Below are 56,578 nucleotides of genomic sequence, written 5' to 3'. Positions count from 1 at the left end.
CCACCGGCTTCATCACCACCGGATAGCCCATTTCTTCGATAAGCTTGAGGGCCTCCTCGGCCTCGGTGGCCAGGGCGGTTTTGGGCTGGGGCACCCCGTGGGCCTCGAGGGCACAGCTCGTAGCCCACTTGTCGCCGCAGACCTCGATGACCTCCGGCGCATTCACCACCGGAACCCCCAGACTTTTCAGGTAGCGCGAGACTGCCAGGCCCTTGCTCTGGGAGACCAGGCGCTCCACCGCGCAAGTGACGCCCTCGAGTTCCGGTGGGCGCTCTCCCAAGCGCATGGGCAGTTGCTTGGCGTAGATTTTCTTGAAGGGAATACCCAGCCCCTCGGCGGCCCGGAAGAGCATCTCCTCGTCGGGGCGGATACGGTCGTAGAGAATGGCTAGCATAAACAAGAGGGTCAGGGGTCAGGGGTCAGGGGACAGGACTTGGTAGGCCCTGCACCCCCAACCCCCAGGCCCTGTCTTACTCGCCCCAATCCTCCGCCTCTTCGGGCGCGGCTTGCAGCCTGAGGGGCTCCAACCCCACCACCTCGAGCTCGGCTCCACAGGTATCGCAGACCACCAGCTCGCCCAGCTCGGGGTTGTTCAGTTCAATCGGGCTTCCACACTCTACACATTCGGCTGTCATGGTTTCTCCTTGGGTTGGTTGATTGCTATGCCTAAAGCGCCTGGCTTTCGGCTATCAGCCTAGTATCGTTCGGCATCTTCTTCGTCCTCGTCCAGTTCTGACCAGTCGGGCACAAAGCGGTGGCCGCACTCCGGGCAGATTGCCTCTTCCTCGCCTTCCCCCACCTCGAAGGTCAGGCCACACTCCGGGCAATCCACAAAAAGCCCCTCCTCGCCCTCTTCAATGACCACCACCTCGAGGGGATCGGTGGAGAGAATCTGTAGGTAGGCCCCACAGGACTCGCACTCAAAGTAGTCGTCGGGGGTGAGCTCCTCCAGGTCTTCGGCAGGGAGGTAGTTGGGCTCGCCGCACACCGGGCAGATCACTTCCAGGTCTTCCATAAATCCTCAACCCCACCAGTCTACCCCTCGGCGCTTTCCCCGGGAAACCGCCCGTACTTGCGGTAGTACTCTAGAATGCTCCCTTCCTTCAGGGCTTCCAGCAAAAAAGCAGGCGGGGGCCTGAGTCGGAAGGTTTCTGCTCCGCGCCGCAAAAGGCCCTGCTCGAAGTCCAGCTCTACTTCATCGCCGTCCTGCAAAGCATCCACCACCTCCGGGGCCTCAAAGGGCATGATGCCCAGGTTGACCAGGTTGCGGTAGAAGATGCGGGCGTAGCTCTTGGCAATGATGGCCTTCAGGCCCAGTTTGCGCAGGGCCTCTGGGGCGTACTCGCGGGAAGAGCCCAGGCCGATGTTTTTGCCACACACCAGGATGTCCCCCGGGCGATAGTTCGGCGCAAAATCGGGGCGAAAGTGGGCAAAGGCGTAGGTGTGAAACTTGTCTTCCCCCACCATGAAGGGCGCGTACTTGCCGGGAAGGATATCGTCGGTGTTGATGGCGTCGCCAAATTTCCAGACCCTGGGCATTATTTCCACTTCCTTTCGTTCCAGTAATCGGGGTGGTCTACCGCGAACACATCGGGCGGTAAAAGCCCCATCTGCCGGGCCAACCCGTACAGTTGCCCCCGGTGGTGCACCTCGTCCTGATAGGCGTGTTGCAAGAGCAGCCAACCGCGCATCCCTTCGTGCCAGGGGTTATCGGTAGCGAAGTCGGTAAGGCGAGATTCCAGCGCTTCCTGGGCCCAGGTTCGCGTTTGTTGCTGAACCCCTTCCAACCAGTGATGAAGTGTTTCAACCTTGTAAACGGTAAGGTGCTTGTGTAGCTCCCAGTCGGCATCGGGGCTCTCTTCCAGGGTTCCTTTGGGCTCCCACTGTTGCAAAAAAAGCCCCCGGGCTGCATAGAACTGGTGCGCTCCGATGTGATGGAACATTTCCCCTACCGTCCTCGAGCCCGGCCACAGGGTGCGCCGCAAGTCCGCTTCCAAGAAGCAGCCGAGCAGCTTCAGCGTGACCATCCGCACCCCGTCCCAGTGGTCGAGGAAACGCTCCAGGGTAGTGTAAACGGTTGTAACGCCGGTCATCTTGCCCCCCGAGCCTAACCCCCCAACAGTTCCTCCGGCGTGGTGATGTACCCCGCAATGGCCGTGGCCGCTGCCACCCGGGGCGAAGCCAGATAAATTTCGGCATCCGCCGCGCCCATCCGCCCTCTGAAGTTGCGGTTGGAAGTGCTCACACACACTTCACCCGGGGCCAGCACGCCCTGGTGGCGGCCCATACAGGGCCCGCAGCCAGGGGTGCCCAAGGTCGCGCCCGCTTGCAACAGGGTGAGCAGGGTGCCGTCGGCGGTGGCCTCCTCGAGCACCTGCGAGGAAGCCGGAATAATGAGCATGCGAACCCCCGGCGCCACCTGGCGGCCCTTCAGAATTTCGGCCACCTGGTGCAGGTCGTCGAGCCGCCCGTTGGTACAGGTGCCCACAAAAACTTGGTCTACCTTCTTGCCCTTGACCTTGGCCACTTCTTCCACGTTGTCCACGTAAAAGGGCACCGAGACGCGGGGGGTGAGGCTCGCAAGGTCAATTTCGACTTCCTTAGCGTAGACCGCCCCCTTGTCGGGGTAGAGCCAGTCGGGCACCGCGTAGAGTTCAAGAATCTCGCCGCTGGGCACCACCAGCCCGCACTTGGCCCCGGCCTCCACGGTCAGGTTGGCCAGCGTGAGGCGCTGGCTGCGGGTTAGGGATTCGGCCCCGTCCAGAAGGTGCATCTCGATGCTCATATAGGTCGCCCCGTCGGCGGTGAGGACGCGGATCATCTCGAGGGCCGCGTCCTTGGCCGTGGTACCGGGGGCCAGCGAGCCCCTGAAGGTTACCTTGACCGTCTCGGGCACCCGCAGCCAGGTGCGCCCGGAGGCTGCCGCCAGTGCGATGTCGGTTGCCCCCATCCCGCTGCCAAAGCAGGCAATCCCGCCGTAGGTGGTGGAGTGCGAGTCCGAGCCCAGGACAATGCCCCCCGGTAGGGCCAGCCGCTCCTCCACCAGAACCTGGTGGCAGATGCCCCGCCCCACATCAAACACCCGGCAGCCGTGGCGGTTGCCCCACTCGCGGATTTCTTTTTGGGCCTTGGCCACCTCCACATTGGCCGCCGGGGCCACGTGGTCTATCACAATCGAGACCTTCTCGGGGAAGCGCGGGGTGGCCCCAAGCTGCTCCAGCCGCTTGAAAAAGCTCCCGGCGATGGAGTCCACTACCATCACCTGGTCTACTTCCACCACCACCAGTTCGCCCGCCCGCACCGCGCGGCCCGCTCGTTTGGAAAGGATTTTTTCAGCTAAAGTCAGGTACACGCCGACCTCCTATCAGGAGCCTCTATACGAATGAAACCATACGGCAGTACACCGTGGTTGTGTTTGCTGAACCACCGTCCCATTTCGTAGCGGTGAGTTGCCCATAGGAACCTTTCGCAAAATTCTCAAGGACATCGGCATCTCGGTGGATGAATATCAAAAGCTCTGACATACCTTAGTCCAGGTTCTCCAGCCGTGCGGTGGGCACTTCCTCGGGCAGGGTATGGCGAGAAAGGCCTTGGGCCTCGGCAATCTCGAGCAAAAGTTCCTCAGGCTTCTTGCTGCGTCCAATCTCGGCGGTGCGAGCCTTGAACTCCTGGGCAATCAGCCTGGCCTGCTCCTTGCTGATTACAAAGTTCTCCACTTCCTTCAAATAGTAGTAGATCAGATGCCAGCCTGAAAGCGGGCCCAAGAGAAGCTGATTTTTGTCCACCCCAAAGTCGTGCAGGCTGTGGGCCTCGTAAACTTTTTTCTCGTTCAGTACTGCTTTCTGATGCACCCCTGCCGTATGGGTGCGGTTGGTGAGCGAGACCGGCTCGGTATAGGGGACCAGTGTACCCAGGATAGAGGCCATCAAAACGTTCAAGGGGTAGCACTGGCTGAGGTTGTACTGCGAGGCGATTTCGGGGTAGCGCTTGGACAGGTTGAACAGCACGCCCGTAACCGAGGGAATCCCGGAACGCTCGGCCAGACCCCAGATAGAAGCGTCCACGTAGCGTACCCCCGCCCGCACGGCGGCATTTACATTCGCCAGGGCCAGGCCCCGGTCATTGTGAAAGTGGCATTCGAGGCTCACCGCAGGATATCGCTCTTGCAACCGGGTGACTACGGCCACCACATCCTCGGGCTCGGCGATGCCGACAGTATCGGGCATACCCAGGGTGTTTACGTAGGGGTACACCGCATCGTAAAGGCAAAAAACGTCCTCGAGCGGGGTACGAAAGGCATCCTCGGCGCTAAAGCGGATATACAGGTCGGGGTGGGCCTGGCGGGTAGCTCGGATCACCTCTCGGGCCAGCGTCACCGATTCTTCCAGGCTTTTCTGCGCGTTGTGCTGTTGGGCCAGGGGCGAAACCCCCAGGTACAGGTTCAGACCGTTGCAACCGGCCTCCAGCGCTTTTTCGATGTCCAGCGGATTGGTGCGGCAGTGACCCAGGAAGTATAGCGGCTTTTCGCTGAGCGTTCGGGCGAAAGCAATCAGCTCGCGCACGTCCTCCGCCTCGGCCTCCCCCACCACCGGCGAGAAGAACTCGAAGTGCGTTACGCCCAGCTCAATCAGACCCGCCAGCAATTGCTTTTTCTCCTCGAGGGTAAAGCGGTACTTCTCGGTGTCGAACAAAAGTGGCGACTGCTGACCATCGCGGAAGGTGGTATCCACAATTTCAATACGGGAGTGGGTAGGCTCTGGCATAACATCCTTCATAAAAAAAATCGCCCGCAAGCGGGTGCGGGCCGGGATACGCAGCTGCGCGGACTAGCTCAGACTAGCCCCCCGGCACTGGGTTTTTTTGCACTTAAGATCATCACTGGCAGAAGTGTACGGGTGGTATACCGCGCTTGTCAAGATTGGTGTGGTTTGCCGCCAGGTAGCAGGCAACCCCTGTCCTCCTCGAGTCGGGGAAGCTACTACTCGAGCCTCCCCCGGGCTGGTAAAGGGTACAGGTACAGCCACCCATTGGATACCCAGTACCTTGTCTGTCGGGTTGAACTCCCAGCCTTCGGGAATGCCTCCCAGGACATACGAATCGAAAAGCGGCGGCTGGTCGCCAACCCAGGGGCAGGTATCGCGATAGATTAGAAGCATGACCCAACCCGAAATTGACCTGTTGCAGCATCAAGATTCCTGGCGCCTATGGCGCATCATGGCAGAAATTGTGGAAGGTTTTGAAGTGTTGGGGGAGTTGGGGGTACCGCTCGTAACGGTGTTTGGTTCGGCCCGCCTCGATTCGGAAAGCCCCTACTACCCCCAAGCGCAGCTCTTGGGACAACGGCTGGCCGAGGCAGGTTTTGGCGTGGTGACGGGCGGCGGGCCAGGGCTGATGGAAGCCGTCAACCGGGGGGCCTACAACGCAGGGGGCATCTCGGTGGGGCTGAATATTCAGCTACCTCATGAACAAAGGGCCAATCCCTTCCAGACCCATAGCTTGAGTTTTCGCTATTTTTTTGCCCGCAAACTGATGCTGGTGCGCTACGCCCAGGCTTTTGTGGTGATGCCGGGTGGCTTCGGCAGCCTGGATGAGCTGGCGGAGGTGCTGGTGCTGGTACAAACCGGAAAGGTGCATCCGTTCCCCATTTTTGCACTGGATAAGACCTACTGGAGGGGATTGCTGGACTGGATGAAAGGCACCATGATTCCCGCCGGGGTTGTGGATGCCAAGGATCTGGACCTCATCAGCCTGGTAGACACGCCTGAGGAAGTGCTTAAAGCGCTGACCGGCGCCAGCGGGAACAACCCTTGATACCGGATTCAAAAAGGCAGTTTACAAAACCAAAAACCCCACAGGTTGTCTTTTTGAATCCTAGAGCACACCCCTCCCGAACGGTCGGTGAAAAAAGCGTCTCCTTTCCAAGGGGCGGTATCGCCCTCCGCTACGCGGATAACTTCCAAGGGGCGGTATCGCCCTCCGCTACGCGGATAACTTCCAAGGGGCGGTATCGCCCTCCGCTACGCGGATAACTTCGGCCCTGTTGATTCGTTACCGTTCGGTAACGAATCAACCGAATCTGGTATTACGCACCCAAGCGTGGGCCGGGCCCGGCCCACGGGTGCTTGGGTTTCGAGTTTCCAGGCAGCCACTATTCTGTCCAGGACAAAGCTTTTTTGAAGTGGGATGGCTCAAGATATGTGAAGAGCGCTCTATATGTTCACAGTGCGGTGTGAATCGCCCGTAGCCGTAAATGCCGACCAGAAGTAGGGGTTGGGATACTCCTGGCGCAACACCAGTTGGGCCTCGCGCAGGGCCGTAGCCACCGACATGCCCGCCCGCAGGTTGGTATAAAAGGTGGTCATGAACCTGGCGGTAGCATCGTCGCGTACCGGCCACAAACTGGCAATCAAGCAAGGCGCACCGGCATAAAGGAACCCCCGCGCCAGGCCCATCAGTTCGTCGCCGCTGGTTTGCTTGGCCAGACCTGTCTCGCAGGCCGAGAGCACCACTAGCTCGGCCCCCAGGCGCAGGTTGTAGAGATCTCGGGCCGCCAGCCAGCCGTCGGCCATGCGCAGCCCGGAAAACATAGGGTTGTCGGGGCGGAAAGCCCCGTGCGTGGCAATGTGCAAGACTTCGGCCTGGGGTGCGGCCGCAAAGAAGTTTTGTAGCGTGGCCGCCTCACCCACAAACTTGTGGGGGGTCTGGGCAATCTGGCTGATCTGTTCCACTTCGAGGGTAGCCTGGGGAATGTTTTCGATAGGCACACCAAAAGCCACCAGCGAGCCAGGGTCGTGCCGAATACGTTTACGGCACAAGGCGTACACCGCCGCACTAGGCGAGAGGGAAAGCTCTGCACGGTCGAGCAGGTATTGTTCGCCATCATATAAAGCTGCAAAGGGCACCGCGTGGAGTATCCCGTGCGGAACGATAATGAGGGGCTGGCCGGAGAGTTGGAGCGGGAGGGGTTCGATGAGTAGCTGGTAAAGGGCATGGAGTTGGTCGTCTACCGAGCGCTTGAGGGCTTCCTCACCATATATCTTCAGCATCATGCCGCCTTGAGCAACCCGGCTGAGAAAGAACTCGAGCTGTTCGACGTGCTGCTGGACCTGCTCGAGGGTGCCCAGCCCCCGTACCGCCTCGACGCGATCCCCGTCCACCACAAAGGCCATCAGACCCTCGCGGGTGTGGAAGTACTCGAGCAGGATGGTGCCGGGCTCGAGGGTTTGCTGCAGCTCGTGCAGGCGAAGCTCTTGCACTTGTTCGATCAAGACGATTTCGGGCTGGAGGCGCTCAAGCTCGCGGATGAGCTGCGTGACCTGCTCCTCCAGAGCCAGCATTTTTTCCCAGTTGCTGCCACGGATTCCCGCTGTCGCTTCGGCTTCTACTGCCAGGAAGTGCTGGTTGAGCTCCTGGCGCGCCTGGGCGAGTTCCTGCTGCAAGCGTTCGACCTCGGGGTCGGCTGAGCTGCGCGGGCTTTCGCCCCCACGGGCCAGCAGGTCTACCAGGGCCCGTGACTTGGCGCGTTCGGCATATTCGAAGGCTTCACGGGGATGCTTTGTATCCAGAAGCAAGTCCACCAGGTCGCCGTAGACCTCCAGCTTATCGCCCAGGTAAGCCGACTTGAACTCGTCCACGCTGAGGCTGGCCCGCACGCCCTCGAGGCGCTCGATGGCGCGTTTGAAGTGCAGTTCGGCGGCCTGGGTGCGGTTCTCCAGCAGGGCCATCTGACCGCGCAGGCGTTCGATGCGGATGGTGAGATCGGGAATGCCCAGCCCCACGGCCAGTGAGGCGGCCTCTTCCAGGTAGCGCTTGGCCTCCGGGCGGTTGCCCAGCTCCAGCAGGGCTTCGGCCATCACGCTCAGACCCAGGGCTTTGGCCGAAGGCACCTCGCTCAGGGCCTCAATGGCCCGACCCGATATCAGCACGGCCTGCTCGAGGGCGGCCATCTGGCCCTGGCGGCCCGATTCCAGAAACAACGAGGCCACCGAAACATCCACCAGTGCCGCCTGGATGGCGTTTTGCAGGGACAACCAGCCCTCCCGCGCCCGTTCCAGGGTCTGGCGGGCTTCCTCGAGTCTGCCCTGCTTGGCCTGGGCGCCCCCCAGGGTGGTCAGGGCCTCGGCCTGCTCCATCTGCATACCCCGCGCCGCAAAAACCTCCACCAGCTCCTGGGAGAGCTTGCGGGCTTCCGATAGCAGGTTTAGATCGAGGTGAATGCGGGCCTCCTCGAGCTGGGCAAAAGCCGCATTGGGGTTACCATTGAGCCTGCCATACATGGCCCGCACCCGGCTCAAAAGGTCCAGGGCCTGGTTCAGCCGGCCTTCCTTTCGGTAAAGCAGGGCCAGATTCACGCTGTTGCCGATAAAGTCTTCGGTCAGGTTGTGGGTGCGAAAAATGTCCAGGGCAGTCTGGTAATGGGCCACCGCCTCGCGGTAGCGATCCTGGGCCTCGTAAATCAGGGCCAGGTTGCCGTGGGCCTTACCCTGGCCTACCACATCCCCCACCCTCGAGAGTTGTTCCAGCGCATTCTTGATGGCGCTCTCGGCCTCGAGCATCCGGCCTGCCCGGTAGTGAATAATGCCAATGTTGATGCTCACCAATGCTGCATCGCGAAACAGCCCCAACCCCATAAAGGCCTCACGGGTTTCTTCCGCCAGGGCCAGGGCTCCGCTCATGTCGCCCATAACCGCCAGGGCCTGGATCTGCCGCATTCCAGCGCGGGTCGCATCTTCCTCGTATCCCAGGCTTTGCAGCCCCTTGCGGGCTTCTTCATAGACGGGGATAGACTCGGCAAAATTGCCGCGTACCGTCAGGCCTACAGCATAGGCCCACAGGGCCAGCGGGCGGGCCCTGGCGTCCTGGACATGGGCTGCGGCCTCTACAGCCCGTTCCCCTGCCAGCAAAGCCCTGGCGGTATCCACGTCTTTTTGACGGTCTACTTCCGCCTTGAGAATCTCGATTAATTCAATCGCTGGCATGGTCTGCTGTAAACGGGCCTGCCTTTTGGCTGGATCAGGCTCGTCCATCAGATACCGGGCCAGGTCAGTGGTATTCATAGCCGCAACGTCCCAATCTTAAGGGGAATTGCTAAATAAACACAATTTTGGCGGTTTACATACAGGCTCAAGCGGCCGAATCTTCGCTCAGGAAGCTCCTGATAGAAAGCAAGGCCTCTACCACCACGGGGTCGAAACGCTGCCGGGCCTCTTTGGCAATATCTTCCAGGGCTTCTTCGACGCTGCGAGCAGCCCGACCTTCCACAGGTTGTACCGCGGCTGTAAATTGCCTGGCCACTTGCAGTACGCGGGCAGCCCTGGGAATTGATTCACCCGACCAGCCCAGCGATTGATCCCTTCCGTCCCAGTGGCTCTGAACAAACATCAGCACCCGTGCGGCTTCGCGCAACAACCCATCGGGCATCTGCACATCCGGGGAGCTTTCTATTTCGCCCAGGGCCATTTGCAGCAAATAGCAGCTGGCTTGCAAGACCTGTTGTTCTTCTGGCCCCATTTTCAGCGCCTGGGCCAGCCGGTTTGCAAGGCGGAACAGAGGCGTGTTGATTTGAATAAATTGCTCCTGTCCCTGGGTAAACAGTGGGGTGCGGCCCTTGCGCAAGGCCTTGTCCTTGTACATCTGGTCGTCGGCAATGCGCCACAGGTTCTGAATATCCGATACATCGGTAGGATAGACCGCATAGCCCAGACTGACCTTCAGAAAAGTACTATCGGAAACGCGAATTTCCTCCAACAGCGCGCGGTAGCGCTCTGCTGTGCGGAGCGGATTGAGGGTGCTGGAACCCTCGATGATCAGAGCAAATTCATCGCCCCCCAGGCGGTAGGCCCGGTCACCGGCCCTGGCCCTCGAGCGCAGCACCCCACCCAGCCGCACCAGCACATGATCGGCATGTATGTGACCGTAGGTATCGTTAATGGCTTTGAAGCCGTCCAGGTCGAGCAGCACCAGTACCACCACACGGCCATTGGCCCGGTGGGTGAGCTTTTCCAGGTCGCGCTCAAAGGCCCGGCGGTTGCCCAGCCCGGTCAGGGGGTCGGTGTAGGCAGCCCAGGCCAACTCTCGCCGCAAAGTCCACTCAACCCGCACCACCCCAATGGCTGCCGCCATATCGCTGAGGAGTTCCTGGGTCTGGGCATCGGGCAACCAGTGTTGCTGGGTGCTGAAGAGCAGCAAGGCACCGGCTTCGCGGCTATGCCGCAGGATGGGCAGGATAAACAGGCTGCGCAGCCCCGCTTCTACCAGTTCGGGGCGGTGGGCAGGATACAGGTCGTAGCGGGGAATGCCCACCTGTTGACCGCCACGCAGGCGTTCGCCCAGCTGGCGGGTAATGGCTGCTTCTACGGGCAGCCCCGAACCCCAGCCTGCCTGAGCAATGGTGCGAATGGCGTGCCCTTCGAAGGTAATCAGGCGGGCCCCTTCCGCCCCAGAAAGGCGGGTGGCTTCCTCGAGGGCATCCTGCAAGCCCAGCTCGAGCGGCTGCTCGTGCGAGACCCGAAACAAAGCGTTAATCGCCGATAGCCACAGCGACTGGCGCTCCGCCGCTTCGCGCAAATACACCTCGCGCAGGATGGGCGCCACGCCTGCCATGTACTGGCTGACCCAGTCAACTTCAGCCTGGCCCAGGGACCGGGCCGGAGCATACAGGTGCAGTACCGCCCACACCTGCCGACTGGCCACCAGCGGCAGGGTCAGGTTGACCGCAGGCTCATGGGCGGGGGCTTGCAGTCGGAAGGGCAGGGCACTGAAAACCCGGTACAAGAAATGCTCCTCGTGGTCTAAATGCGCCTTTCCGCCCAACCAACCTTCTGGCGAACCCAGATAGGCCGTCTTGAGCGAGGACTCCACTACCGCTTCGATTCCCTCGAGGGCAGCCTGGGCCACTCCCCGAAAAGCCTGCAAGCTAAAGCGGTTTTGACCATCCCGTACCCACAAAAAAGCCTGTTCAACCCCTGGCAGCTCGCGCAGCAGTTCCTCTAATCCCCACTCGAATGCCTGGTTAGCGCCAGCCGAAAGCAATCGCTCAATCAGTTGGGTAGAGACTGCTTGCGGTACGGGCCGGCCAGGTTTGGACTCCGAGGGTAATCGAGCCAAGCGCAGGCGACGGGGAGGGCGATCTTGAGACATATCAACACTCTCTGAATACACTTCTGACTAATTCCCGCCAAAATCCCACATTAGTACACATCTACCGAGCGCACCACAAACTGCTGCTCACCCAGGTTCATCTCGAGGTGGTAAACCCCCGTGGTAGGCACCGGCAAACGAAACATGCCCGATGCGCAGAGCTCCACTTCCTGCAACAAGCCCCCATCGCAGGCCATCAAGCGGGCCAGACCATTACTCTGGGTAGGTGTTACGAGCTTGCCAATCAAGAGCGGTTCGGTTCCCTCGACCTTGAGGCTCAGATCAAGGTAGTGGTTGTCCACCTTGTACAGCCTGCTCCACGATCCGCTCAGGCTGTGATTGCGCACAGCGCTCAGGGCGTTGCGCGAATCCATGACCAGGATGGCTTCGCGGCGGGTGGGTGTTTTATCGGTAATCACAGTATTCTCCTTTGTATGACTGCACCTAGTATCTAGACTTCACAATAGGGAAACCCTCGAGCTCTGGGGGTGCAAATAACCGTTACGTGGGAAAAAATTGCTTAATCCAACCCCCCAATTCGTTACTTTTTTTGTGCAGTGAACAGGCCACCGAAAAGCCAGCGGATCTGTGCCCATGCAAATCTTTAGATAGAAGTTTTTTGTGGAAATCTCAAAAGAATGCTGGGTCTGATGGCAAACACCCTTCCAGAAGTTCGTTTTGGCGGTCGGGGCAGGCCAGGCCCGGCTCCACACATAAACAACATTGCACGGGTTTAATCCGTGCAATGTTGGCATCAAGGCAACCTATAGCACTTCCAGAGCGCGCACCAAAAAGGTCTCTTCACCCAAATCAAACTCCAACACATGATCACCCTTCTCCTGAACACTCAAGCGAAAGGTGCCATATTCGCTGACGGGGCTACGGTTGCTCCCACCTGGCCCGTGCAGCACAACGCTCAGCGCTACCGGCTTGTGTGCCTCGGCAATTACCTGCCCCACCAGCACAGCATCCCTGCCCTCGGGCCTAAGCGATAAATCCAGGTACATATCCCCGGCCTTGTAGAGTCTGCTCCAGGCAGAATGGAAAGGCTGGTGACGCACAGCGCTGGTGGGTGTATTCCGGGAGTCCATGATCAGGATGGCTTCTTTATAGGGCATCGGGTTGAGTAAAATCATGGCTCTTCCTCACTTGCGGGTGACGGTGATCAGGTCAGCAAAGGCGGCTTGCCAGCCTGCCGTCTTGCGTATGAAAACTACGGCGCTGGTGTTATTGGCCCCGGTCTTGAAATCTAGCGAACGCTGAACCCAGTCCGTGCTTCCCGTTGCCGATACACCCACCTCTGACCCGCCAAAATTTCTTGCTCCCAGCAATAAGGATTCACCCGAGCCATCCACCTTGAGCCAGGCTGTAAGGGTGTAGGTGGTGTTGGGAGCCAGGCCGGTGATGGTTTGCTCTAAGCTGCCCGTACCATTGATGCGCGCGCCATTGGCCCCTGCAAAGAACTCGCCCCACCAGTCCACCCAGCTTATCGAGACAGCGCCGCTGGTCGTCCAGCTGGCAAAACTCCCCGACTCGAAGCTACCGTTGCGCACGAAGTCCAGCGTGCCGGTATTGGAAGCAGGGGAAAAGCCCGGCAAGCTGCGCAGGAAGCGCTCGATATCCAGGCGGCCCGCGCCGTGGCACCAAAGCCCGCCCAGGCCATCCGATACGCTGCACCAGCTCGAGTTGGCCTGGTACAGGTTGTACCAGAGGCTTTGGTTTTCCAGGCTGTCCTGGAAATAGCTCTTCAGGTCGCTGCGGGCCCAGTCATAGGTGGTCTCGCTATAGGCCAGGGCCAGCGCTCCAGCCACGAGGGGGGCGGCAAAGGAAGTACCCCGAACTTTGGCGGTGCGGTTACTTGGATAATAGCTCGTTACATCGTTGCCCGGCGCCCAGGTGAACACATCTGCGCCAAAGGAAGAGAATTTAGAGAGCTTGTCATCGCTATCCACGCTGCCCACCCCAATAACATTGCTCAACCACCAGCCCCAGCGACCCGGATAGGTAATTTCGTCTTTTTTCCCCTGATTACCAACCGAGGCCACCACCCAGACCCCCCTGGAGCCTGCAAAGTTGATGGCATCCACCAGCGGCTGGTACCATTCGAAGGCGCCAAGCGAGAGATTTATAATCTTTGCGCCAGTATTGACTGCGTGGTTAATAGCCAGAATCACATGATCCAGGTTGCCTTGCCCATTACTGTTCAGTACGCGAATGGGCAAGATGGTGGCCTTGGGCGCTACTTGCAAGACCAATCCTGCCGCGGCGGTGCCGTGGCCATAGGCACTGCCCCCGCTGGGCTCCATGGGGTTGTTGTCGTTTTCAATAAAATCGCGCCACTCGCTACTGGGCGCCAGGCGACCCACAAAGCCCTGGTGGGCGGTATCAATACCGGTATCCACCACCGCTACCTTGACCCCCTCGCCAAACTTTCGGGCAATGGCATGGGCTTGGGGCAGCCGCACCTGCATGAACACTTTGTTGTTTTCGCCTGGGCTGTCTGGAATGTTGCTTCCACCGGCCCAGCTATTCCAACCGCCAGCCCAGCTATTGAACCCACCCGCCCAGCTATTGAAGCCCCCGGCCCAACTGTTGAAGCCGTTGGCTCCAACCTCGGGTGAACTAAGGGCGCCGTTGGCCGTGGACTGCACCGAAACCCCCCTGGACATCAGTGCGGCATGCTCTGCAGTACTCAGCTTCAGGTGGGCGATGCCCTGGTCGGAGTACCACGAAAGGATCGTGCCGCCGTATTTTTGTTGGGTGGCTTCCTGGGTATCGCTGGCCGAAATCTTGACGGTAATGATGTAGCCAGGGTCGGTCGCACCCGCCGGTGGTCCCCCATTCAGCCCACCACAGGCCGAAAATAGCAAGACCGCAGCAAGTAACAACCCGGTGCGTATGCACCAGATCGATTGGCAAAATGTATCCTTCACTCGAGTTCACCCCCAAGGGCCACAGCCCTACTGAGGGTTAGCATGTGCGAAGCGGTCGACGCACAAGACCGAAAATAACCGTTACTTGGCTTTCGAGACTCTAAAAAGGGACAATGGTGAGTGTATTATGTCGTTCTGGTTGGGGTTTTAGTAGATAACGTCATTTTGATGAAAACCCTTGACCATAGCCCAAGTTGCGAAGCCCTGAGGTCATGTGGGTTCCGTTGAAGTCGCTGGCTGAGCCATGGCCGCGAGCAGGCCGACAAAACAACCCGCAAGGAGTTAACTAAACCTACAAGCTGGTGGAATGTACTGGATGGCCCGCCTATCGGCCTTGCCTTTGCAAAGGGTCGGGTTGACCATTCAATTTCGAATACCATGCTTTGAACTCAAGAAGGCGGGTGTAATACCAGATGCGGTTGATTCGATACCGTTCGGTAACGAATCAACCGGGCCGAAGGGAGTGCTCGAGGATTCAAAAAGACAACCTATGGGGTTTTTGGTTTTGTAAACTGTCTTTTTGAATCCGGTATGTTGAATCAACCCTACCGGAACCTACGTAGGCTCTGGGCTACTCTGGCCCTTTTAGCTTTTGGCAGTTGTACAGGAATCAACAAAGACGCAGTTTCTCGCTTTACCGCGCTTATATGAGCCAAAAACCGATAACGCCGACCTGGGGGAAATTAAGAAGCGGCCCCTCGAGGGGCCGCCCTTCCAGGCGTTAGCTTATACCTCCAGCCAAACCTGCCCCTCCTCGAGCTTGGCCTTGTACGCCTTGACCGGGCGTGGCGCAGGCAGGGTGGCCTTGCCGGTGCGCAGGTTAAAGCGGGCCCCGTGGCGGGTGCACTGGATGGTATCGCCCTCTATCGGGCCATCGGAGAGTGGGTTTTTGTCGTGGGTACAGATGTCCGAGATGGCAAAAACTTCCTCGCCGGTGTAGAGCAGGAGCACCGGGGTTTTCTCACCCTGTACCTTCACCACCAGACGGCCATTTTCGAACTGCTCCAGGGTAGCAACAGGAATCCACATAAAGAAGCCAAAGGTTATACCAGATTCGGTTGATTCGTCACCGTTCGGTAACGAATCAACAGGGCCGAAGTTATCCGCGTAGCGGAGGGCGATACCGCCCCTTGGAAAGAGAGACGCTTTCTTCGCCGACCGTTCGGGAGAGGTGTGCTCCAGGATTCAAAAAGACAACCTATGGGGTTTTTGTTTTTGTAAACTGTCCTTTTGAATCCGGTATTAGAGGCCAGAGGCCGAAGGCCAAAAGTACTGGGCTTTTAGCTTTCGGCCTTCAGCTCTGAACTATACCCTTACCTTTTCCTCGATGATGCTCTCGATGTACTGCCGCAGCGGCTCGAGGGGGATACGGGTGAGCACGTCGGTCATGTGGCCCTTCACCAGAATTTGCTGGGCCATGTGGCGGGGTAGACCGCGGCTCATGAGATAGAAGAGTTCTTCCGGGGCTACCGGCGCGGTAGAGGAACCGTGCGAGCACTTCACGTCGTTGGCCCCAATCTCGAGCTGCGGTACGCTATCGCTGCGGGCGTCCTCCGACAAGAGCAGGTTGCGGTTGGTCTGGTAGGCATCGGTTTTCTGGGCCCCTTGCTCTACCTTGATCAGGCCCGCGTACACCGTACGGCTCTGATCCTTGGCTGCTCCTTTGTAGAGCACATCGGAGTAGGCATGGTCGGCTACGTGGTGTTGCAGGGTGTAGTGGTCTACGTGTTCGTGGCCGGTGGTAAAGTACAGCCCAAGCATCTCGGAGGACGAACCCGGTCCCAGCATCTCCGACTGCACCTCGGCCCGGCTGATGGTCGCCCCCATGTTCACCACCAGGTCATTGAGGGCGGCATCGCGCTGTAGGTGCGCCCGCTGGCGGTGGAAGTGGTAGAAACCCTGGCCCAGCAGTTGGATGTGCGCGTGGCGCACCTTGGCTCCGTTGCCCACGATGATTTCGGTGGAGGAGGTATTGACGGAAGGGGCTACCTTGGCGGGCGAGATGTACTCCTCGATGTAGACCGCCTGACTGTTTACGTCGCCTACAATCAGGGTGCGTGAGCCCGAAAGCTTGCCGCCCTCCAGGTACTTAAAGACCCCGATGGGCTTATCAAACTCCACGTTCTTGGGAATGTAAAGGAATACTCCGTGGGTGAATAGAGCCGCGTTCAGGGCGGGAATCTTGGAGTTCTCGGGACGGTTTTTTTGCGTGCCCACCAGGTCGCTCCAGTTGACCGCCTTGAAGAGGTTCTCCTCCACCAGCCTGGGGTGCTGGGCTACGGCCTCGTGCAGGCTGGTGAAGATGACGCCCTGCTGGCGGTATGCCTCGGGCAACTCGACGTGCACCAGGTCGGCCCCTACAAAGACCGCGTATCCCGAGAGCTGGGCCTGGGCCAGACGCTCCTGTACCGCCTGGGGAATGGCCGAGGCCCGGCCAGTGGGGAGCTCGAGCGCCAGCTCCTCGAAGGGCACCTCGGTGATGTCGGTGTACTTCCACTCCTCGGTGCGAGTGGTGGGGTAGGGCAGCCCGGCAAAGGTCTCCCAGGCTTCCAGGCGCCTGGCACGAAGCCACTCGGGCTCGTTCAGCTTGCTAGAGACCTGCAAAACCAGGTCGCGCGAGAGGGTTGAGGTCAGTTCCATTAGCCCACCGACCCTTCCATCTCGAGCTCAATCAAGCGGTTCAGCTCGACGGCGTACTCGAGGGGCAACTCCTTGGCCACCGGCTCGATGAAGCCCCGCACAATCAGGGCCGCGGCTTCGTCCTCGGGCAGCCCCCGGCTTTGCAGGTAGAAGATCTGCTCGTCGTTGAGGCGGCTCACGGTCGCCTCGTGGCCCACGGTAGCGGTGTCGTCCTCAATCTCCATGTAGGGGTAGGTGTCGGTGCGGGACTCCTCGTTGATCAGGAGCGCGTCGCACTCCACGTTCACCTTCACGTGCTTAGCCCCTTCGTACACCTTAATCAGCCCGCGGTAGCTGCTGCGGCCCGAACCCTTGGAAATGCTCTTGGACACGATGCTGCCACCCGTGTTGGAAGCCGCAAAAATCAGCTTGCCCCCGGCGTCCTGGTGCTGGCCGGTGTTGGCAAAGGCAATCGAGAGGATGTCCGAGCGGGCCCCCTCCTCTACCAGATAGCTGCTGGGGTACTTCATGGTCACCTTGGAGCCCAGGTTGCCATCCAGCCACATGTGGTAGGCGTCCTTCTTAACCAGGGCCCTTTGGGTGACCAGGTTGTACATGTTGTGCGACCAGTTCTGGATGGTGGTGTAGCGGCTCTTGGCGCCCTGGTTCACCACAATCTCGATAACGCCAGAGTGGAAAGAGTCGGTGGTGTAGGTAGGGGCGGTGCAGCCCTCGATGTAGTGCATATCGGCGCCCTCGTCCACCACAATGATGGTGCGCTCGAACTGGCCCAGCTCGGCGGTATTGACCCGGAAGTAGGCTTGCAAGGGCAGGTCTACCTTGACCCCCTTGGGCACATACACAAAGCTCCCGCCCGACCAGACCGCTGAGTTGAGGGCAGCGTACTTGTTGTCCTCGGGGGGAATGACGGTAGCAAAGTACTCACGGAAGAGGTCTTCGTGGTGCTTGAGCCCTTCCTCGATGGAGACGAAGATGACCCCCAGGCGCTGCAGTTCTTTCTTTACCTGATGGTAAACCATCTCCGAGTCGTACTGCGCACCCACCCCGGCCAGCACCTTGCGCTCGGCCTCGGGGATGCCCAGTTTTTCGTAGGTGCGGCGAATCTCCTCAGGTACTTCTTCCCAGCTACGGGCGTCGCGCTTTTCGGTGGGCTTGGCATAGAAGTAGATCTCGTCCATGTTGAGCCCGGAGAGATCGGCCCCCCAGGTCGGCACCGGCTTGGACTGGTAGATTTCCAGGGCCTTCAAACGGAACTCGAGCATCCAGGCGGGCTCGTCCTTGTGGTAGCTGATGGCTTCCACCACGCGCCGCGAGAGGCCTTTTTCGGCTTTCCAGACGGGCTTTACTTCGTCCACAAAGCCGTACTTGTATTCATTACCAATGTCTTCAACGACAAGGTTATCTGACATTTGCGCTCCCTTCATGTCGAACCGATGGCCTATAGCTAGTGGCCACTGGCTTTTAGCCTGTTACTGCCAATTCCTTCACCCAGTCGTAGCCCTGCTCCTCGAGCTTCAGCGCCAGTTCGGGGCCGCCCGAGGTCACGATGCGACCATCAATCATCACGTGCACTGCATCGGGGATGATGTAGTTGAGTAGACGCTGGTAGTGGGTAATCAGCAGCGCGCCAAAGTTGGGGCCGCGCATGGCGTTCACGCCCTTGGCTACCACCTTCAAGGCGTCGATGTCCAGGCCGGAATCGGTCTCGTCCATGATGGCATAGGTGGGTTCCAGGACCATCATGTGCATGATCTCGTTGCGCTTCTTTTCACCCCCGGAAAAGCCATCGTTGAGGTAGCGGGTCAGAATGCTCTCGTCCCACTCGAGGGTCTGCAAGGCCTTTTGCAGCTTGCCGTAAAACTCCATCATGTTCACTTCGCCGCCCTTTTTGGCCTGCAAAGCCAGGCGCAGGAAGTTAGCGTTGGAAACCCCCGGCACTTCAACCGGATACTGGAAAGCCAGGAACAACCCGTTGCGGGCCCGCTCGTCGGCTTCCATCTCGAGGATGCTCTCGCCGTCCATCAGGATGTCGCCCTTGGTGATTTCGTAGCTGGGGTCGCCGGCAATGATTTTGCCCAGGGTGCTTTTGCCCGCTCCGTTGGGCCCCATGATGGCGTGTACCTGGCCCTTGGGCAGGATTAGATTAACCCCGTTCAGGATGGTCTCGCCGTCCACAATTTTGGCGTGCAGGTTGCGGATTTCCAGTTGGTTTACCATGCTTCTCCCCTTGTAAGTGGTTGACTGCGTCTTACTGCGAATCGCTCGCAATAAGAGTATAGGTTCTTATTTCAATAATGTATAGTAGTTTAGTCGGGATTCTGATTGCTCAGGTTACAAATTAACCTCTATAGATGGGGTTGCCGGGTTTGTAAGGTAACGCCACGGCATTCCTCGACTTGCTCCATTTGCTTCATCCCCAGGACGGGGCAGAGCGCCCTATCCCCAGCCGTCACGCCGGTCTGAGCAACAAGGTCAACCCCACTTTCCATCTTCGGGCAAAACAGCGCAGGTGGAGGCGATAATTGGTATCAGCCGATTTTACGCTTTAGACCAGCACTTTGAACTATGTTGGTGGCGATTTCCTCTATAGAAGCGCTGGTGGTATCGAAATACTGAATCCCCACCCGCTTGAAAAGCAGCTCGGCCCGCCGCACCTCGTACTCACACTGCTCCATAGAGGCATACTGGCTGTTCGGCTTGCGCTGGGTGCGAATCTGATGCAGTCGGGCAGGGTTGATGGTCAGGCCAAAAATTTTGTCTTTATACGCCTTGACCGGCTCGGGCAGGGTATCGCGCTCAAAGTCGTCCTCGGCCAGCGGGTAGTTAGCGGCCCGCAGCCCATACTGCAAGCCCAAAAACAAGCACGTAGGCGTCTTGCCAGCCCGGCTGACCCCGATCAGGATCACGTCGGCCATCTGGTAATGCCGATCCCCCAGGCCATCATCGGTGGCAAGCGCAAAATCTACTGCATCAATGCGGGTAAAATAGCTATTATCGCTCACGCTGTGCAGCCGACCTACCCGGCCTGTGGGGGGCTGACCGAGTTCGCGTTCCAGTTCCCCCAGGTAGGTACGAAATAGGTCAAAGTGCAGGGCTGGGGCTGTTTTGAGCTGGTCATTTAACACTGGATTGGCCAGGGTCGAAAACACAATAGGGCGTACCTGCTCACGCTCAAAAATCGAATTGATTTCGTATACCAGGCCATAAACCTCTTCTTCGGTATCTGTGAAAGGCCGCGTTACATAACGAAACCGCACGGTTTCAAACTGGGCCAAAAGACTCCGCGCCACCGACTCCGCCGTTAAGCCCGTATGGTCTGAGACAATAAAAACCGTTCGCTCCATAGCACGCTCCCGCAGGCCATCCCAATAACAGTGTAGTTTATGTGTGTAGCACTTTCTACACAGAAATTTGGGACATACCTACACCAAAACCAGCTACTCCCCTTCGCCCACAGCCCAAACTACCATCAACAGCAACGAGGTGCGTTTATGGCTTATATCCGTTGGTTCGAAACGCTGGGCATGAAAGACCTGGAAACCGTAGGCGGCAAAAATGCCTCCATCGGAGAGATGATCGCCAACCTATCTCAGGCCGGGGTGCGGGTTCCGGGGGGGTTTGCTACCACGGCAGAGGCCTTCCGCGAATTCTTGCGCCACAATCATCTGGTCGAGCGCATCAACACTGCCCTGAGCAAACTAAATACCAATGATGTAGATGAACTGGCCCGTGTAGGGGCCGAAATTCGCAGCTGGGTAGAAAACGCCGAGCTACCGGGGGCCCTGGAAGTAGCCATTGTAGATGCCTACATTCGCCTCGAGTCCGCCTCCCAGGGCGGGCTTTCTGTTGCGGTACGCTCCAGCGCTACCGCCGAAGACCTGCCCGAGGCCAGCTTTGCGGGGCAGCAAGAAACCTTCCTGAACGTAAAGGGCATTGAAAGTGTTCTCCTGCACGTCAAAAAGGTCTTTGCCTCGCTCTACAACGACCGGGCCATCGCCTACCGCGTCCACCACGGCTTTGCCCACGAAGAAGTGGCCCTCTCGGCGGGCATACAGCGCATGGTGCGCAGCGACCTGGGGGCCTCCGGCGTGGCCTTTACCCTCGACACCGAGTCCGGCTTCCGCGATGTAATTTTCATTACCTCGAGCTACGGTCTGGGCGAACTGGTGGTTCAGGGGGCGGTCAATCCGGATGAGTTTTACGTGTACAAGAAAGGGTTGGCCGAGGGCCGCAATACCATTTTGCAGCGCACCCTGGGCAGCAAGCTGCAAAAGATGGTCTACGCCGGAGAGGGCCGGGGGGTGCAGGCTGTTGATACCTCCTCCCTCGAGCGCCGCAGCTTCTCGCTCTCCGACACGGATGTGCTGGAGCTGGCCAAGCAGGCCCTCCTGATTGAGCAACACTACGGCAGACCCATGGACATCGAGTGGGCCAGGGACGGCCTGGACGGGCAAATTTACATTTTGCAGGCCCGCCCCGAGACCGTGCAGAGCCGCGCAAGCCGGGTTCTCGAGCGCTTCGAGATGCTGGAGCACGCCCCGGTGCTGGTAACCGGTCGGGCCGTGGGGCAGCGTATCGGCGCGGGTACGGTACGGGTCATCAACCACCCCCGCGAGATGAACCGGGTGCAGGAAGGCGACGTGCTGGTCGCCGACATGACCGACCCCGACTGGGAACCGGTGATGAAAAAAGCAGCGGCCATCGTGACCAACCGCGGTGGGCGCACCTGCCATGCGGCCATCATCGCCCGGGAAATGAACATCCCTGCGGTGGTGGGCGCCGGCAACGCCACCCAGGAACTGCGCGATGGCGAGATGGTTACCGTCTCCTGCGCCGAGGGCGACACCGGGCGGGTGTACGCAGGCACCCCCCGCTTTGAGGTGAAGCGGATTGAGCTTGACAACATGCCCGAAATCCCCACCAAGATCATGATGAACGTGGCCAGCCCCGAGCGGGCCTTCAGCTTTGCCAACCTGCCCAACGCCGGGGTGGGGCTGGCGAGGCTCGAGTTCATCATCAACAACGTGATTGGCATTCACCCCAAAGCACTGCTGGAGTTCGACCGGCTGCCCGAGGACCTGAAAAAAGAGATTGAACAGCGCACCGCCGGCTACAAAAGCCCGGTAGCCTTCTACCGCGAGAAACTGGCCGAGGGCATCGCTATGATTGCGGCTGCGTTTGCCCCCAATCCGGTGATCGTGCGGCTTTCCGACTTCAAGTCCAACGAATATGCCCATCTGCTCGGGGGTAGCCGCTACGAACCCAAAGAGGAAAACCCCATGATCGGCTTCCGGGGGGCCTCGCGCTACCGCAGCCCCGAGTTTGCCGAAGCCTTTGCCCTGGAGTGTCAGGCCCTCCGCGAGGTGCGGGAGGAGAAGGGCCTGAAGAACGTGTGGGTGATGGTACCCTTCGTGCGCACAGTAGGCGAAGCCAAAGCGGTGCTTGAAATCCTGAAGAACAACGGCCTCGAGCGGGGCAATGACGGCCTAAAGCTCATCATGATGTGCGAGGTGCCCTCCAATGCCATCCTGGCCGAGCGGTTCCTGGAGCTTTTCGATGGTTTCTCGATTGGCTCCAACGACCTGACCCAGCTCACCCTGGCCCTGGACCGTGACTCGGGCCTGGTTGCGGATTTATTTAGTGAACAGGATGATGCGGTGAAGTTTTTGCTCGAGCGCGCCATCGGCACGGCCAAAAAGATGGGCAAATACATCGGCATCTGCGGCCAAGGCCCCTCCGACCACCCCGAGCTGGCCCTCTGGCTGGTGCAGCAGGGCATCGAGAGCATCTCCCTCAACCCCGATAGCGTGCTCGAGACCTGGCTCTTTTTGGCCGAAAAGAGCCCGGCCCGGGTGGGTTAGAAAGCTTTCAGGGCTTTGCTGTGGATAGCCTGGTATTAAAGAATATCAAGCCGCGGGATGGCCAGAAGACCTGGCCTACTCCGGCTTGGCCTCTCGCCCCATCAAGCGGGAGAGTTCTTCTAGTGGGTCGCTTTTCAGGTAAATGACCCGGTAGACCGCCTCGGTGATGGGCAGGTCGGCCCCGGTAGCCTGATCCCAGGCGTGCAGGGCCCTCACGGTGTAGATGCCCTCCACCACAGACTTTTGGGCTTCCAGGTGGGCCAGGGTTTCTCCTCTTACAATCCGCTCTCCAGCACTGCGGTTGCGCGAAAGGGGGCTGCTGGCCGTGGCAATCAGGTCGCCCAGGCCCGAGAGGCCCATAAAGGTGCTCTCCTTGGCCCCCTGGGCCACCCCGAACTTGATGATTTCGCGCAGGCCCCTTGTAATCAAGGCTGCTTTGGCGTTGTCTCCGAGCTTTAGCCCGTCTACCATGCCTGCCGCCAGGGCAATAACGTTTTTGAGCGCCCCCCCAAGTTCCACGCCAATCAGATCCGAAGAGGTATAGACCCGGAAACTGGGGCCACTGAAAACCTGCTGTACCTGCTGGGCAAAATCAGGGTCTTTGGCAGCCACCACAGCGGTTGCAGGCAGGAAGCGTGCAATCTCTTCGGCCAGGTTGGGGCCCGATAGAGCAGCTACCTGGGTTACGCCCGTTACCTCTTCCACCACCTGGCTCATGCGCTGCAGGTGGTGATCGGTGAAGTGCAAACCCTTGATCACAGAAAGATAGGCGCTGGCTTTGGGCAGGCGGGCCAGGGTCTCCCGCAGGGCCTTGGAGGGAACGGCTACAACGGCAAATTGGGCTTGATGCAAGGCTTCTTCGGCATCGGCAGTCGGGTATAGCGATTCGGGAAAGCGAGCCCCGGGCAGGTACTCGAGGTTCTGCCGCTCGGCCCGCATGGCCTCGGCGTGTTCGGGCCGACGGGCCCAAAGATGAACCGGAAGCCCCTTGGAGGCAACCAGCAAGGCCAGCGCGGTTCCCCAGGACCCCGCACCCAGCACAGCAATGGGGCGCCTGCTTCCTTTGTCCGCTATGAGCGGCTCAGTCTGCGCGATGGTAGATGTGAGGGACATAGCTCAGTAAACCAGTGCGTCCTCAGCTACACAATGTACGGTCTGGATGCCCCGGTCCTGGCAAACATAACACGATAGGCTCCCCAGGAAGCGCCCTAAGGCCGCATTAGCACCAGGATCGAGAAGGCCTCATACCAAGCGCCTACCAGCAGGAAGAACCCCCCCAGGTAGACCGTAAGCCCCAGAGCCCGCAAACCAGCCCGGTAGCCTTCGCCGCGCAGGGTCTTGAGCATCAAAACCATGCCGCCAAAAGTGGCCAGAATGTAGGCTTGCAGCTCCACCACCATGGTAGGGAGGTGCAGCAGATAGTTGGCCAGGGGCAGGGCCACCGGACTCAGGGCAAAGCCCAGCACAAAATACCGCATGGCGTTAAAGAGCAGGGCCGGAATACCCAAAAAAAGCCCCGGTACGGCGGTGGTCAGGACAAGTCCGTTGGTGAAGTTCCAGTAAAAAATTACGAGGGCCAGGCCCAGGACACCGCCCCCTAAAGCGCTACCGAGACCAATCTGCTCGAGGGCACCTCCGACCAGCTCCTGCATGAGCTGCACCAGCCTGGGGTTGGCATAAGCCACCAGCCCCCCCAGGGCAAACAGGCCGTAAAGACCCAGGTTGATGCCCAGATACAGCCCCCGGTACTGCCGCAACAGACCCCAGCCCTCACGCCACCAACGGGCCAGCACATTGTCCCCCCGCAGGGCCACCAGCCAGCCCAGCGTAAACGCCACAAATAGCGCCCAGGCTGCCGGGTGCTTGAGCCAGCCCGGTAGCAGCCCGCCTTCCGGGGCAAAGCCAATCCGGGTGACCTCGTCACCCCGGATGACCACCCGCACCTCCCCACCGCGCCCGGCTACCGTGGCCGGAAACTTAACGATGGTTCCGCGGGGCGTGGAATCTTCCAGGGGCGCGTTGAGGTTGACCGATAGGTCGCGGGGAACCGGCGGAAAAGCCAGGCTGCGCTCGAGCAGCCGGATGGCCTCTTCGGTTGGCTTGCCAAGCGCTTGTGAGGGGTCCACCTGGTATTTGCCAGCCTGCCAGTCTTGTACAGCCTGACGGGCAATCTCCAGGTTGGACTGGGCCAGCGCCCATCCAAATAGCGCCCAAACCACAAGCAGCCACTTTCCGGCCCGGCTGAGCAGGTGCAAAGGCATACGCAACATATGCCCTTAGCCTACCAAGTCTGGCTAGACTTCCTGTAAGCGCTCACCCCGTTGGCACAGCGGGCAGGCCTCGGGGGCGTAGGTCGGAAAGTCGAGCTGTACCAGCGAGCGGTAGGGCACGCTAAACTCGGCCCGGCCTGCGCTTCGGTCCACGATGGCCCCCACCGCCACGCAGTGAGCCCCTTTAGACTCGGCGGCCTGGATGGCTTTCTGCACCGAGCCTCCGGTGGTAACCACGTCCTCCACGGCCAGAAATCGCTCACCCGGGTGAATGGTGAGGCCCTCTCGCACCCGCATGCCCCCCTGGCCGTCCTTTTCGGCAAAGAGGGCCCGCACACCCAGGGCCTTGGCGGTCACAAAGGCAAGGATGACACCCCCCATGGCCGGACCGATAACAAACTGAATATCCAGATCGTCGAACAGCTCCCCCAGCGCTTGCCCCACGGCCTCTGCGTAAAGGGGATGTTGTAACAGGGTGGTGGACTGCAGAAACTTAGGCGAGTGCCGGCCTGAGCGCAGTAAAAAATGCCCCTCCAACAGGGCGCCGGTTTCTTTATAGAGGCTCAGAACGTCCACAGCCCCCATGCTACCCGACTCGGCTTACACTAAAGCAGCATGAACGAGCACTTCCCCAACACCAAGCTGTACCTGCCGGGCGAAGATGCCCCGGAAAAGACCCGCCAGCTAACCCAAATGCCCCTCCTGATCCTGGTTGGCCTGACCGGCGTGGGCAAAACCAGCCTTATCCAGGCCCTGAACTACCCCGCCTTGCCCGACCGACGGGAGCTCGTTGACCGCTACGTTTTTCCCTTGTACGGCTATGCTCCTGGCCAACCGCTAGACCGCAGCGAACGGTTCGCCCTGACGCGGCGCTTTCGCCAGGAGCACCCCGGCGGGGTGGCGGAAATCCTGGCCCACAGCCGTGCCTTGCCTGCCTGGCCCTTGCTCTTCGATGGCTTGCGCGGTGAGGAAGAAGTTCGTTTTGCCCTGGAACACCTGCCCCTGAGCTACTTTGTGGTGCTCGAGGCCCGCGACCTGACCCGACTCTCGCGCCTGCTGACCCGGGGGGACGCCTTCGACCGGGTTCAAATAGACCAGAGCGACCGGGCCACCCTGCATGCGCTGGCCCAGGGGGTTTTGAGCGAAGGGGAGCTGCAGGAAGCCCTGGGCTGGAACGTCCCTTTCCAAGAACTCACCGCCAAGCTCAAGATTGTGGCCGAGGAGCGCAAAAACTACAACCCCGATGGCACCCGCCGGGCCCTCCAGGGCACACCTCGAGCCCTATTTCTGAATACCGAAACCCTGAGCCTGGCCGATGAAGCAGCGGCCATTCGGGCCTTTGTGGAGCAAGTCCATGCCTAGCATCAAGCGCATTACGCCCCGTCCCTTCCGGCTGCCGCTCAGGGGTACGCTGCGCTGGGGCCGGGCCTCGGAGCTTGCCGCCCTGGAGCACGTGCTGCTCGAGGTCGAGCTTTCCGACGGCTCGGTGGGCCGCGCCGAGATCCCCCCTCGTCCCACCATCTACGGCGAAACCCTGGGCACGGTTCTGGCTGCGCTGGACTACCTTTCCCCGCAGCTTATGGGCCTGGAAGTCGAGGATACCGAGGCCATCCAGAAAGTACTGGACAACTTTCCGGGCAACCTCACCACCAAAGCCGGCCTGGACATCGCCTTGTGGGAGGCCTGGACCCAAAGCGAAAACCAGGAACTATGGCAGGTCTTTGCACCAAACCACCCCCGGGTGCAGGTCAGCTACATCCTGGGCATTGCCGACAAAGCCGAGATGTTGGCCGATGCAAGGGCGGTCTACCAGGCCGGGGTGCGGGTGCTTAAGGTGAAGGTGGGCCGGGATCTGGAGGGTGACCTGGCCCGCATTGCCGCCCTCAAAGCGCATTTCCCAGACGTAGACCTGTATGCCGACGCCAACGAGACCCTCTCCCCCCAGGAGGCCGAGGAATACTTGCACAGGTGGGCCGGGGCCGGGCTTCTGTACGTAGAAGAGCCCCTGCCCATCGCCGAGGTGCTGGCCCGCAAGCGCCTGCACAAAGCGGCCATTCTGCCCCTCATCGCCGACGACTCGGCTTTTACCCTGCGCGACCTGTGGCGCGAGGCCCAGCTCGATACCTACGACATTCTGAACCTCAAACCGGCCCGCACCGGCTACACCCAGACCCTGCAGATGCTGGCCCTGAACCGCGCCGAGGGCAAGAAAGCCATGGTAGGCTCGCAGGCTTTGTCCAGCTTTGGGGCCTACCAGACCGCGCTGATGGCCTTCCAGGAAGGGGTGACGGAGCCCTGTGAGCTGGCTTTTCACCTCAAGGCCGAAGGCGGATTTTGCAACTTCCCCCCGCTCAAAGACGGGTGGCTATACTGGGAAGACCTGGCCCAGTGCCACTTCGATCCCCAGGCTTTTGAGTCCTACGCCCTGAGCTAAACATTTTTATGACCCCCATCCTGCTACCCGAACGGATTGTCCAGGTGTTGCGGGTGATCTGCCCCATCCTGAACGACGCCCGGGTGGAATGGGCGGTGAGCGGCAGTCTGGCCCTGGCGCTGCACGGGTTGCCGGTAGTACCCAAGGACATCGACCTCCAAACCGACCGCGTGGGGGCCGAACAGATGGCCCGGTTGCTGGCCGAGTACCTGGTCTATCCCCCCGGAATGCACCTGGGGGTTCGGCTGGTGCGCTCGTATATGGCTCAGTTCAAGATACAGGGCCTCGTGGTGGAGGCCATGGGTTATATGGAGTTCCAAACCCTGAATGGCCGCTGGAAACCCGCCCCCGACTTTCGGCACAAAAGGACTACGGTGGATTATCTGGGCCTGAGCATCCCGGTGGTTTCGCTCGAGTTCTTGCTGGCTTTCTACACCCAGCTCCAGCGCCCCGGCCGGGTGGCCCTCATCGAGGCCAAACTCAAAACCACAGCGGGGGAGGGTTAGTAGAGTTCCAGGGCATAGGTGACGACCGCACTGGTTTGCTTGAACCCCAGGCGTTTGTAGAGGGCCTGGGCGGCTTTCTCGTGGTCGTGGGCGCGTACCTGCAAGCTTTGGATTTGCGGGTTGCTAAACGCCCACTCGGCGGCAGCGCCTAAAAGCGCCCGGCCCAGACCCTTCCCCCGGGCCTCCGGCACCACCCCAATGTAGGCAATCTCGGCCTGGGTGTCGTCGAGCTCGAGCTCGGCCATGCCCACCGGTGCCTGGCCCTGTTCGGCATAGGCCATGAAGAGCTCTACTTCTGCGCCCAGGAAGTGCTGGCGCAGTTCTTCATCGGTCCAGTGCAGGCGCAGGCTCCAGCCATCGTCGGCCCGGCTGTAGAGGTCGCGGTAGACCTGGGGGTCGCAGGGTTCGGCCAGCTCGATCTTGTAGCCGGGGGGCACCGGATACGACAGATCGGTGCGGCCTATAGCGAAGAAGTAGGTGGTGTGCTCGGCAGAAAAGCCCACCTGCTCCAGCAGGTCTCGAGCGTAGCGGTTGCGGGCCTCGGGAAAAGCGTACAGGGTGGGATACCCCTCCTGGCGGGCTTTTTTGACCAGGTGCTCCAGAAGGGCTTTGCCATCGCCCGCACGGATAATGGGGCCCTCGAGGGCCACCCCGTCCCAGAAGGGCACCAGGGCCCCATACCCCTGCACCCGACCCGCCTCGAGCCAGACCCAGGCCTTTTCGTCCTCTCCGGCCATTACTTCCCACCACAAGCCTTCAGGGGTGCGGGCCTCCGGCGCCAACGAGCGGCGCTCCGGAGCTTCATCCATCCAGCAGAGCAGGTCGGCAAGCTGGGAAAGGTGGGTTTGCGCTACGGGCCGGTTCATCGTGCTTTCCTTTGCAGTAAGGGCGCTCAGACACGAGGCTTGCCTTAGGGCGCCCAAAAGGCGGTTTTCCAAGCCCGAAGGATAAGCGAAAGCGAAACCACCCTGGTTAACCGTATTGTACAACGCCGGTTTCTGTTAGAATCTTGCGAAACATAATGAGCGGTTTCACTACCTTCGTCATCAACCCGGCGGCAGGGCGTGGGCGGGTGGGCCAGATGTTGCGGCAGCTCGAGGCCACCATTCGCCAGCACGGCCGGTCTTCCGACATAGAAATCATCGTAACCCAGGCCCCAGGACACGGCATCGAGGTGGCCCGCAGCGCCCCTGCAGGCAGCCGGGTGATTGCGGTAGGGGGCGACGGAACCGTGCACGAGGTGGTGCGTGGAATCGCCGGCTCGGACAAGGCGATTGGGGTTATCCCGATTGGCAGCGGCAACGACTTCGCCCGTATGGTGGGCCTGCACCGGCATGACCTTGGGGCCGCCCTGCGCACGGCCCTACACGGAGGGATTCACCCCATAGACCTGGGCCTGGTCAACAACCAGCCCTATGGGGCCAGCTTAGGCATCGGCTTCGATGCAGCGGTGGCCCGCAAGGCCCTCTCGGCCCCTACCTTTCTGCGGGGCATGCCCCGTTACCTGTACTCGATTTTTGGGGTGCTCAAGGATTTGCAGCTACCGACCCTCGAGCTCATCCAAAACGGCCAGACCGTCTATCAGGGCCCCAGCTTGCTGGTAGCCCTGATGAACGCCTCGACCTATGGGGGGGGTATTCCCATCGTGCCCGACGCCATACCCACCGATGGCCTTATTTCGGCGGCGGTAGCCGGCGAGTTCAGCCGCCTGGGGGTGGTGGGGATTCTGCCCCGGCTCATTCTGGGACGACACGTGCACCACCCCCGGCTGCACTTCTTCCGGGGCGCCGAGTTCACGGCCCGCTTCGATCGTCCCGTCCCCGCCCATTCCGACGGCGAGCTTATCGAACCTGCCACCGAGTACCGCGTACACATGGTTCCGGGGGGCTTGAAGGTAATCCGGCCGTAGTTCTGTCGAGTTTTTGTAAAATTAGTGTTGTTGTCAACAGCTCAACCGGTGACATATAACCAACCCTCCATACCGACCCCTGGTACATTGGAAACACATAGGGCTTGGAGCCTCTTATGAAAGGATTGGACATTCGGTGAACGAGGTTAGTTGGAAGCTATTTGCGCCGCTCTCGATTGAAGGGGCCACGCTCTTGATCGAACATCAGGATTTGCCTTCGGGCATGGCTGTACGCCTGGGGGGGGTCGGGGGCGTGGTGCTCAAACCTCAGGAAGCCCAGGAGCTCTTGCTCAACCTGCTCACCGGCGAATCCTGGGTGAGCAGCCGCCTGGTCTGGGCGGCCCCTCGGCTGCACATCGGGCAAAAAGGCTACAATCTGAGCGAACGGGCCAAGCTGGCCCTGATCGAAGCGCTACAGTCGCTATTGGTGGAATCCCAGGGCGTGGCGGTCAACCCCATGCCCAAGGAAACCTGGCAGCGCTCGCTCCTGGAAATCACCCAACAACGCTTTACCAGCGTGGAAGAAGCCCTGCCCAAGCTGGGGGAGGTTCTGATTTCCCTGGGCTTCAAGGGCATCTGCTTGTGGCTACGCGACAGCAACGAGCGCACCCTGAGGCTGGTCGGGCAGTACCCCGAAGCTTCACCACCCGAAGATCTCCTGCCCGAGCGACACGCCGTATATTTCCAGGTGCTGGAGCGCAACCTGCTCATCGCCGCCGACGATGCCCGCCAGGACGCCCGCATGACCGAACTGCGTGACATCCTGGTAAGCCGGGGTCTGGGCGCGGTCTTGCAGGTGGTCTTCCACGGCGAAAGTGGTCTGCGGGGGGTCATGTGGATCGAGAGCATCCAGCCCCGCAAATGGAGCAACGCCGATGAGACCCTGGCCCTGGCCATGGCTCAGGTCATCGAGCGCATACTGCGCCCCCTTAAAGACGACCTCAAAATCCAGACCCCCGAGCGCAAGTCGCTGGCGGTTAAGAAGAGCGAGTTTGAACTCAACCTAGCCCAGGCCCTCTCGCTGGCCCAGCGGCACGGGCGCTCACTGGCCCTGATGCGCATCCGAATCGAGGGCATGAACAAGGCCCAGACCGAGCAGGCTGCCCGCGAAATTGCCTATACCCTGCGCCAGAGCGACTCTCTCGCGTACCTGGGCGACCAGGGTTTTGCCCTGCTGCTTTCCGAGGTGCGCTGGACGGCGGGGGCCAGCCGGGTGGCCCATCGCTTGCTGGGCCGCCTGCGGGCCGCACTGTCAGGCCTGAAGGTGGGCATTGGCATCGCCATGTTTCCCCAGGACGCCACCTCGGTGGAGGGGCTGTGGAATCAAGCCGAACAAGCCTGCCAGAAGGCCCTCGAGACCGGCGGCGGCATTCGCCTCCTGACCCCTGGCGCCGCCGAGCTACAAGAAGCCCTATCGCAAGACGGCCTGACCCTGCACTTCCAGCCGGTTTTCAACCTGAGCGACCTCGAGCTCGTAGCCGTGGAGGCCCTGGCCCGCTGGCCCAAACCCAAGGGGCTGCACCAGGCCGGCGAGTTTCTGCCCCTGGCCGAGCAGGTCGGTCTGATGAGCGCCCAGGATCGCTGGGCCCTCGACAAGGTGCTCGACCAGGCCGCCCTCTGGAAGCCCTCCGGGGTCAACGCCCGCTTCAGCGTGAACATCTCCTCCGAAACCCTGGTAGACCCCAACTTCCCCACCGTCTTACAGGAGATGTTATCGGCCAAGCGCCTGCCGGCCGACATCATCATCATCGAACTGCGCGAGGAGGCCATCCTGAGCGACCTCGAGACCGCCAGCCGCAGCCTCGAGATCCTCAAGCACCTGGGGGTCTCTATCGCCCTCGACAACTTTGGCACCAACCCCCTCCCGCTCACCCAGCTCAAACGCCTGCCGCTCGACTGGATCAAGCTCAACCCGGCCTTATCGGCCTCGGAAAACGCCCCGCTGGCTAAAGCGGCCATTGACATGGTGCACGCCGTGGGAACCAAGGCCGTGGCCAAGGGCTTGGAAGAACAGTCCCAGCTCACCCGCATGAAGGAGCTCGGCGCCGACTACGGCCAGGGCCATATCCTGGGCTGGCCCGTCCCCGCCGAGGATCTGGGGGCCCTGCTGGTGTGGGGCATTGGTACCTGATATCTGCTACCATTGACCCTGTGACCGAAGGTGCGGTGCTGGTACTGCGGCTGCTACTATGGCTGCTGCCCGGCCTCCTGATGTTTCTGGCCGTGCGCGGTTTTCTGGCCGGGCGCCGCCGCGTGGCCCTGGGCCTGTTGATAGGTGGGGTGTTGGCCGCCCTGCTGGTCAAGCCCTTTCCGGTAGGTTTTGCCTTTTGGGTAGTTGGTGGGCTGGCCGGACTGGGTGGGGGGCGCAACCCCAAATACGCCCGCGAGTTGCGTGCACGCATCGAAGAACAACAAAGGCGATAGGGTTGCAAATGCTGGCTCTTCTGGTTCCAGGCTAAAAGCTCAAAGCACCCACCATGCCTCGATGCTCAAAGGTAACCGGGCGCCCGACCGGGACCTGGGGGCTCGCTATACTGAAGCGTTATGGCACTCTTGCAAGACCAAACCTCGCTGCTTTCCCTGCCCATTGAGCAGCTCCCAGGGGAGGGCTACCGTCGGCGGCAACTGGCGGGCTGGCTCTACGAGAAAGGCGCCCGCCAGTGGGACGAGATGACCGACCTACCCCGGGCCCTACGCAGCGAGTGGGCCGAGCGCTTCCGCATCTCGGAGTTTGCCGATGTAGCACCCTATCCAAGCCAAGACGGCTCGGTGAAGTACCTCTATACCCTGCTCGACGGCCAAAAGACCGAGGCCGTCTACATGCCTTACCTGAACCGCAAAACCATCTGCATTTCCAGCATGGTGGGCTGCCCGGCGGGCTGCACCTTCTGCGCAACCGGCAGGATGGGCTTTGGGCGTAACCTCACCACAGCGGAAATACTGGATCAGATTTTGTTTGCCGCCCACCACCAGGGCCACGCCCCCCGCGAAATTCGCAACGTGGTGCTGATGGGCATGGGCGAGCCGCTTCTGAATGTAGAGAACGTATTTGCGGCCATCGAGCGGATGCTACACCCCCAGGGGCTGGCCATGAGTCCGCGCCGCATTACCCTTTCCACCGTGGGGATTCCACGGGGTATCTACAAACTGGCCGAGTCGGGGCTGGGGGTGCGCCTGGCCCTATCGCTCCATGCCCCCGACGACGAAACCCGTCAGCAGATCATCCCCACCGCGCACCGCTACCGCATCGCCGAAATTATGGACGCCGTGCGGCACTACTACGCCCAGACCGGCCGACGGGTCACGCTGGAATACACCCTGCTGCGGGGCGTCAACGACCATGACTGGCAGGCCCGTGCGCTGGCCGGGCTCTTCAAAGGCCTCAGTGTCCACATGAATCTGATTCCCTGGAACCCCTGGGAGGGCGCCCCCCATCAGGGCACCCCCAAAGCGCAGATTCTCAAGTTTGCGGCTACCTTGGAGCAGCAGGGCATCCCTACCTCGGTGCGCTGGAGCCGGGGGCGGGATGTGGGAGCCGCCTGTGGGCAACTCGCCCTGAAACAACCTGCCTGAAATATGTCGTAAGTCGCATGTCGCAGGCCCACCTGCTTCGAGCTTTTTGACACCTCGAGCGAAGCTTGAAAAGAGCCAATCCCCGGTTTACTCCCCTAACGGCTTTCATGCAAAACCCATACAATGGGCGGCGGTATGAACCGAAGCCTCATTCTTATTGCCGTTGCAGTGCTGGCCCTGCTGGGTGTGGGTGCCTATCTGCTGTTTGGGCAACGCTCCGGTGGTCAGGCCAGCGTGGGCAACGGCACCCTATGCACCAACCAGCCCCCTGCCGCTACCGGCCTCTCCAACGAGGGCATTACCACCCTGCGCATCGAAGACCTCAAGGAAGGCAGCGGCCCCCAGGCCATCACCTCCAACACCGTGCGGATGCAGTACATCGGGCGTCTGGTGGACGGCAAGCAGTTCGATACCTCCTGCCAGCCGGGCCGCACCCCCTTCGAGTTCACCCTGGGGGCGGGTCAGGTAATCCCGGGTTGGGACTCGGGCATTGTGGGAATGCGCGTTGGCGGTCAGCGCCGCCTGATTATCCCCGCCAACCTGGCCTATGGCGACCGCAGCCCCAGCCCGGACATTCCCCCCAACTCGGCTCTGATTTTTGATGTGGAGCTGCTAGAAATCAAGTAGCCGAGGCCTGCAGCAAGCCGGGCTGACCCGCCGTTCGCAAAAGCCGCAAGTATACTTGGAGGATGGGTCGGCACCCCTTAGGTGCGAACTTGGGGCGGCCGTAAGGCTCGTGGGGAAGGATGAGTCCATGAGGTTTGTGGTGCTAAGTGGACAGAGCGGCGCCGGGCTCACCTCGGCGCGGATGGCCCTGGAAGACCTGGGCTACTTTTCGGTAGACAATATACCGCCCCAGCTTTGGGGCGACCTGCTCAAAACTGTAGAGGCTCGAGGCATCCACAAGGTGGTGGTGGTGCTGGACATCCGGGCCCGCGACCTGCTGGGTGAGGTAGAAACAGTACTGAGCCAGCTTAAGCCCTTTATTATCTACCTCGAGGCCAAGTCGGACATCCTGCTCAAGCGCTACAACCTTTCGCGCCGCCTCCACCCCCTGGGCATGGGCAACCTGCTGCGCGAAATTGAAGAAGAGCGCCTGGCCCTGGCCCCCCTGCGCGACCGGGCCGACCTGGTGATCGACACCTCCGAGCGCACCCCCCGCCAGCTCAAGGAGGCCCTCGAGGCCGCCCTGGGCGAAGAAGAAAGCTTTCTGCTGCGGATTTTCTCCTTCGGCTTCAAGTGGGGCCCCCCGCAGGACGCCGACCTGGTGCTGGATGTGCGCTCCCTGCCCAACCCGCACTACGACCCCATCCTGAAATCACGTCCCGGTACCGATCCCGAGGTAGCCGCTTATGTCTTCGCCGATAAAAAGAACGAGCCCTTCTACCGCACATTGCTTGCTACCATTGGGCTTTCGGCGGATGGTGCGCGCCAGAGCGGGCGGGCCGCCTACACGGTGGCCATCGGTTGTACAGGGGGCCAGCACCGCAGTGTGGCGGTCGCCGAACGGCTGGCCCAGGAACTCTCCGGGCGTTTTCGAGTGGAACTAGAACACCGTGACCTGGAAAAAGCCATGGTTGCTTGAGCGAGGCTGGCAAGGATGATCTGGAACAAAGCCAAACGCCCCAACCTGCGTACGCTTACCCAGGGTCTGCGAATCAATCCTGCTGATGACCGTTTCCTCAGTACCCTGCGCTGGCTACTGCCGGGCATGCGGGTCAAACGGTATGCGTTGCTGGCCGCCCTGGGGATGTTGTGCATGTTCACAGGGGTGGTGCATCTCTCCTGGCAAACCTCGTTCTTGCCCTGGTTTTTGCAGGCTACGCGTTGGGCCGGTTACTTTTCCATCCCACTATGGATCTCGGGTGGGCTGTGGCTGTTGGGTGGCCTGATTCTGTTCTTGACCGGTCTGCGCTGGATGAACCGCAGCATGCTCTCGGCCATCACCGACCCCGGCTCGGTCTCCAAGCAGGTCTACATCCGCAGGAAGCTCGAGGCTGGCCCCCGCATCGTGGCCCTGGGCGGTGGAACGGGGCTTTCACGGGTGTTACGCGGCCTCAAGATGGAAACCGCCAACATTACCGCGGTGGTTGCTGTCACCGACGACGGAGGGTCTACCGGCCGACTGCGGGTTTCGTTTGGGGTGCCGGCGGTAGGCGACCTGGTCGACTGTCTGGCGGCCCTTTCCGACACCGAAGGGCTACCCGAACTGATGGAGTACCGTTTCCAACGTGGCGATGAACTTAAGGGCCACACCTTCGGCAACCTGATGCTGGTCTCGCTCTCCGAACTCAACAACGACTTTGCCAAGGCCATGCGCCAGGCCAACCAGGTGCTAAGACTCCGCGGAGCGGTCTGGCCCGCTACCTTCGAGACCGCCCGGCTCTGGGCCGAGCGCGAAGATGGCACCCGGGTCCAGGGGGAAACTGCTCTGCGCGAAAAATCCGGCCGGATCCGCAAGGTTGGGCTGGCCCCCATCGGGGTAGCGGCCATGCCCGAAGCTGTCCATGCCCTGCGAAAAGCCGATATGATTGTGCTGGGGCCGGGCAGCCTTTACTCCAGCGTCATCCCCAGCTTTCTGCCCAGGGGCATCCAGGTCGCCATCCAGCAGTCCCCGGCCAGGCTGGTTTACATTGTCAACATCATGAGCGAGCGGGGCGAGACCGAAGGCATGGATGCCTACGACCATTTTCAGGCCGTGGTGCAACACCTGGGCCGCCAACCCAATGTGGTGCTGGTTAACAATGCCCGCATTCCCGAGAACCTGCTCAAACGCTACCGGGCCGAGGGCCAGACGCCGGTACGCTTCAACCCCAAGCGCTTCGAGGGCCTAGGGGCGCAGATTGTGGCCGAAGACTTTTTGGAGCCCGGCTTTGCCCAGCACGACCCCACTCGTCTGGTCAAGGCCTTGATGTCCTTACGGTAGTCATGATAAGCGCATGGGAAGCGTATCTATCTGCCCTTGATAGAGCGTCAAGGACAAGGTAGGGTATGACCTTGTGAGCCGCTCGAGGTTCACAGGGTGTCTATATTTACCTACATCGCTGGCATAGTTGGGTATTGCAGGGAAACCCATCCGCCATGATCCCTCTTCTCTTTTCCGATCCTGTTGGCGACGACTACGGCCTGGGCTATGTCTACCCGCGTACAGCACTCTTTGCCGAGGCCGGTTTTGCCGACCTGACCGGCTTTGAAGCCCTTCGCAATGGGGATAAGGTGGTGCTCCGAGTCAGGCTCCACCGCTATCCCAATCCCAGCAACGCCCCTCATGGTTTTTCGTTGGCCACGATCGGGATATACATTCACACCGAGGCGGGCGGCAACGAAGAACTCCCTGGCGCAGGCTTCAAAACCCCCGCGGGACAGGGTTGGAACTGGGCCTACCTGCTCACCGGTTGGAAGGCCGAAGAGTACCAACCAGGTGGAACCGTGCAGGCCGTACCGGTTGTTAAGAATGGCGATTGGCTCGAGCTCTCCCCCAATCTGCCTCCAGGGGACTATGGCTACTACGTAGCGGTAGGGCTCTACGACCCCTTCACCCCCTGGCACTTTCGTCCGATCCGCCCCGGAGGGGGCACATGGACAATCGATGGCCCGGCAGGTGCGCCCGCCGCCGTAGATGTGCTCTCGCAAAGCCAAATCCAGGCTTATCAACGTGGCGTCTTACCACCTGTGCGTGCTATCCAGAACCGCATTCCCTGGGCCGTTCTGAGCGCTGCAATGGGGGTGCTTTTTATTTTGCTGGCCTTTCGCTTCCCACGAAGATGAAGCCAGAGTCAGGGGGTCAATGGTCTGAAGCCGATTGTCTATAGTCCATTGCCGATAGTCACATCTCTGTAATAACTCCAGAACAGCACACGCTGAAGACGCGGGTTGCACGATGGCAAAGCCGCTCCACGGCTGCGCCATATGGCACTTGGTACAGCCCACCTCACGAAAACCATAGCCCTTACCCAGACATCCTAAAGAGGTGTACCCTGAGCTATGCGCGACCTCCTGCTGCGGTTGGTGCTCAATACCCTGACCTTGTGGATCGTGACCCAACTCTATGGTGGCATCTATTTTGCCAGAGGCAGTGGTCTGGGGGATTATCTGCTAGCTGGGCTGATTTTTGGCCTGGCCAACGCCCTGCTCAAACCCATTCTGCTGCTACTTACCCTGCCGTTCAACATTCTGACCCTGGGTTTATTTACCCTGGTCGTCAACGCCGTGATTTTGATAATTGTGGCCAGTCTGACCCCGCTGGATGTGCGTGGGTTTGGCGGCGCGCTGATTGGAGCCCTCCTGCTCTCGGTTATCAGCTTTGGGCTCAACTTGCTCATCGGGCCTTCAGATCGGCGCAGGGCAAGGTGAGCACCGGAGGCAGTCACCTTACAGGCATAGGCCGAGCCCGGCCCACGGGTGCTTGGTTTTCGGGTTTCCTGGCAACCAAAATGGGTTTGGCGCTGTTTTCTACACTGTGGGGATTGCCGGTTTCTTCCCGAGAATCGCTCTAGCGTGAGCCGGTAATATAGCTTTCCAATTCGGCAATCATGAACTCCTGCTGGGTCATGATGGCTTTCACCACGTCGCCAATGGAAATGACGCCAATCAGCCTACCGTCCTCTATCACCGGTAGATGGCGTACCCGGTTACCGGTCATCAGGTTCATACAATCGGCTACGGTGGCATCCGGGGTAACGGTAATGAGGTCGTCGGTCATGACCTCGCCAACCAGGGTATCTTTGGAAATGCGGCCCATCAGGACAATCTTGCGGGCGTAATCGCGCTCCGAAAAGATGCCCACCAGTTGGTTGCCGTTCATCACCATGAGGGCACCCACATCATAAGCAGCCATGCGCTCCAGCGCCTCAAAAACCGTGGCGTCCGCTGGGATTGCGTGCACCATATTGCCCTTGGCCTGGAGCAATTGCCGTACCGTGCTGGTCATCCCACACCTCCCAAAAGCTGTCTATACAGACTGGGTTACAGAACCCAGGTCAGGTTCAGCGGGGCAAAAAACCACAACCACATCTGCCCTATCGTCTCTGAACGTTAGGGGTATTTTACCCTGTTCGTCCCATAATCCAAATAGTGGCCTACGAGCCCCCGCGCACCGCTCTATCGAGGTCGGGTCTGGCTTCGCGCACCGCCAGCGAGAGGGTCAGGGCCGGAATCAGCAACAATCCCAGCACGCTCAAGCTCTCCAGCACCCCAAAGCGCTCAATGATGGGCCCCACCGCCCCGTAGAGTAGCCCGGCAAACCCCCAGGTGAAGCCCATCAAAAGCCCCGAAACCGTAGCCATCTGGCGCGGTTCATGCTCCTGGGCCATCGTGACTGCCACCGGCACGCCCGCGTTCATCAGGGCGCCCGTAACGGCCAGCAAGGCCACGTAAAACCAGTTTTCTGGGGGCACCACCAGCAAGGCGATGTAAAGGGGAATTGCAAAAAGCATGGTGCTTACCAGCACGTTGCGCCGCCCCAGCCGATCCGACAAGGTTCCACCCAAAAAAGCGCCAACGGTGGCTGAAATGCTGTAGATAGAAAGCGTCAGGGCCACCTGAGCATCGGAGATACCCCGCTGAGCAAACCAGAAGGGGATGGTGGTCGAGAAGCTCATGAACACAACGCTGCGGAGGGTCGAGACCGCCCACAAACGGGCCACATGGCCGCGAAACACCCGCTGCAAGTCACTAAAGCTCGAGGGTTTGGTTTGCAGTCGAGTGGGGGGTGCCTGGCGCAGCAGCAAAAAAGCAGGCACCAGGGCCAGGGGAATGAGCCAGGCCAGGGTTTGCAATCCCCCCTGGTTTACTGCGGTGAGCGACACAATGGGTCCCAGCGAGATGCCCACGTAGCCCCCCGTGCCAAAGAAGCTCATCCAGAAGCCGCGCCGGGCAGGGTCGGCATACTGTCCTACCAGGGCGGCCCCCGCCGAGTGAAACAAAGCCGAACCCAGCCCCGACAAAGCCAGCACCACCCCCGCCACCCAGAGGTTTGGGAAAAACCCCAGCAGCCCACCCCCCAAAGCCATTAACAATGGCCCCAATGCAGCCAAAACGCGGCGATCATAACGGTCAGCCACCAGCCCGGCCAGGGGTTGCAGTAAGCTGCCGGTGAGGGATTGCAAGGCCACCAAAAGCGAAACCGCCCCGTAGCTCACGCCAAAAGCCGTCTGGAGTTTGGGCAGCAGGGGGGTCAGAAATGCACCGAATAAGTCGTTGGTGGCGTGAAGCCAGGAGAGCAAAAAGGGCAGCACCCCAAGAGCATACGCTGACTGGCGGGTCAGGAAAAGCGACCTGAGAATCAAAGACCTCCTGGTGTACTGTCACAGGTCGCACGCCCCAGGTCTCAGGTCAAAAATTGGCTCAGGGCTGAGGTTTATACGCTCGAGCGGGGCTCAGGGCCAGAGTCAATCAAACCGTGAGACAGCACAGGTGTGACGGCATAGGCGTTGACCACTGTGCATCAAACATGCTGCTTATTTTTTTGGCTATCAGCCGCCGACCATAAGCTATCGGCCCGTTTTCAGGTTGCCTGTCTCAGATTGTCCAGCACCTCCCAGTCCCCCGGTTCCACCCCATACAGCAGGGCCAGATAGTAGCTGGCCCAGGCCACGCGGTACCAGTAGCACAGGGCTTTGGCCAGGGTGCCTTCGGCTTCGGGCTCGGGGAGTTCGATCAGGGTGTCTACACGGTTTTCCAGAATTTCCTGGGCGTAGCGCTTGCGCTCATCGTCGCCTACCAGCACGGCGGCGATGGGGTCACCCTGCTCGTGGCGGGCCTCGAGGCCCGTTACAAAGAACTCCAGCGCCGAGGGGGGAGGGGTAAACGAAAGGCTTTTACCAATGCGGCTAAAGATTTGTTGCAGGGCCTGGCTCAGGCCCGGATAACGCTCGGGAACCACCCACATGGGGGTACGTTCCAGCAGGGAGTAGGCCAGAAACTTGGCCGGGTTTTTGCTCAGGCCCACCTCGGGGCGCAGGCGCTCACGCTCCAGGAGCAATGCCTGGTCTACGCGGGCTAGCTCGGCTTGCTGACCCGTGGCCAGCAACAAAAAACGTAGATAGCGATAGCTGGCGAGGGGATGGGCCAACACCTCCACCTCGACGTTTTCCCTAAAACCCAGGCGCACAATTTCAGCACCGCTCACCGAAGCATAGAGGCCCGCGCCGGCAGCGCCGCCGAAATCGTAGCCGCCCTCGAGCACAAACTGTGTGCCTGTGGCAGTGAGCTCCTGGGCAAAGTCTTGTGCAAGCCGCGCTGCCCACCAACCCTCCCCAAACCCCACCACCCCATAAGGCGGCGCATAGCGCACCTGGGGAACTGGCCCGCTGCCCACCAAATCGCGTAAATCGAAGGCCAGGCCCAGGCGGTCGGCCAGATAGGTTTCCTGTGAATCGAGGTCGCGCATTCACTTTAGTTTACCGGCCTGTCAGACCACAAAAGGGTTTACGGGGCTTGACCCGCCGATCAAAACAGTTGCAAAGCTCGAAGCCTGCCAGCCTACACAAATACAGGCCACCGAACATAGGTCGGCCGAGAAACAGCGAGGACAGCATTTTACGCTTCACCGGCAAATAAGGTAGCCTGAGCCTCGCATGTCACCCTGGGCCGTCCTCACCGCCGCCATGACCGCCGGAACTGCGGTTTCGCTCATCGGACAGGCCTACCCCACCCTGGCCCCTTTCATCCGTGCCGATCTGGGGCTTTCCCTGGCAGCTGTGGGCCTGCTGAATACCTTTATCTACCTCGGCACCATGCTGGGCTCGCTGCCCTCGGGCTGGCTCACCGACAAGCTCGGCAGCCGCACGGTGATGATTGTCGGAACCCTGATAGGGGCCGGTCTGGCGGTTGCTGTTGCGGTGTTGGCCCGGTCCCAGTGGATGTTCATTCCACTTTTGTTCCTAGTTGGGTTGGTGGTCGCCTCGGCCACCCCGGCAGGTGCACAGGCGGTCGCCCAATCGTTTCCACCGGAGCGGCGCGGGCTGGTGATTGGGTTACGCCAGATGGCCGTTCCCCTGGGGGGCGCGCTGGCCGCCGCCATCCTGCCCGCCGTCGCCCATTTCGCCGACTGGCGCTGGGCTTCAGTGGTGGCAGCTCTACTGGCGGTTGTGGCAGCTCTGGTTGCAGCTCGACTCTACTACGAAAGCCTGCCCACCAAAGCTCCGCCCAGGGGCGCCCACCCTGCACTCACCCAGGTGCTGCGCGAACGCAACATCCTGCTGGCGGGCATCGCGGGCGTCACCCTGCCCACCGGGCAGTTTGTGATGATTACCTACCTGATTTTGTTCCTCAAGGAGCGGTATGGGGTCCCCGAACTCACCGGAGCCGTCCTCCTGACCGCAGCCCAGTTTGCCGGCGCGTTTAGCCGGGTGTTCTGGTCGTGGTTATCGGACAAAATGGGCGGACAGCGCAAACCCTTGTTGGTGATGATGGTGGGGCTGGCCGGCCTCTTTGCGCTGGTGCTGGCCTGGCTTCCATCTGGCACGCCACTGCTACTCAAAGCCTTGATTGTGGTGCTGTACGGCGCCACCGCCCTAGGCTGGCAAGGGCTGCATTTTTCACTCTTGACCGAACTCTCTCCCCCTGGCTGGGAAGGCCGTGTGGTAGGGTTTGGCCTGATTTTTACCTCGATTGGCATCGCCTCCGCGCCCCCCCTGTTTGGCTTGCTAGTAGATTTCAGCAACAACTACGCCCTGGGCTGGATTGCCCAGGCAGCCGTATTTGGGATTGGGGCTTTGTTGCTATCCAACATAGTGGAGCGACCCCGCAACCAGGGTTAGAGTGATTAACTGAAGGAGCACCGCGGTCTCCAAAGAGCATCACGCACTGTACAGACGTTGCCGCCGGCAAACTCGAAGCACAAGTACCCCTGTGCTAGGCTCGGCCCAAGCTTGGATACGTCAAATACGTAGACGCATTCACGTTTTCTTCAACGACAAAAACAGCAAAAAAATCAGATAGAACTCCGGCTCAATCCGAGTACGGGGTTGGATGCCGCACCCAGCGGTGTGTGCGCAGGCGGGCCATTAGCTCCTCGGGCAAGCGGGCTCCGTCACTACAAGCCACGTTGGCCTCCACGTGCCGCACCTTGCGCATTCCCGGAATAATCGTGGAAACATCCGGGTTTTGCAGGATGAAGCGCAAGGCTAGTTCGGGCAGGGTCATGCCGGGCGGAACCTCTAGCTTGAGTTTTTCTACGCGCTCGAGGGTGGGCAACAGGTTAGAGGGATGGAAGTAGCGGCTGCGCCAGTCATCCGGCGGGAAGGTGGTCTCCTGGGTCAGGGTTCCGGTCAACGAACCTTCGTCGAAGGGCACCCGGGCAATCACCGCAATATTAAGTTCGCGGCAGACCGGAAAAAGCTCGTCCTCGGGGTTCTGGTCAAAGAGGTTATAAATCACCTGTACTGCGTCAATCAGGCCCGTCCGCAGCGCCGCAATGGCGTTGGCGGGCTCCCAGCGGTTGATGCTGATCCCCCAGGCTTTGACCAGACCTTCTTCCTTTAGCTTTTGGATTTCCCGCTGCCAGCGCTTATCCAGCGCCCAATGGTCGTTCCAGACATGGAACTGCATCAAATCCAGTGAAGGCAGTCCCAGGTTTTGCAGGCTCCACTCGGTGTAGTGGCGGATGTGATCGGGCGGGTAGCACTCGTCCAGGGTGTACTCGGCCCTGGCCGGCCACTTGAAGTTTTTGGCAGGGATTTTACTGGCGGTATAAAGCTTTTGGTAGGGGTTGGCCCGCACCAAATCGCCCAGCATCCCCTCGCTTTTGCCATTGCCGTAGGCCCAGGCGGTGTCAAAGAAATTGACCCCCAGGTCTACTGCCCGCTGGAGGGCCTGGCGCACCTCGGCTTCGTCGGAGCCCGTCCAACCGGCCAAACCCCACATGCCATAGCCAATCTCCGAGACCTGCCAGCCTGTGCGTCCAAAAGTTCGGTATTGCATGAGCCCATTCTTACACGAAGTTGCCACAGGACTCCTCGAGCGCAATGCGGCCTGGAGACAAGTTGGACGGATACGCTATTCAGACCAGGTAGGTCTTGAACCAGTTCAGGGTCAGGTTCCAGGCATCCTCGGCGGCATCCTTTTTGTAGTTGGGGCCGGTATCGTTGTGGAAGGCGTGGTTGGCCCCTTCATAGATTTTGATCTGGTAGCGGATGTTGGCCGCCTTGAGGGCTGCTTCCAGGGCCGGAATTCCGGCGTTGATGCGAGCATCGTTGCCGCCATAGATGCCCAACACGGCGGCTTTGATGTTGGGGACTTTGGCCAGGTCGGGTGCGGGCCCATAGAAAGGCACCGCGGCCTTAAGTTCGGGTACCTCGGTGGCCATGCGCCAGGTTAAGCCTCCGCCAAAACAAAACCCAGTCACGCCGAGTTTATCGGTCTGTACCCCCTGGGTGGCCTTTAAGACCTTGAGGGCTTCTTGCAGGTTGGCCATGTGCTCATCCCCTCCAGCCTGGGCCAGGTAGGCAGAAATTTGAGCAGCATCGGTAATTTTGGCCGTGCCACCGATTTTGGAAACCAGATCGGGGGCCAGCGCGATGTAACCGGCTTTGGCCAGCCTGCGGACCACATCCTGGATGTGGGGCTGCAACCCCCGATTCTCGTGAATCACAATCACGCCTGGATGGGAACCCCCACCGGCAGGGCGGGCCAGGTAAGCAATCTGATCTATCTCCCGGGCCTTGTAAACAAGCTCGCGTACCTGGATGGCTGGGTCGGTAGGGCTTACCAGCGGTTGAGCTTGAGCCTGAGGGGTTTGGGCGGGGGCCTGTTGGGCCTGGGCTAGCTCGCTCAGGCTCACCCCGGTAATTCCAAGGGAAGTGAGCAGGGCTTTGGCGCCCGGGATACCCCCCCCGAGCAGCACCGTGCGGCGCAAAAACTCCCGGCGCTCGAGCTCCCCCTCCCGGTAGTCCTCGGCAAACTCCTCTACCACATAGCGGAACAGATCTTGACGAGACATGGCTTTATACCTCCCAAGCCCAGTCTCGTGGCTTTACCCGGTGCAAAGCCCTGTTCCATGCACAAATGTGAATCTCACAATACCACCCGCTATAAACAAATCCCTGCCCTCCAGGGCAGGGTCGACGGCTGATTGCCGCAACCTACCGAACCTTTAACAATTCGGCTAGTTGGGCATACAAGCGTTCTTCTTCGGGGCTTGGGCTGGTCGGAATGGTGATACGGATTTCGGCGTACTGGTCTCCCCGGCTCTTGTCCTTGCGGGGCCAGCCCTTACCCGCCAGGCGCAGCTTGCGCCCAGCCTGGGTACGTTTAGGAATGGTCATTTCGACGGGGCCATCCAGGGTCTGTACACGCACCTTACCCCCTACCACTGCAATGGGGGCCGGCACATCCACGAACGTGTAAATATCGTCGCCTTCCAGGCGCATCTCGGGCCTGGACTGCAGTTTGATGTGAAGGTACAGATCGCCCCCGGCGCGGCCCTTGCCGGCCAGGCGAATTTTCTGGCCTTCCCGCACCCCCGGCGGAATGCGCACGGTAATACGCTCGGGGCCTATGGAGATGGTTTTTTCGCCGCCTCGGTAGGCCTCCTCCAGGGCCAGGGGGAGTTCGGCTTCCAGATCGCCTCCCACCCGGCGCGGGCTTTGGCGGGTGGCCTCTGCAAACAAGTCGCCAAATCCGCCGCCACGCCCGGCAAAGTTACCAAAAAGCTGCTGGAAGAAGTCAGAAAAATCACCCACATTTCCGCTAAAGCCCCCAAACCCGCCCTGTTCTGTTGGGGGGCCTTGCCAGTGTCCGCTACCGGCGGCTGTACCGTAGGTATCGTAGAACTTGCGCTTTTCCGGGTCGGACAAGACCGTGTAGGCTTCGTTGATTTCCTTAAACTTGTCCTCAGCTCCGGGCTCTTTGCTCACGTCAGGGTGGTATTTGCGGGCCAGCTTCTTGAACGCCTTCTTGATTTCGTCTTCGGAGGCGTTTTTAGTGACCCCGAGAATTTTGTAGTAATCCTTGTAGGCCATAGCAAGCTTAGAGTCGAGCGAAGAGGACAGAGGGCCTTAGTTCTTCTCGCTCTCTGCACTTTGCTCGCTGCTCTCTGCCTCCTTTACTCCGTTTCCCACCACCACCCGTGCAGGCCGCACCAGCAAGTCGCCATACCTGAAGCCCTGCTGGTACACGTGCATTACCTTGCCGTCCTCGCCTTCGACTGCACCGATGGCCTCGTGATAGCGAGGGTCAAACTCGGCTCCCACACCCGGCACGCTCTCCACCCCCAGGCTTTTCAGGTTGCGGGTAAAGTTTTCCAGAACGGTCTTGACACCGGGGATCAGATCTTCGGGCTTAACACTGGCAAAACCCAGGGCCCGCTCGAGGTCGTCCAGCGTTCCCAAAAGCGAGCGCACTGCATCGAATTTGCCGTTGCGCTGGGCGGCTTCGAGTTCTTGTGCCATGCGCTTCTTGTAGTTTTCAAAGTCGGCGTAGAGGCGCAGGAACTTGTTTTTGGAAGCCTCGAGCTCCGCCTTCAAAAACTCCACCTCGCCGCGCAAGCGCTCCAGCTCCGGCAGTTCGTTGGACGCCTCCGATACCTCCGGGGCAGGCGATTCGGCCACGGTTTCTTTATTCTCCATACACACCTCAAAATAACCCAGAGGCTGAGGGGCCAGGGCCCCCCAACCCAGCGCGTTCAGTCCGCAGGCTTGTAGTCAGCATCAATCACATCGTCCGACTTGGGGGTGCTGCTCGAGGCTTGCGCGCTAGGGGCGGCAGCGCCCTGTTCGTAGGCTTGCAAGGCCGCCAGCAGCTCCTCGGTCGCACTGCGAAGATCGGCATCGGAGCCGTCGCTATCGACCAGGCTCTTGGCCTTGCTCACAGCAGCTTCCAGCCGGCTCTTGGCTTCCGGTGTGCTTTCCTTTTCGGTCATCACCCGCTCGGCCTGGATGCGGGCGGTGTCGAGGTTGTTCTTGAGGTCGGCGTGTTCCTTGCGCTTGCGGTCGGCCTCGGCGTTGGCCTCGGCTTCCTTCACCATGCGGTCAATTTCCTGCTCGGAGAGGGTGGTGGTGTTCTGGATGGTGATGGAGGCTTCCTTACCGGTGGACTTTTCCTTGGCCGTGGCGTGCAGGATGCCGTTGGCGTCAATGTCGAAGGTAACTTCGATTTGAGGCATACCCGCCGGCATGGGCGGGATACCGTCCAGACGGAAGCGGCCCAGGCTCTTGTTGTCGGCGGCCATGGGGCGCTCGCCCTGCAGCACATGAATCTCCACCGAGGGCTGGTTGTGTTCGGCGGTGGTGAAGATCTCCGACTTACGGGTGGGTACGGTGGTGTTGCGCGGAATCAAGACCGTGCAAACCCCACCCTTGGTCTCCACCCCCAGCGAGAGCGGGGTCACGTCCAGAAGCACTACGTCTTCTACATGGCCAGTGAGCACCCCGGCCTGCACGGCCGCCCCCAGGGCCACCACCTCGTCGGGGTTGACGCTGCGGTTGGGTTCTTTGCCCAGCATTTCCTTCACAATCTGCTGCACCGCCGGGACACGGGTCGAGCCCCCCACCAGGAGCACCTCATCAATCTGGCTGGCGTTCAAACCCGCATCGCGCAGGGCCTGCTCCACGGGGCCCCGAATCTTCTTGAGGAGGGGCTGGATGAGTTCTTCAAACTTGGCCCGGGTCAGCTTGCGCTCCAGGTGTAAGGGGGTTTTGGAAACCGGATCCAGACCGATGAAGGGCAGGCTGATGGTGGTCTCGGTGACTGCCGAGAGCTCGATTTTGGCCTTTTCGGCGGCCTCGATCAGGCGTTGCAGGGCCTGGCGGTCGGCTTTCAAGTCTACGCCACCAGACTCTTTCTTGAACTCCTCGGCCAGCCAGTTCACGATGGCGTGGTCGAAGTCGGAGCCGCCCAGGTGGGTATCGCCGGCGGTGGCCTTCACCTCGAAGACCCCCTCGCCAATCTCGAGCACCGTCACGTCGAAGGTGCCGCCACCCAGGTCGAAGACCAGCACGGTCTCGTGGCCCTTCTTGTCCAGGCCATACGCCAGCGCGGCGGCGGTGGGCTCGTTGACGATGCGCAAGACCTCGAGGCCCGCAATTTTCCCGGCGTTGGCCGTGGCCTCGCGCTGGGAGTTGTTGAAGTAAGCCGGCACGGTAATGACGGCCTTGGTAATCTTTTCGCCCAGCTTCTTGCTGGCATCGTCTACCAGCTTGCGCAGCACCATGGCCGAGATTTCCTCAGGGGTGTAGAGCTTGCCCTGGATATCTACCCGCACCCCGCCATCGGGGCCCTTGACGACCTTGTAGGGTACGCGTTTGACCTCGTCCTGCACCTCGTCCCAGCTACGCCCGATGAAGCGCTTGATCTCGAATACGGTGCCCTCGGCGTTCAGCACGGCTTGCCGCCGCGCCACCCGGCCTACGAGCTGGTCGCTGCCCTTGTACGCCACCACGCTGGGGGTGGTGCGCTCGCCTTCGGCGTTCTCCAGCACTACGGGCGTCCCGCCTTCCATGATGGCGATTACGCTGTTGGTTGTTCCTAAGTCAATTCCTACGGCTTTTGCCATATATCCTCCGCTAGCCGCACTAAGCACGGCTTACTAATCTATAGGATAGCTTTTGTTAATCATATAGTCAATAGAGTTGAGTGAGGCATTATCAAGTTTGGATTTTGAATTGTTGAAATAGGGGTCAGGAGGCCTCTAAGGCAGTACGTGATTTACGGCATTTTCCCATAACGATGGTGAAATAAGGTCTGATACCAGATTCGGTTGATTCGTTACCGAACGGTAACGAATCAACAGGGCCGAAGTTATCCGCGCAGCGGAGGGCGATACCGCCCCTTGGAAGTTATCCGCGTAGCGGAGGGCGATACCGCCCCTTGGAAGGGAGACGCTTTCTTCGCCGACCGACAGTGAAGGGCCATCGGCCCCCGGCTAGCGCCGGTACTCAAGGGAGGGGTGTGCTCTAGGATTCAAAAAGACAGCCTCTGGTGTTTTTGGTTTTGTAAACTGTCTTTTTGAATCCGGTATGAGGTGGAATAGGCGCGTATGCATGACCCCGTTACACTCGATCAGGGCATCCAACCCATCTCCCCATTCTCCGAGTTCCGTGCCAGCGCCACCGCTTTTTTGGAAAAAGTACGCTAGACTGGACGACCCATCGTGATTACCCAGCACGGGCGGAGCGTTGCCGTACTTTTGGATGTGCGGGCGGAGCGTTGCCGTACTTTTGGATGTGAGCGAAGATGCCCGGTTTGTACGATTCCCAGGCTACAAAGGCTACACAACCCAGCCTTGCGTGAGTTGATTTTTGAGCAGGAATATGGCCTGGTGTACCGAGTGCCTGCCAGTGAAGTTCATGTGCGGGCCGTGCGCATGCCCGCTACAACCTCGAGCCATAAAACCTCAAGCCCAACACCTAAACCATTCCACTCGAGTTGAGCAAGAGGGAGTAGGTGAAGGTGGCCGGGATCAGGCAAAGTTTTGACCCCGAAAAACTGCTCGATTCGACCCAAGCCTCTATATGAGCTTTCCCTGAGTCGGTATGCAAGGGATGTTGGCGCCCTAAGTTTCAAGGTACGTTTGACTACCTTTGTCGCCCGAGTAGGGTGTAACTTAAGGGGACAATGAACCGTTTGCCGTTCAACCTTTGGTTTATCTTGCTTGCTGCTATTCTGATTGCCTGGGCCTTTAGCCTGACCTCCAATCAGCAGCCCACCAATCAGGTGGCTTACACCACCTTTCTCAATGAAATTGACCAGGGCCGTGTAGCCAAAATTGCGGTGGATGGACGGCAGCTAAACGTAACCCGCCGGGAAGATAGCGACCAGTACGTCACGTATGCTCCCAGCCCCATAGACACCACCACCATCCGCGAGTGGGGCGACAAGAAAATTCAGGTCGAAATTGCCGCACCCAGGCGGGATAACCCTTTGCTGGGCTTCTTGATACCGCTGCTTTTGATTGGTCTGCTGGTGGCCATCTTTTTCTTTTTCTCCCGCAACCGAGGCCCCTCAGGCGATAACGCCTTCAGCTTTACCAAGAGCCGGGCCAAGGTGCTGACCGAAGCCCCCAAAACCAACTTCAAGGACGTGGCGGGTTGCGAGGAAGCCAAGGAGGAGCTCAAGGAGATTGTGGAGTTCCTCAAGGCTCCGGCCCGCTTCCACGAGATGGGCGCCCGCATTCCCAAAGGGGTGCTGCTGGTAGGGCCGCCCGGCTCGGGCAAGACTCATATTGCACGGGCTGTAGCGGGCGAGGCCAAGGTGCCTTTTATTGCTGCTTCGGGCTCGGACTTTGTGGAGATGTTCGTAGGGGTGGGGGCGGCCCGGGTGCGCGACCTGTTCGAGACCGCCAAGCGCCATGCACCCTGCATCATCTTTATTGATGAGATTGATGCGGTGGGCCGCCGTCGCGGGGGCGGGGTAGGGGGTGGTAACGACGAGCGCGAGCAGACCCTGAACCAACTGCTGGTAGAGCTCGACGGTTTTGAGAAAGAGACCAGCATCATCATCATGGCGGCCACCAACCGCCCCGATGTACTTGACCCGGCGCTGCTACGCCCGGGCCGCTTTGACCGGCAGGTCGCCATTGACGCACCTGATGTAAAAGGTCGCGAACAGATCCTCAAAATTCACGCCAAGGGCAAGCCGCTGGCCGAAGACGTAGACCTGGCCCTGCTGGCCAAGCGCACCCCGGGCTTTGTGGGGGCCGACCTGGAAAACCTGCTCAACGAAGCAGCCTTGCTGGCTGCCCGCGACAGCCGTAAGAAAATCACCATGAAAGATCTGGAAGAAGCCGCCGACCGGGTCATTATGGGACCGGCCAAAAAGAGCATGGTGATTACCCAAAAGGATCGCGAGGTAACCGCCTACCACGAGGCCGGGCACGCCCTGGCCGCACACTTCCTGGAGCATGCCGACAACGTGCATAAGGTGACCATTGTGCCGCGTGGGCGGGCCATGGGCTTCATGATGCCCAGCCGCCAGGACACCCTGCACTGGAGCAAGAAGCGCCTAACCGACCAGATTGCCGTTGCTTTGGCGGGTCGCGCGGCCGAAGAGCTGGTGTTTGACGATGTAACCACCGGGGCCGAGAACGACTTCCGCCAGGCCACCGACCTAGCCCGGCGCATGATTACCGAATGGGGTATGCACCCCGACTTCGGCACGGTGGCCTACCAGGTGCGCGAGGACACCTATCTGGGCGGCTACGATACCCGCCAGTACTCCGAAGACACCGCCAAGCGCATTGATGAAGCCGTACAAAAACTGTTGAAGGAACAGCACGACAAGGTTTTGCACCTGCTGACCGAGAAGAGAGATGTGCTGGAGCGCGTCACACAGGCACTCCTCGAGCGCGAGACCCTGAATGCCGAGGAGTTTGTGCGGGTGGTGGAGGGCGAGGCCCTGGAGAGCCTCGAGCCCCCCAGCGAACCGCCCAAGGACAAGGAAGAAAAAGAGCCCCCGCGTATCGTGCCCAAGATTAAGCCCAACCTGGGCGGGGCCTGAGAGCCGTGCAGATACCCTCACGGGCCGAAGCCGAGCAACTTTTACAAGCAGCCGCACAGAGCAATCCGGGCCTGTGGCCAAGTCATGTCCGCTATGTGGCTTTAGCCGCCCAGGCCATCGCGGCCCATCACCCCGAACTGGATCCCGAGGTGGCGTATGTGTTGGGGCTCTTGCACGATGTTGGCCGTGGCAAGCCGGGGCGCATCCGGCACATTGTGGAGGGGTATAACCTGCTTTGCCACCTCGGTTATCCCGATGCTGCCCGCATCTGCCTGACCCACGGCTACCCCCTCAAGACGCTGGACGCTGATGTAGACCCGCCCCATAAATGGGACCTGAGCCAGGAAGAAGTGGCTTTTGTACGGAGCTTCCTTGAACACACCCAGTACACCGAGTACGACCGCCTGATCCAGCTCTGCGACTCGCTGGCCCTCCCCACCGGGTTTTGCACCCTCGAGAAACGCCAGTTTGATATTGCCCTGCGCTATGGTGTGAGCGACTGGTCGGTGCGACGCTGGCAGGCGTATTTGGGCCTGCTCGAGCACTTCAACCAGGCCATCGGCAGGACGGTCTATAGCCTGCTGGAGGGCATTGTGGAGAACACCCTGGGGTTCAAGCCATAACAGGCATCGCCCTTTCCCCTACCGACCTTTCCGGTAAGCTAAAACCATGCGGCTGTACTGGGAACAACCCTATGCCAGCGAGTTCGAGGCCCAGGTAGTACGGGCCTGGAGCGAGGGCACAAAGCACTATGCAGTGCTGAATCAGACCCTCTTTTACCCCACCGCTGGGGGCCAGGCCTGCGATACCGGCACCCTGGACGGGGTGGCAGTGGTGGAGGTGCTCGAGGACGCCAAGGCCACCGGCCAGGTGATTCACCGGCTGGAAAGCCCCCTCTCCGAAGGGCAAACCGTGGTGGGCAAACTCGACTGGGCCCGCCGCTACCGGCACATGCAGCGCCACACTGCCGAACACATGCTGGGGCAGGCATTTTTGCGGGCTGCTGGTTGGAACGTGGTGGCGGTCAACATGCATAGCCCGGTCTGCACCATGGACTTCGACGGCGAACCCGACGAGGCCGTCGTTCGCCAGGCCGAGGCCCTGGCCAACTGGGCGGTGTATGCCAACACCCCGGTACGCACCTACTTTATCGACCACACCGAGGCCGAGACTCATGGCCTGCGCCGCAGTCCCAAGGTAACGGGCACCATCCGGGTGGTGGAAATTGAACACTGGGACAAGGTGGCCTGCGGGGGCCTGCACGTGGCCCACACCGGCGAAGCGGGCCCCATCAAAATCACCAGGCTCGAGCGCTACAAGGGCGGTACGCGCATCTACTTTGTGGCAGGTTGGGAGGCTCTGGAGCTTTTTGATCAGGAACACCGCCTGCTCGCGCGGCTGGGCGAGAAGTTTAGCTCGGGGCTTTTGGAGCTGGAAAAACCCATCGAGAACATGCGCAGCGAGTGGTACCGGGTACGGGCCGAAAATGCCGCCCTTAAGGACGAGCTGGCCGAACGCCTTATGCGCGACCTGTTGGCCGAGTTCCCCGGCCTGACCATTGCGGCAAAGGTTCCCAACTCTGTGCTGGACATGGTAGGCAAGCGCCTGGCCGAGTGGCCGGGGGTGCTGGCCCTGCTGCTTGCCGAGGCCGAGGACAAAACCCGCTATGTGCTGCTCAAGCATCCGAGCCGCAGCGAGGACTTACAGGCCCTCTGGGAGGCCGTGCTTAAGCCCCTGGGCGCCAGAGGTGGGGGGGCCTTGGTCAAGCTGGGGGTGCTGCCCCTGGCAGCCCTGCACAAGGCCCTGGAGGGCTTCCAGAAATACCTCTCCAGCCATTCGTGAATTACGATTCCAGGCTCATTTTGGGCATCATCCGGCGGAGCGGCTCCGGCAGCCACCAGTTCCACCGGCCCGCCAGTACCAGTACCGAGGGCACCAGCACCAGTCGCACCAGGGTGGCATCCAGCAAAACCGCCACCGCCAGACCCAGGCCAATGGTCTTGTTGGCCACCACCTGCCCAAATACAAAGGCCGAGAAGACAATAATCATGATCAGGGCCGCACTGGTGATTACCCCGGCGGTTCGCTCCAGGGCATAACGCACCGCCTGGGGGGTGTCCAGCCCGGCCAGGTGGGCCTCCTGAACGCGGGAGAGCAAAAAGATTTCGTAGTCCATCGAGAGGCCAAAAATTACGGCAAAGAGCAGGATGGGGAGCGAGCTATCTATGCCGCCCACATCGGTAGGCGCCCCCACCAGTCCGGCGCCCAGGCCCTTCTGGAAGATCAGGGTGATCAGGCCGTAGGCCGCCCCCACCGTGAGGGTGTTCATCAGGATGGACTTGAGGGGAATCAAGAGGCTGCGGAAGGCCACCGCTAAAAGCAGAAAAGTAGCCACAAAAACCGTCCCGATGGCTGCTGGCATGGCCCCCACCAGGGCCTGGGTGAACTCCATGGAGCCCACCGGTGCACCGCCTAGCAGCACCTGCCGGAAACCGGCATTTTTGGCTTCTTGTTTGAGCCTGGCGTACCACTCGGGGATGCTGGGCGCATGGACGGCATCGCGCGGAATAACCGTAAGGCGCAGGTAGCGGCGGTTCTGGCTCACGTACTGAGTGGAGAGGCCCACCAGCTCGGCAAAGCCACCCTGACTCGAGAGCCGCCCGGCCAGAAAAGGCGAGACTACCAGTCGCACCTCGGGCCAGGCCGAAAGGCGCTGCTCGAGGTCGCGCCAGCGGGCCCGGTTCTCCGGAGTGAAGCCTTCTTCACCCAGATCCAGGAGGATTTCAAAAGCGTCCAGGGTACCCCCGAGCCCCATCTGTCGGATCAGCTCGAGGCCCTTGCGCGACTCCACATTCGGGCCCAGTCCGAAGGCCCCGGTGTAGCCCAGCTTCATCTGAGTGGCCGGCCAGGCCAAAGCCAGGAGTAGCCCCGCCACCCCAAACGCCCACATCCAGGGACGCAGCATCACGCCCTGGGCCCAGCGGCCCCAGAAGGGGCTCACCTGAGCGCTGCTGGTGGGTTTGAAGGCCAGGCGACGCGGAGAGTTCACCCGCTCGCCTAAAAGCGAGAGGATGGCCGGCAGCAGGGTAATCGAGGCCAGTACCGTCAGGGTTATGGACATCACCCCACCCACCCCCATCGAGCGGATGAAGGTCAGGTCGGGCACCAGCATGGCCCCCATGGCAATGGCCACCACCAGCCCGCTCGAGGCCACCGTCCGCCCGGCGGTCTGGGTGGTGATGGCTGCCGCCGTCCGCGCCGAGCGCCCCGAGGCCAGCTCTTCGCGGAAGCGATTGACCATCAGCAAGGCGTAGTCAATACCTGCCCCCAGCGAAAGCATGGTAATAACCGAAAGGGCAAAGCTACTCACCTCGCCCAAATACGTAAGGAAAAACAAGCCGGCCAGGCCGGTGGTGATGGCCACCACCCCCACCATCAGGGGCAGACCGGTGGCCACCAGGGCCCCAAAGGCCAGCAAAAGCACCAGCCCGGTCAGGGGCAGGGCCATCAGTTCGCTGCGTTTGACATCGGCTTCCAGCAGGTGCAAAAAGTCTTTGGTGACAGCAGTGGCCCCGGTCACGTAAAAGCGAATCTCAGGGGTCTGAGCTGCACGGGCCGCGCGCCGCAGGGCTTTAATCACGGCCTCGCCGTTCTCGAGGCGGGTATCCAGCAAGGTAGCGGTAATCTTCCCGTCGGGGCTCTGTTGCTGCAAGGGGCTAGGCGCATCGTAGCGGTGGAGGCGCACCACGCCCTCGAGGCCCTCGATGCTGGCAATGAGTTGGTTGTAGATCTCCCGAAACCGGGGGTCGCTTTCGGGCAGGCTGGACTCGCTCACCAGCACCGTACGGTCCGTCGAGGGCAGAGCAAAGTCCTCGGCAAGTAGTTGCAACACCCTCTGGGCCTCGCTGTTTTTCACATCGCTGGCGTTGGCCGCCAGACGCCCTGGAACCATGCGAGCCGCCGGAATAGCCAGCAAAACCACCAAGAGCCAAACAAAAATAACCTGTAGCGGATATCGCGTCACGAAGCGGCCAAGACGAACAAACATAAATCAGGACAACCCCAAACTTGCTCAATATGCTCCTTCCTTCACAAGAAGACAAGAGCCGATGCCGCAATTAGGCCCTCCTATGCCTATTGCCGCAAGATCTCCCCTTATACCAGATTCGGTTGATTGGTTACCGAACGGTAGCGAGCCAACCCAACCGAATTTATCCACGTAGCGGAGGGCGATACCGCCGCCTGGAAAGGGAGACGCTTTTTTCGCCGACCGTTCGGGAGGGGTGTGCTCCAGGATTCAAAAAAAACAACCTGTAAGGTTTTTGGTTTTGTAGACTATCTTTTTGAATCCGACATTACCATCAAAGCGGATTCTTGAGCTATCCGGACAGAACCCTGATAGGAGCCTGTACCATGCTTTTTAGCGCATAAAGAAGCATACTATCAACAAGATGGACTTTTTAATTGCAGCGCTCTTACTCGGCCTGGTGGTTTATTTCCTCTTTCGGGTGCTGCGGGGAGTACTGCCCGCTCGTCTGTGGGCCCGCTTCCGCTTTAGGGGAATGCGCCTGGTGCCCCGCCAGGCAATCGAGAAATGCACCGTCTGCAAGGAGGTGCTCAACCCGACAGAAGTGGCCGCCCTGCGCCAGGGCCGGCGCAAATGTCCCGAAATGGCCCGCTGCCCTTACCAGCGCAGCCGTTGGCTGAACTAAAGGCAAACCTCGAGCGTGGTTGGGCTGATGGCCGATGGTCTATAGCCAAATAGCCAAAACAACTTCATGGCCCCCAGGCCCCCTAACGCCCATTGTAAGGGCTGTCCCTGTGGTACCTCAAAGGTCATTATCAGGTAGCTCACACTCGCCTACATTTAACCCAACCTTGAACCACATCGCTATAGAGTGAAGGGGCGTGCTTGCAGACTTGCATTGAGCGAAGGAATCTATGGGAATCGCGAAATTGGCATTGGGTTTGTTGGGTTGGGTTCTACTGGCGGGGGCTGCTGCTGCCGAAGTCAGAAACCCCTCACGGTACGTGTTTGTGGTAGATGTTTTGGCCTCGATGGTTGGGCGGGAGAATGGGCGCACGGTGATCTTCCCGCAGGTGCAACGCGAGTTGATGCACTTTGCTGAACGGGTCGCCGACGAAACCGAGGTATACCTGGTGCCCTTTAGCAAAGAGCCCCTGAGCGTGACCCGATTTGTACTGCCGCGCGAGCGCGAGGAGATGTTGCGCTTTATTCGCAGCCTGCGGGCCGAAGGCGGTTCCAGCTATATCTTTGGGAGCCTGAAGCAGGTCTATGGCGAGCTTTGCAACGAACCTCGAGCCTTCTTTCTCTTCACCGATGGCCTGGACAACTCGGCAGAACCCGCCCAGACGCCGGAGCAACAAAGCCAGTGTCCCCTTCACCTGGTGGTGCTGGCAGCACTGCCCAAAGGCTTTTCCGAAGCCTGGGCAGGATTACAACTGAGTAGCCTGGCCGGCGAACCCTCGAGGCAGCCTCAAACGAACCCTATCATTCCAGAAAAGCAGGCCTCGAGCGAAAAAAGGGCCCCGACCGAAGCATCCGGTACGCCTGCTCCAGGAGACCCACCCTCCAGCGCAGAGCCTGTCCAGGCTGGAGTACAAAAGGAATACGGCGAAGAACCAAGCCCGGAGCCCGCCCCAGCTCCTGCACCGGCCAACCCTGGAACCAGCCCAGTCTCTCCCGAGCCCCGCCCCATACCACCCACACCCCAGGCCCAGCCGCGCCCAAAACCTGCAATGCCGGCTCCATCAGCCCGATCCCCGTCAGTGCCCACCCCACCTGCCCGACCTCCGGCAGCGCCGGCTCCGTCCAGGCCAGCCCCACCAGGGAAAGCCCAAAGACCCAGCCCCCCG

The 56,578-nt window shown here is 60.4% G+C and carries 50 protein-coding genes (1 of these 50 cut by a window edge); 20 read left to right on the top strand and 30 right to left on the bottom strand.

The window, feature by feature from the left end:
* From lysX to Mhypo_RS05285, 7 genes are all read right to left on the bottom strand, one after another.
* On the bottom strand, positions 1-394 hold the 5' portion of the coding sequence (gene lysX / locus Mhypo_RS05315; RefSeq protein WP_119340275.1) for a lysine biosynthesis protein LysX. The gene continues 452 nt to the left of window position 1, outside the view; the window shows 394 of its 846 coding nt (coding positions 1-394); it begins with the start codon at positions 392-394; its stop codon lies beyond the left edge, outside the window.
* Positions 395-470: 76 nt separating this feature from the next.
* On the bottom strand, positions 471-635 hold the full coding sequence (lysW, locus tag Mhypo_RS05310; protein ID WP_119340268.1) for a lysine biosynthesis protein LysW: 165 nt from the start codon (positions 633-635) through the stop codon (positions 471-473).
* A 59-nt stretch (positions 636-694) separates the two neighbouring features.
* Positions 695-1,015, bottom strand: coding sequence for a paraquat-inducible protein A (locus Mhypo_RS05305; RefSeq protein ID WP_119340267.1), 321 nt, complete (start codon positions 1,013-1,015; stop codon positions 695-697).
* A gap of 20 nt (positions 1,016-1,035) precedes the next feature.
* Positions 1,036-1,539, bottom strand: a complete 504-nt coding sequence (locus tag Mhypo_RS05300) for a LeuD/DmdB family oxidoreductase small subunit (protein ID WP_119340266.1) — start codon at positions 1,537-1,539, stop codon at positions 1,036-1,038.
* On the bottom strand, positions 1,539-2,093 hold the full coding sequence (locus Mhypo_RS05295) for a DinB family protein (RefSeq protein WP_119340265.1): 555 nt from the start codon (positions 2,091-2,093) through the stop codon (positions 1,539-1,541). The genes Mhypo_RS05300 and Mhypo_RS05295 overlap by 1 nt, the downstream gene beginning before the upstream one ends.
* Before the next feature lie 14 nt (positions 2,094-2,107).
* Entirely contained in the window at positions 2,108-3,352 is a 1,245-nt protein-coding gene (locus Mhypo_RS05290; protein ID WP_119340264.1) for a 3-isopropylmalate dehydratase large subunit, read from the bottom strand.
* A gap of 175 nt (positions 3,353-3,527) precedes the next feature.
* Entirely contained in the window at positions 3,528-4,763 is a 1,236-nt protein-coding gene (locus Mhypo_RS05285) for a LeuA family protein (RefSeq protein WP_119340263.1), read from the bottom strand.
* A 391-nt stretch (positions 4,764-5,154) separates the two neighbouring features.
* Here Mhypo_RS05285 and Mhypo_RS05280 point away from each other — a divergent pair, with 391 nt between their 5' ends.
* Complete coding sequence (locus tag Mhypo_RS05280; protein ID WP_119340262.1) at positions 5,155-5,811, top strand: LOG family protein; 657 nt, start codon at positions 5,155-5,157, stop codon at positions 5,809-5,811.
* Between the two features lie 398 nt (positions 5,812-6,209).
* On the opposite strand, the gene Mhypo_RS05275 is transcribed toward Mhypo_RS05280, so the two are convergent.
* The 10 genes from Mhypo_RS05275 to Mhypo_RS05230 form a co-directional block, all read right to left on the bottom strand.
* Positions 6,210-9,056, bottom strand: a complete 2,847-nt coding sequence (locus tag Mhypo_RS05275) for a CHAT domain-containing protein (RefSeq protein ID WP_119340261.1) — start codon at positions 9,054-9,056, stop codon at positions 6,210-6,212.
* Between the two features lie 67 nt (positions 9,057-9,123).
* Positions 9,124-11,139: a diguanylate cyclase gene (locus Mhypo_RS05270; protein WP_119340260.1), complete on the bottom strand. Its 2,016-nt coding sequence runs from the start codon at positions 11,137-11,139 to the stop codon at positions 9,124-9,126.
* Positions 11,140-11,189: 50 nt separating this feature from the next.
* Positions 11,190-11,558, bottom strand: a complete 369-nt coding sequence (locus tag Mhypo_RS05265; protein ID WP_119340259.1) for a hypothetical protein — start codon at positions 11,556-11,558, stop codon at positions 11,190-11,192.
* Between the two features lie 345 nt (positions 11,559-11,903).
* On the bottom strand, positions 11,904-12,275 hold the full coding sequence (locus Mhypo_RS05260) for a hypothetical protein (RefSeq protein WP_119340258.1): 372 nt from the start codon (positions 12,273-12,275) through the stop codon (positions 11,904-11,906).
* 9 nt (positions 12,276-12,284) lie between these two features.
* Positions 12,285-14,027 (bottom strand): S8 family serine peptidase, encoded by a 1,743-nt coding sequence (locus tag Mhypo_RS05255; RefSeq protein ID WP_147075538.1) that lies wholly within the window; start codon positions 14,025-14,027, stop codon positions 12,285-12,287.
* A gap of 771 nt (positions 14,028-14,798) precedes the next feature.
* Positions 14,799-15,101, bottom strand: a complete 303-nt coding sequence (locus Mhypo_RS05250; protein WP_119340256.1) for a Rieske (2Fe-2S) protein — start codon at positions 15,099-15,101, stop codon at positions 14,799-14,801.
* 276 nt (positions 15,102-15,377) lie between these two features.
* Complete coding sequence (gene sufD, locus Mhypo_RS05245) at positions 15,378-16,712, bottom strand: Fe-S cluster assembly protein SufD (RefSeq protein WP_119340255.1); 1,335 nt, start codon at positions 16,710-16,712, stop codon at positions 15,378-15,380.
* Entirely contained in the window at positions 16,712-18,121 is a 1,410-nt protein-coding gene (gene sufB / locus Mhypo_RS05240; RefSeq protein WP_119340254.1) for a Fe-S cluster assembly protein SufB, read from the bottom strand. Before sufB ends, sufD begins: the two co-directional genes overlap by 1 nt.
* 52 nt (positions 18,122-18,173) lie before the next feature.
* A complete protein-coding gene (sufC, locus tag Mhypo_RS05235; protein WP_119340253.1) occupies positions 18,174-18,929 on the bottom strand; it encodes a Fe-S cluster assembly ATPase SufC in 756 nt (251 codons plus the stop codon).
* Between the two features lie 311 nt (positions 18,930-19,240).
* On the bottom strand, positions 19,241-20,056 hold the full coding sequence (locus Mhypo_RS05230; RefSeq protein ID WP_119340252.1) for a pyruvate, water dikinase regulatory protein: 816 nt from the start codon (positions 20,054-20,056) through the stop codon (positions 19,241-19,243).
* A 147-nt stretch (positions 20,057-20,203) separates the two neighbouring features.
* On the opposite strand from Mhypo_RS05230, the gene ppsA reads away from it, so the two are divergent.
* On the top strand, positions 20,204-22,573 hold the full coding sequence (gene ppsA / locus Mhypo_RS05225; protein ID WP_119340251.1) for a phosphoenolpyruvate synthase: 2,370 nt from the start codon (positions 20,204-20,206) through the stop codon (positions 22,571-22,573).
* Between the two features lie 75 nt (positions 22,574-22,648).
* On the opposite strand, the gene Mhypo_RS05220 is transcribed toward ppsA, so the two are convergent.
* From Mhypo_RS05220 to pyrE, 3 genes are all read right to left on the bottom strand, one after another.
* Positions 22,649-23,686 carry an NAD(P)H-dependent glycerol-3-phosphate dehydrogenase gene (locus Mhypo_RS05220; protein WP_119340250.1) on the bottom strand — a complete coding sequence of 346 codons (1,038 nt, stop codon included), beginning with the start codon at positions 23,684-23,686 and terminating at the stop codon, positions 22,649-22,651.
* Between the two features lie 95 nt (positions 23,687-23,781).
* Positions 23,782-24,834 carry a stage II sporulation protein M gene (locus Mhypo_RS05215; RefSeq protein ID WP_371862132.1) on the bottom strand — a complete coding sequence of 351 codons (1,053 nt, stop codon included), beginning with the start codon at positions 24,832-24,834 and terminating at the stop codon, positions 23,782-23,784.
* A 33-nt stretch (positions 24,835-24,867) separates the two neighbouring features.
* Positions 24,868-25,419, bottom strand: a complete 552-nt coding sequence (gene pyrE / locus Mhypo_RS05210) for an orotate phosphoribosyltransferase (protein WP_119340274.1) — start codon at positions 25,417-25,419, stop codon at positions 24,868-24,870.
* Between the two features lie 117 nt (positions 25,420-25,536).
* On the opposite strand from pyrE, the gene Mhypo_RS05205 reads away from it, so the two are divergent.
* From Mhypo_RS05205 to Mhypo_RS05195, 3 genes are read left to right on the top strand one after another with little or no spacing between them, the layout of a single operon-like run.
* Positions 25,537-26,205, top strand: coding sequence for a DEAD/DEAH box helicase family protein (locus Mhypo_RS05205; protein ID WP_186814624.1), 669 nt, complete (start codon positions 25,537-25,539; stop codon positions 26,203-26,205).
* Positions 26,198-27,277, top strand: a complete 1,080-nt coding sequence (locus Mhypo_RS05200) for an enolase C-terminal domain-like protein (protein WP_119340247.1) — start codon at positions 26,198-26,200, stop codon at positions 27,275-27,277. Before Mhypo_RS05205 ends, Mhypo_RS05200 begins: the two co-directional genes overlap by 8 nt.
* 8 nt (positions 27,278-27,285) lie before the next feature.
* Positions 27,286-27,783, top strand: coding sequence for a nucleotidyltransferase domain-containing protein (locus Mhypo_RS05195; protein ID WP_240637122.1), 498 nt, complete (start codon positions 27,286-27,288; stop codon positions 27,781-27,783).
* Here the strand turns inward: Mhypo_RS05195 and Mhypo_RS05190 are convergent.
* Positions 27,780-28,649: a GNAT family N-acetyltransferase gene (locus Mhypo_RS05190; RefSeq protein ID WP_119340246.1), complete on the bottom strand. Its 870-nt coding sequence runs from the start codon at positions 28,647-28,649 to the stop codon at positions 27,780-27,782. The two genes, Mhypo_RS05195 and Mhypo_RS05190, sit on opposite strands and share 4 nt — an antisense overlap.
* Positions 28,650-28,804: 155 nt before the next feature.
* Here Mhypo_RS05190 and Mhypo_RS05185 point away from each other — a divergent pair, with 155 nt between their 5' ends.
* The 9 genes from Mhypo_RS05185 to Mhypo_RS05145 all read left to right on the top strand — a co-directional run bounded on the left by Mhypo_RS05185 (position 28,805) and on the right by Mhypo_RS05145 (position 37,618).
* Positions 28,805-29,692, top strand: coding sequence for a diacylglycerol/lipid kinase family protein (locus tag Mhypo_RS05185; RefSeq protein WP_119340245.1), 888 nt, complete (start codon positions 28,805-28,807; stop codon positions 29,690-29,692).
* Between the two features lie 136 nt (positions 29,693-29,828).
* Positions 29,829-31,823: a GGDEF domain-containing phosphodiesterase gene (locus tag Mhypo_RS05180; RefSeq protein ID WP_119340244.1), complete on the top strand. Its 1,995-nt coding sequence runs from the start codon at positions 29,829-29,831 to the stop codon at positions 31,821-31,823.
* A gap of 20 nt (positions 31,824-31,843) precedes the next feature.
* Complete coding sequence (locus Mhypo_RS05175; RefSeq protein WP_119340273.1) at positions 31,844-32,116, top strand: hypothetical protein; 273 nt, start codon at positions 31,844-31,846, stop codon at positions 32,114-32,116.
* Positions 32,117-32,236: 120 nt separating this feature from the next.
* Entirely contained in the window at positions 32,237-33,265 is a 1,029-nt protein-coding gene (rlmN, locus tag Mhypo_RS05170; protein WP_119340243.1) for a dual-specificity RNA methyltransferase RlmN, read from the top strand.
* A gap of 135 nt (positions 33,266-33,400) precedes the next feature.
* Positions 33,401-33,892: an FKBP-type peptidyl-prolyl cis-trans isomerase gene (locus tag Mhypo_RS05165; RefSeq protein WP_119340242.1), complete on the top strand. Its 492-nt coding sequence runs from the start codon at positions 33,401-33,403 to the stop codon at positions 33,890-33,892.
* 127 nt (positions 33,893-34,019) lie between these two features.
* Entirely contained in the window at positions 34,020-34,850 is an 831-nt protein-coding gene (gene rapZ, locus Mhypo_RS05160) for an RNase adapter RapZ (protein WP_119340241.1), read from the top strand.
* A gap of 15 nt (positions 34,851-34,865) precedes the next feature.
* Positions 34,866-36,191: a gluconeogenesis factor YvcK family protein gene (locus Mhypo_RS05155; protein ID WP_119340240.1), complete on the top strand. Its 1,326-nt coding sequence runs from the start codon at positions 34,866-34,868 to the stop codon at positions 36,189-36,191.
* A 155-nt stretch (positions 36,192-36,346) separates the two neighbouring features.
* The gene (locus tag Mhypo_RS05150) at positions 36,347-37,033 is read left to right on the top strand and encodes a glucodextranase DOMON-like domain-containing protein (RefSeq protein ID WP_119340239.1); all 687 of its coding nucleotides are present in this window, start codon (positions 36,347-36,349) and stop codon (positions 37,031-37,033) included.
* A 216-nt stretch (positions 37,034-37,249) separates the two neighbouring features.
* Positions 37,250-37,618, top strand: coding sequence for a phage holin family protein (locus Mhypo_RS05145; protein WP_119340238.1), 369 nt, complete (start codon positions 37,250-37,252; stop codon positions 37,616-37,618).
* Positions 37,619-37,757: 139 nt separating this feature from the next.
* Here the strand turns inward: Mhypo_RS05145 and Mhypo_RS05140 are convergent, their stop codons facing one another.
* From Mhypo_RS05140 to Mhypo_RS05130, 3 genes are all read right to left on the bottom strand, one after another.
* Positions 37,758-38,195 (bottom strand): CBS domain-containing protein, encoded by a 438-nt coding sequence (locus Mhypo_RS05140; RefSeq protein ID WP_119340237.1) that lies wholly within the window; start codon positions 38,193-38,195, stop codon positions 37,758-37,760.
* A gap of 148 nt (positions 38,196-38,343) precedes the next feature.
* Positions 38,344-39,501, bottom strand: a complete 1,158-nt coding sequence (locus Mhypo_RS05135; RefSeq protein WP_119340272.1) for an MFS transporter — start codon at positions 39,499-39,501, stop codon at positions 38,344-38,346.
* Positions 39,502-39,770: 269 nt separating this feature from the next.
* Entirely contained in the window at positions 39,771-40,655 is an 885-nt protein-coding gene (locus Mhypo_RS05130; RefSeq protein ID WP_119340236.1) for an SIS domain-containing protein, read from the bottom strand.
* A gap of 187 nt (positions 40,656-40,842) precedes the next feature.
* Between Mhypo_RS05130 and Mhypo_RS05125 the strand changes: the two genes are divergently transcribed.
* On the top strand, positions 40,843-42,027 hold the full coding sequence (locus tag Mhypo_RS05125) for an MFS transporter (RefSeq protein ID WP_119340235.1): 1,185 nt from the start codon (positions 40,843-40,845) through the stop codon (positions 42,025-42,027).
* Between the two features lie 190 nt (positions 42,028-42,217).
* Here the strand turns inward: Mhypo_RS05125 and Mhypo_RS05120 are convergent, their stop codons facing one another.
* The 5 genes from Mhypo_RS05120 to dnaK all read right to left on the bottom strand — a co-directional run bounded on the left by Mhypo_RS05120 (position 42,218) and on the right by dnaK (position 47,759).
* Positions 42,218-43,189: an aldo/keto reductase gene (locus Mhypo_RS05120; RefSeq protein WP_119340234.1), complete on the bottom strand. Its 972-nt coding sequence runs from the start codon at positions 43,187-43,189 to the stop codon at positions 42,218-42,220.
* Between the two features lie 79 nt (positions 43,190-43,268).
* The gene (locus Mhypo_RS05115) at positions 43,269-44,207 is read right to left on the bottom strand and encodes a dienelactone hydrolase family protein (protein ID WP_119340233.1); all 939 of its coding nucleotides are present in this window, start codon (positions 44,205-44,207) and stop codon (positions 43,269-43,271) included.
* 142 nt (positions 44,208-44,349) lie between these two features.
* Positions 44,350-45,228, bottom strand: a complete 879-nt coding sequence (locus Mhypo_RS05110; RefSeq protein ID WP_119340232.1) for a DnaJ C-terminal domain-containing protein — start codon at positions 45,226-45,228, stop codon at positions 44,350-44,352.
* Between the two features lie 36 nt (positions 45,229-45,264).
* On the bottom strand, positions 45,265-45,834 hold the full coding sequence (locus Mhypo_RS05105; protein WP_119340231.1) for a nucleotide exchange factor GrpE: 570 nt from the start codon (positions 45,832-45,834) through the stop codon (positions 45,265-45,267).
* Positions 45,835-45,890: 56 nt separating this feature from the next.
* Positions 45,891-47,759: a molecular chaperone DnaK gene (gene dnaK / locus Mhypo_RS05100; RefSeq protein WP_119340230.1), complete on the bottom strand. Its 1,869-nt coding sequence runs from the start codon at positions 47,757-47,759 to the stop codon at positions 45,891-45,893.
* A gap of 1,061 nt (positions 47,760-48,820) precedes the next feature.
* Between dnaK and ftsH the strand changes: the two genes are divergently transcribed.
* From ftsH to Mhypo_RS05085, 3 genes are read left to right on the top strand one after another with little or no spacing between them, the layout of a single operon-like run.
* The gene (ftsH, locus tag Mhypo_RS05095; protein ID WP_119340229.1) at positions 48,821-50,701 is read left to right on the top strand and encodes an ATP-dependent zinc metalloprotease FtsH; all 1,881 of its coding nucleotides are present in this window, start codon (positions 48,821-48,823) and stop codon (positions 50,699-50,701) included.
* 5 nt (positions 50,702-50,706) lie between these two features.
* A complete protein-coding gene (locus Mhypo_RS05090) occupies positions 50,707-51,324 on the top strand; it encodes an HD domain-containing protein (protein ID WP_119340228.1) in 618 nt (205 codons plus the stop codon).
* Between the two features lie 46 nt (positions 51,325-51,370).
* A complete protein-coding gene (locus Mhypo_RS05085; protein WP_119340227.1) occupies positions 51,371-52,543 on the top strand; it encodes an alanyl-tRNA editing protein in 1,173 nt (390 codons plus the stop codon).
* A 1-nt stretch (position 52,544) separates the two neighbouring features.
* Here Mhypo_RS05085 and Mhypo_RS05080 read toward each other — a convergent pair whose 3' ends face one another.
* The gene (locus Mhypo_RS05080; RefSeq protein ID WP_119340226.1) at positions 52,545-54,749 is read right to left on the bottom strand and encodes an MMPL family transporter; all 2,205 of its coding nucleotides are present in this window, start codon (positions 54,747-54,749) and stop codon (positions 52,545-52,547) included.
* Positions 54,750-55,152: 403 nt separating this feature from the next.
* On the opposite strand from Mhypo_RS05080, the gene Mhypo_RS05075 reads away from it, so the two are divergent.
* Both Mhypo_RS05075 and Mhypo_RS05070 read left to right on the top strand, forming a co-directional pair.
* Complete coding sequence (locus Mhypo_RS05075; protein ID WP_119340225.1) at positions 55,153-55,413, top strand: hypothetical protein; 261 nt, start codon at positions 55,153-55,155, stop codon at positions 55,411-55,413.
* Between the two features lie 229 nt (positions 55,414-55,642).
* Positions 55,643-56,578 (top strand): VWA domain-containing protein (locus Mhypo_RS05070; RefSeq protein ID WP_147371340.1); only part of this gene is annotated, 936 nt, incomplete at its 3' end.

This window comes from Meiothermus hypogaeus, assembly GCF_003574035.1.
Taxonomy (GTDB): Bacteria; Deinococcota; Deinococci; order Deinococcales; family Thermaceae; genus Meiothermus; species Meiothermus hypogaeus.
This window is presented reverse-complemented; position numbering and strand designations above follow the sequence as displayed.

Excerpts from the sequence above, each read along its gene's own strand:
- lysW (WP_119340268.1), bottom strand. The coding sequence starts at position 635 with ATGACAGCCGAATGTGTAGAGTGTGGAAGCCCGATTGAACTGAACAAC.
- Mhypo_RS05305 (WP_119340267.1), bottom strand. The coding sequence starts at position 1,015 with ATGGAAGACCTGGAAGTGATCTGCCCGGTGTGCGGCGAGCCCAACTAC.
- Mhypo_RS05300 (WP_119340266.1), bottom strand. The coding sequence starts at position 1,539 with ATGCCCAGGGTCTGGAAATTTGGCGACGCCATCAACACCGACGATATC.
- Mhypo_RS05295 (WP_119340265.1), bottom strand. The coding sequence starts at position 2,093 with ATGACCGGCGTTACAACCGTTTACACTACCCTGGAGCGTTTCCTCGAC.
- Mhypo_RS05285 (WP_119340263.1), bottom strand. The coding sequence starts at position 4,763 with ATGCCAGAGCCTACCCACTCCCGTATTGAAATTGTGGATACCACCTTC.
- Mhypo_RS05280 (WP_119340262.1), top strand. The coding sequence starts at position 5,155 with ATGACCCAACCCGAAATTGACCTGTTGCAGCATCAAGATTCCTGGCGC.
- Mhypo_RS05275 (WP_119340261.1), bottom strand. The coding sequence starts at position 9,056 with ATGAATACCACTGACCTGGCCCGGTATCTGATGGACGAGCCTGATCCA.
- Mhypo_RS05270 (WP_119340260.1), bottom strand. The coding sequence starts at position 11,139 with ATGTCTCAAGATCGCCCTCCCCGTCGCCTGCGCTTGGCTCGATTACCC.
- Mhypo_RS05260 (WP_119340258.1), bottom strand. The coding sequence starts at position 12,275 with ATGATTTTACTCAACCCGATGCCCTATAAAGAAGCCATCCTGATCATG.
- Mhypo_RS05250 (WP_119340256.1), bottom strand. The coding sequence starts at position 15,101 with ATGTGGATTCCTGTTGCTACCCTGGAGCAGTTCGAAAATGGCCGTCTG.
- sufD (WP_119340255.1), bottom strand. The coding sequence starts at position 16,712 with ATGGAACTGACCTCAACCCTCTCGCGCGACCTGGTTTTGCAGGTCTCT.
- sufB (WP_119340254.1), bottom strand. The coding sequence starts at position 18,121 with ATGTCAGATAACCTTGTCGTTGAAGACATTGGTAATGAATACAAGTAC.
- sufC (WP_119340253.1), bottom strand. The coding sequence starts at position 18,929 with ATGGTAAACCAACTGGAAATCCGCAACCTGCACGCCAAAATTGTGGAC.
- Mhypo_RS05230 (WP_119340252.1), bottom strand. The coding sequence starts at position 20,056 with ATGGAGCGAACGGTTTTTATTGTCTCAGACCATACGGGCTTAACGGCG.
- ppsA (WP_119340251.1), top strand. The coding sequence starts at position 20,204 with ATGGCTTATATCCGTTGGTTCGAAACGCTGGGCATGAAAGACCTGGAA.
- Mhypo_RS05220 (WP_119340250.1), bottom strand. The coding sequence starts at position 23,686 with ATGTCCCTCACATCTACCATCGCGCAGACTGAGCCGCTCATAGCGGAC.
- Mhypo_RS05215 (WP_371862132.1), bottom strand. The coding sequence starts at position 24,834 with ATGCCTTTGCACCTGCTCAGCCGGGCCGGAAAGTGGCTGCTTGTGGTT.
- Mhypo_RS05205 (WP_186814624.1), top strand. The coding sequence starts at position 25,537 with ATGCCCCTCCTGATCCTGGTTGGCCTGACCGGCGTGGGCAAAACCAGC.
- Mhypo_RS05200 (WP_119340247.1), top strand. The coding sequence starts at position 26,198 with ATGCCTAGCATCAAGCGCATTACGCCCCGTCCCTTCCGGCTGCCGCTC.
- Mhypo_RS05195 (WP_240637122.1), top strand. The coding sequence starts at position 27,286 with ATGACCCCCATCCTGCTACCCGAACGGATTGTCCAGGTGTTGCGGGTG.
- Mhypo_RS05190 (WP_119340246.1), bottom strand. The coding sequence starts at position 28,649 with ATGAACCGGCCCGTAGCGCAAACCCACCTTTCCCAGCTTGCCGACCTG.
- Mhypo_RS05185 (WP_119340245.1), top strand. The coding sequence starts at position 28,805 with ATGAGCGGTTTCACTACCTTCGTCATCAACCCGGCGGCAGGGCGTGGG.
- rlmN (WP_119340243.1), top strand. The coding sequence starts at position 32,237 with ATGGCACTCTTGCAAGACCAAACCTCGCTGCTTTCCCTGCCCATTGAG.
- Mhypo_RS05165 (WP_119340242.1), top strand. The coding sequence starts at position 33,401 with ATGAACCGAAGCCTCATTCTTATTGCCGTTGCAGTGCTGGCCCTGCTG.
- rapZ (WP_119340241.1), top strand. The coding sequence starts at position 34,020 with ATGAGGTTTGTGGTGCTAAGTGGACAGAGCGGCGCCGGGCTCACCTCG.
- Mhypo_RS05155 (WP_119340240.1), top strand. The coding sequence starts at position 34,866 with ATGATCTGGAACAAAGCCAAACGCCCCAACCTGCGTACGCTTACCCAG.
- Mhypo_RS05150 (WP_119340239.1), top strand. The coding sequence starts at position 36,347 with ATGATCCCTCTTCTCTTTTCCGATCCTGTTGGCGACGACTACGGCCTG.
- Mhypo_RS05145 (WP_119340238.1), top strand. The coding sequence starts at position 37,250 with ATGCGCGACCTCCTGCTGCGGTTGGTGCTCAATACCCTGACCTTGTGG.
- Mhypo_RS05140 (WP_119340237.1), bottom strand. The coding sequence starts at position 38,195 with ATGACCAGCACGGTACGGCAATTGCTCCAGGCCAAGGGCAATATGGTG.
- Mhypo_RS05130 (WP_119340236.1), bottom strand. The coding sequence starts at position 40,655 with ATGCGCGACCTCGATTCACAGGAAACCTATCTGGCCGACCGCCTGGGC.
- Mhypo_RS05125 (WP_119340235.1), top strand. The coding sequence starts at position 40,843 with ATGTCACCCTGGGCCGTCCTCACCGCCGCCATGACCGCCGGAACTGCG.
- Mhypo_RS05120 (WP_119340234.1), bottom strand. The coding sequence starts at position 43,189 with ATGCAATACCGAACTTTTGGACGCACAGGCTGGCAGGTCTCGGAGATT.
- Mhypo_RS05115 (WP_119340233.1), bottom strand. The coding sequence starts at position 44,207 with ATGTCTCGTCAAGATCTGTTCCGCTATGTGGTAGAGGAGTTTGCCGAG.
- Mhypo_RS05110 (WP_119340232.1), bottom strand. The coding sequence starts at position 45,228 with ATGGCCTACAAGGATTACTACAAAATTCTCGGGGTCACTAAAAACGCC.
- Mhypo_RS05105 (WP_119340231.1), bottom strand. The coding sequence starts at position 45,834 with ATGGAGAATAAAGAAACCGTGGCCGAATCGCCTGCCCCGGAGGTATCG.
- dnaK (WP_119340230.1), bottom strand. The coding sequence starts at position 47,759 with ATGGCAAAAGCCGTAGGAATTGACTTAGGAACAACCAACAGCGTAATC.
- ftsH (WP_119340229.1), top strand. The coding sequence starts at position 48,821 with ATGAACCGTTTGCCGTTCAACCTTTGGTTTATCTTGCTTGCTGCTATT.
- Mhypo_RS05085 (WP_119340227.1), top strand. The coding sequence starts at position 51,371 with ATGCGGCTGTACTGGGAACAACCCTATGCCAGCGAGTTCGAGGCCCAG.
- Mhypo_RS05080 (WP_119340226.1), bottom strand. The coding sequence starts at position 54,749 with ATGTTTGTTCGTCTTGGCCGCTTCGTGACGCGATATCCGCTACAGGTT.
- Mhypo_RS05075 (WP_119340225.1), top strand. The coding sequence starts at position 55,153 with ATGGACTTTTTAATTGCAGCGCTCTTACTCGGCCTGGTGGTTTATTTC.